Origin of the sequence: Helicobacter pylori (assembly GCF_014496965.1) — a bacterium.
In the GTDB taxonomy this organism is placed as follows: Bacteria; Campylobacterota; Campylobacteria; order Campylobacterales; family Helicobacteraceae; genus Helicobacter; species Helicobacter pylori_CZ.
The window spans coordinates 1-57671 of sequence record NZ_JACTCR010000009.1 but is presented as its reverse complement, the minus strand read 5'-3'; the positions used below and the strand labels follow the sequence as shown (position 1 = coordinate 57671).

Sequence of the window (57671 nt, the reverse complement as noted above, 5' to 3'; positions counted from 1 at the left end):
AGCGCTTTTCTCGTATCTTTTTACGATCTTTTTAGGGGATTTGGGCTATGTTTTGATTTTTGTTATTTGTGGGGTGTGTTTGGTTTTAAGCTTCATCGTTCTTTTCCCTATCAAAATGCAAACAGCTATCCATAAATAGAAAAATTATGGGGTTTCAAAACCCTTAATGCCGAGAAAATCCTTAAAACCCTTTAAGGAATTTAAGATTTTTTCACGCTCTAAATGACGCATGATAAAAACGAGATTAGAGCCATTTTGATCCTTTAAAATATGCTTAGGCGGGTAAATGACATGCATCACGCCGTTAATACTCACCAAAAGATCGCTTCCAATATCAATAATCCCCTTGATGCGTAAAATCTGTGTGCCGTATTGATGCAACAACAAACTCAGCCAAATCCCAAACGCGCTCCACTTCATCGCCCCTTCAAACCTGATGCTTAAAGTCTCAAAGCCTTGCGAGTGCGAATCTTTTGGCATTCTTGGCATAAAATTTCGCGCCCTATTGTTGCGTAAAAAAAAGCTTTCGTAATCTATATTTTTCTTGTCAAAAATTTCTGCGCTAGGGTTAAGGGCTTGTATCCGCTCTTTTAATTTGATTAAAGCCCTGCTGTCGTTTTGCAAATCCGTTTTGGTCAATAAAACGCTATCAGCAAAAACGATTTGCTCTTTAGCTTCGTTGTTTGTTAAATGCGTTTTAGCGTTCAAAACATCCACGCAAGCCACCACGCTTTGAATCTCAAAATGCGCCCCTAAAAAAACATCGCTCAAAATCGTCCATAAAATCGGCACCGGGTTGGCTAAACCGGTGGTTTCAATGATGATGCGCTTTAGAATTTCGCCGCGCCATTCATAGTTGTTGAGCGTGGCTTTTAGAGACTCCACTAAATCTAAGCGTTTGTTGCAACACACGCACCCTGCGTTAAGATAGAGCATTTTTTCACCGCAATATTGAACGCTTAAGATGCGCTGATCCAAAGCGGCTTGACCGATTTCATTGATGATAAGAGCGACGCCTTGGTGATCTATTTGGTTTAAATATTCGCTTAAAAAACTCGTTTTACCGCTGCCTAAAAAACCGGTGATGAGCGTGATAGGGATTTTGGGCATCAGTGAGTGGTATTTGTATTTTGATTTAAAAACGCTAACAGATGAGAATCTAGCGCGTCCATCTCTTTTTTGGCTAATTTTTGCGCCTTACCCCACAAATCGCCTAAATCATTCACGATCACGCTTTGCCCTTTTTTATCGCACAGCACAAATTTCGCGCCTTGCCAATCATTAATTTTTAGCCCATAAAACGCCAAAATTTGATTGAGCAATCCCACTCGTTTGAGCCGTGCTCTTTTGCGTTCTCTAGCGTTTTCATTCGTGCTAATAAGTGCATTTGGCTCTTTCAAATTTTCATCACTCCCATAATTTTCATCACTCCAATGAAAAGAACTGATAAGCTCCCCGCATAAAACGCACATCTTTCAACCTTTTAAATCTAAATCATGCTACAATTTTACTGAAAAAACAAGAATAAATCTCGTGCTGTTTAATTGTTTATTGATTAGGAAATTTAATGCAGGATTATAGAACTCTTACACTAGAAAATATTTATGCGCCAGATGAGATAACAGACGCGCTTTCATTGTTGCAATCTTGCGGTATTGAATCGATTGTTAATCCTTCAAATATCACGCTTAATTTTGACATTGTGGATTTAAAAATGCTTGAATCTACTACACAAAATACGCTAGTTCAAAAGACATTAGAGGAGTTGTATAAAATTCGCTCATTTTCTAGTCAAAATGGCAAAATCGTATTTAAGAGCTTCAACAAAGCCAAAAAAGTCGTCAACAAAAAGCAAAACGCAAAGGCAAGATTGGCTTACGAATCTTACAAAAAAGAGTTTAGCAAGGAGACAAATGAGATTCAAAGCTGTCTTAATCAAATTTACTGCGAAGATAGCTTGGAGTTTTTAAAAAAGCTCCCAAATAATTGCATAGATATAGTGCTAACTTCGCCACCCTACAACTTTGGTATCAACTACAGCACAACGCAGGATGCAAATCTTTGGCAAGAGTATTTCAACACGCTTTTTGCCATTTTTAAAGAGTGTATTCGCGTATTAAAAAGCGGAGGGCGAATCATTGTCAATATCCAGCCTATGTTTAGCGATTATATCCCTACACACCATTTTATCAGCAAATTTTTTGTTGATGAAGGGCTTATTTGGAAAGGCGAGATTTTATGGGAAAAGAATAACTACAACTGCAAATACTGCACTTGGGGAAGCTGGAAAAGCCCTGCTGCACCATATTTAAAATATTCGTGGGAATTTATTGAAATTTTTTGCAAAAATAACCTTAAAAAAGAAGGCGATAAAGACAGCATTGACATAACCGATGATGAATTTAAAAAATGGGTTTATGGAAAGTGGAACTTTGCCCCAGAACGCAACATGAAACAATATGGGCATGATGCAATGTTTCCAGAAGAATTAGTAAAGCGGTGTTTAAAATTATTTTCCTATCAAAATGATATTATATTAGATCCATTTAATGGTGCAGGGACAACGACAAAAGTCGCCAAACAATTAGGGCGCAGATTCATAGGCATAGACATTAGTGAAAAGTATTGTGAAGTAGCAAGAGCAAGACTAAAAGAAGTAACAAATTTATTTAATTGAAAGATGTGATTTGAGTTCTATAAAAGATATTATACAAGTCTATAATAGCGTGGTTAAAGATATTGATAAAGATGCTTCAGGGCAAGGTAGCAGGGCGTATGGTGGAGTTATAAGAAGCACTAAAGGCAAATTACTAGAAGATATCAGCGAAGAGATTGTAAAAATAGCGTGGCAAAATATTGGCGCTAAAGCTAATAGGCTTGAAATAAATTCTAAAAAAATAAAGATTCCTATCAAAGACAGCTACATAGAAAATATAGCTAACAAACAAGTAAGGGCATATATATTAGAGCGTAAGAAAGATTATTATTACGGATTGAGCGTTGATAAACATATATTTGTGGATAATCAATTGGTTATGGGGATAGAGTGTAAAAACTATACGGAAAATGCTATGCTAAAGCGAATATTAGTAGATTTTCATCTCCTTAAAACTTTATATCCAAATATATCTTGTTATTTATTTCAGCTAGAAAGTCAATTAGGAGGGGATTATTCAGCTTTACCAGAAACCCCATTGGGATCAAAATCCACGCATGCTATAATGAGCTACTTTGAAAGCGTGAATCTGAATATAGTAACCTTACTCAAAGGCGAAAGAGATATAAACAAACCCATACACAAATATTTCAAACCTTTAGATGAACAGATTCTCATTAAAGCAATCAAACTAATGGAGAATGAATTGAAAGTTTATTTGTAGCAATTGGTGTGAATCGCTAAATTCACACCAACTTAGAGACAATTCCAACCGCTATTTTTTTCTAGGGTTTCGTTTTAAGAAATCATCAGCGATTTCATTGAACGTTACCCAACGCACGCCCTCGTGCTTGTTGATATGCTCAATGATTTTTTCATGCATGAGCAACACTTGCGGGCGAGCGCTCACATCAGGGTGGATTGTCATGCTAAACACCGCATAATCCATCTCACGATAAACCCAATCAAATTGATCGATCCACATTTGCCCTATATCGCGCGGGCTTACAAAACCAAAGCTATTGGGGGATTTTTTGATAAACATCATCGGCGGTAAATCGTCCAAATACCAATTCGCAGGGATTTCCACCAAATCGGTTTCCACCCCACGGATTAAGGGCTTCATCCAATCCTTAGCCTCCAAACTATAATCAATCTTGCTCCAACTATCCCCCACGCGCACGAAATAAGGCGTGAAATCATTGTGCATGAGCGAGTGGTCGTATTTGAAGCCGTGTTTTAAAAGCAATTCATTAGTGATATTGGAAAACTCCCACCACGGTGCCACATAGCCTGTAGGGGCTTTGCCGGTGAGATCTTTAATCAATTCAACGCTTTTTAACAAAACATCTTCTTCTTGCTTGGCACTCATAGCGATAGGATTTTCATGCGAATACCCATGAGCGCCCACTTCATGCCCTGCATCCACGATCATTTTCATTTGCTCTGGAAAAGTTTCAATAGAATGCCCAGGTGCAAACCAAGTCGCAGGGAGATGGTATTTTTTAAACAATTTCAAAAGCCGTGGGATCCCCACTTCACCCGCAAAAAGCCCGCGCGAAATATCATCAGGCGAATCCTCCCCGCCATAGCTCCCTAACCAACCAGCCACCGCATCAATATCCACGCCATAAGCCACTAAAATTTCTTTTGCCATAATCGCTCCTTTTTAAGTGAGTTTTCCAAACCCCTTTTTGGTGAGTTTGGTGTCAAAATCTTGTAAATAAGGAATTTTTTGGCGTTGCAGCGCCGCTTCGTTTAAATCCATTTCAGCGATAATGGCTTCATTAAGCTTGGTGGCTTGTGCGATGATTTTCCCGTTGGGCGCGATGATTCTTGAATCGCCGGCAAATTCTAGCGTTTGTTTTAATTGAGCGTTAGTTTCTTCCCCACTATGATTGCACGCGCACACAAAACAGCCATTTTCTAACGCTCTAGCCCTGCTCAATAAATCCCAATTATAAGCCCTAGCCTTGCCAAACGCGCTAGGATAGATTAAAATCTCAGCCCCTTGTAACGCTAAAAGATTCGCACCCACGCCAAAGCCGATTTCATAGCAAATTTGCAAACCCACTTTCGTGCTAAAATCCCCAAAATCCAGCGTAAAAACCTCGTATTTTTTACCCCTTTTGAAGCGTGATTTTTCATCGCCCCACAAATAAATCTTGCGGTGTTTTCCAACGATTTTTCCTTTTGGTGGAATGATATAAGCGCTGTCGTAGAGTTTTTGATTGGTTTTTTCAATACTGCACGCCACGATATGCGTATCGCTAGACTTCGCAAAATCGCTTAACGCTCTTAAAGTCTCGTTTTTTAGCGTTTCCTCGCCATGCTTTATCGCTTTGAGATCTATCCCAAACTCTGCGTCTTTATCATTCACGCAATAACCACTATCAAACAATTCCGGTAAAACAATGAGATTCGCACCTTTGTTGTGGGCTTCTTTGGCTAGGTTGAGTGCTAATTGCAGGTTTTCATTTAAGGCGTAGGGTTTGGATTGCATTTGAATCACGGCGGTTTTTAGGATTCTTTTAGCGGGATTTTTTGTTTTCAAGATCCACTCCCATTTTTGTTTTTATTGTATAGGATTAAAAATTAAAAGAGGATTAAAGGGGTTAAAATCCATGTGAGTTTGTGTCAAAACTTACCATTATTGTTTAAGAATCGTAATAACGCGCTAGAGAGCGAGCTCACAAACACGCCGATAAGAAACGACAATCCGTTAAAAAGATGCAAGAATAAAAGCGTTCCTAAAATGCCTAGTAAAACCCCATACCCCCCTAAACGCCACACATTGAAAGACATTTCCAAACCCAGGGCGAATTTTTGGAATTTTTGCTTTTCTTCTTTTTCTCCATTTTGTTTCCTTAAATCCAAACGCTTTTTAACGCCGTAATACGAAGACAACGCCACGATAAAAAACCCTAAAAACCCCCCTTCAAAATTCAAAACCCCTTGAAATGCTTGGAAAAAATAAACGATAATCGCGCTAACTATATTGATAAAAAGTAAAATAAGCAAGCATTGGATTTGGCACATGGGATTTTATGGCATTTATTTTGTTTTATTTTGTGTGTATTTGGGGTCTTTGGCTAATTCTTCATAGTCTTTTTGCATGTTTTTATAAGCTTTATAGACATTAAGAAAGCTCGCTAACACGCCCCAGATAACCCCAAGCCAAAAAAGCCACGAAATGTGAGTGAGCTTTTTAAGCCCATAGCCTATAGCCACGCCCATAAGGATCGCTACCACCATAGAAAGCCCCAAGCTCAAATAATTCGCCCCCTCTATGAATTTATAATACTTTGGCTTTTTCAAAAATTCACACGCCCTTTATGATTTCATCAAAACTTTCATCAGCCTTTGCAACCGCTAAATCAATCATCTCTTCAGTCATAGGCTCACAAATAAAGCCGGTTTCAAAGCTTGAGCACGCCAAATACACGCCTTTAAAGAGCATTTTTTGGTGGAATTTCGCAAACATTTCTGTATCGCTTTTTAAAGCGTCATCAAAATCGCACACCGCATTTTCGTTAAAGAAAAAGCCAAACATGCTCCCTCTGTTGAGTGTCTCTAAAGCGATGTTATAACTTTGAGCGCTCTTTTTTAAACCTTGAGTCAAACGAATAGCTAAAGCGTTTAAGCGGGTATAAAGGGTTTTGTCTCTTTTGATTTTATAAAGCGTGCTCAACCCCGCACACACCGCTAGGGGGTTACCGCTCAAAGTGCCTGCTTGATACACGCCTCCAATGGGTGAAAGCAAGTCCATAATTTCCGCACGCCCCCCAAAACACGCCAAAGGAAGCCCCGCGCCTATCACCTTACCAAAGGTTACCAAATCCGGCACCACGCCATAAAATTCTTGTGAACCGCTCAAACTCGCTCTAAACCCGCTCATCACTTCATCTAAAATCAGCACCGCTTGGTATTTTTCACACAAAGCCTTTAAGCCCAATAAAAACTCTTTTTGAGCCGGCACTAACCCCATATTCCCAGCAATGGGTTCAATGATGACGCAACCCACATCGCCTTTTTTAAAGCATTCTTCTGCGGAGTTCAAGTCGTTATAACGAGCCACCAGAGTGTGTTTGCTAAAATCGTTCGGCACGCCTAAAGAAGAAGGAGAGCCAAAAGTAGCGCACCCGCTACCCGCTTTCACCAACAAAGAGTCGCTATGCCCATGGTAGCACCCTTCAAACTTGATCAAATCGTCTTTTTGGCTATAAGCTCTAGCGAGTCGTATCGTACTCATGGTCGCTTCTGTGCCGCTATTCACTAAACGCACCTTATCTAAGCCTTCATAACAAGAAATGATTTCCTTAGCTAAAGTGGTTTCTAACTCCGTGGGAGCGCCAAAAGAAGTGCCTTTTTTTAAGACGTTAATAATATTTTCTTCAATCTCTTCATCAGCATGCCCAAAAATCAAAGGCCCCCAACTTTGCACAAAATCTATATAATGATTGTTATCCACATCATAAAGATACGCCCCCTTACCTTTTAAAATAAAGGGTGGAGTGCCTTTAACGCTCTTAAACGCCCTCACAGGCGAATTGACCCCCCCAGCAATCACTTGCTTGGCTTCATTAAAATCATTAATGCTGTGCAACAACTCCATGATTTTACATTATCCCTTGATCATGCTTTCAAATTGGATTTCCACTTGCGACCAAGTCAAGCCCTCATGAAAGCTCTCGCATCGTTTAGCCAAGCTCGCTAATTCGTTTTTCAAGCCAAAATTCAATAAATCCAAAACCCCTTTAACCACGAGCTTATCATCAGCAATCGTGTATTGCATAGGCACTTTCACCAGCTTTTCATTCATCCTCACATAAGCCGTAAGAGAACCTGCATGATCGCCTTCTATCACATTTCTAAAAGTTACTTTAATGTTAGTGTTTTTAAAAAGAGCGAAAAAAGCTTCCTTAACGTTTTTGTTTTTAGTGTCATCGCCCAAATTGACTTTCAAGCTATCCATGCTCGCACTCGCCCCTTCTAAAAGGGTTTTCAAACTATCTTGAGATTTGCCTAGTTTATAAGTGATGCTTTCAAAACTCCCACTCACCGGCGTTTTAGCCTTAGTTTTAAAGGCTGTCCATGTCGTTTTAGCTGAAGATAGATCCAAATTCACCGCTTGCAAAAACCCTGCTAGTAAAACCGATACCAAAACCATTTTTTTCATTCATTATCCTTTAATGTGGTCTTATCAAAAACGCCTATTATTTTAGCGTAAAAATACGCATGCTTACAACTAAAATGATTCATTTTGATAATCATTTGCACTCTAAATACGACTTAAAGATACAATTGCGTTTATTTTAAACTCTTTTTGTAAATAATGCTGACTGAACCAAACATTCTCAATCAGTAAAAAAATATTTTTATTGGAGTGCATGACTTAAGAAAAGAGAACAACCTCTACGCTATGATCTTGAATGCAGAAAAATTCATGGCGATCGGAGTTTCAGCCTGAAGCCATCTTCATGCAAATCGCCTTGCTCTAAAAGCTCATCCGCGCTAGGGCTAGAATAATGCTTGGCTAAAATAATGAAATAGGCGTTGTTATGCACCCCAATGAGATTAGGCTGGAAATAGGGGAAAGTTTCAGGGTTTAGAATCCATGTTGCGGCTTTGTTATACGCCACAGAGAGCCTTTGTCCGGCTCCACTACCCCACAAATCATACCCGTTCTCAAAAAGCAATTCGCCTGATATAGTTATCGCAAGAAGCGCAAAATTAGTATAAGCTATCCCCTTAATGCCCTTTGTAGGGCCACCATGATAATCGCTCGTATCGCTCCTAGTGATCGCGCTAGCAATAACCCCATTCTCATCTATGGCTTTAAATATCCACTCCTGCCACCGATTAGCGCTGTTTTGCAAAAGGGCATGATCATCTAGCGCTAACGCAGAGCTCACATCAAAGAGAATCCCCCACGCCCCATGGTTAGTGTTAAGAGCTGATTGAGAATACTGACGCATCCGCCTAATGAAATCTTCATATTCTGGGCTAGGAAATTCTTTTTTGACAAACCAATAAGCCATGTTCATATAAGGCATGTAAAAATTGATATTGTCCTCGCTTTGATAAGTATCCACGCTTTGAAGCTCATTAGCCCAAGCGTTTAAAATCTCTATAGCTTTTAAGCCGTATGGTTTGTTTTGGCTCACTAAATAGCCTAGTGCTAAATCATAGGAAACCATAGCGGATTTTTTAAAACTCTTGGTGCAGGCATCAGGCTCTCTAACCCCAGTAGCAGTGTAGTGTTTTGATGCGTTAAGTTGCGCACATGGCTGTATTGTTTGGGAGAGCTTTTTATCAAGGTGGAGTTTTTTGGGCAAATCTATAGATTTAAAATCCCTAAAAAAGTAATCTTGCTCAGCGTAAGCTTGAACGCAAACGCAAACACATATGAACAACAAGAATAAAACAAATCTTTTCATCTCTCACCTTTGCTTGAATTGATTAAAAAATAGCGTTTTATGGCAACGCTTTCAACAACAGAAATTTCACGCCATTATACTATGCGTGTGTCTTTGTGCATCTTGTGAAACACCCTCTATAACCCCCACTCCACACGCTATAATTTAGTGGAGTGTATCTGGCTTGATTAAACTATTTTCAAATACAACAGGGCTTCATTGTAACGCTTTCAACAACACAAATTTAAGCACATGCGTATTAAGAGCGCTAACTGCTGAAAGGGGTAAGACAAAGAGCACTGATTTTTCATTAGGGTTATTTTCAAAATCGCTGGTTAAATGGGGGTGCAAAAACCCTAAATACGGCTCTAAACCAAACGCCTCTAATTTTTGTGCTTCTAAGTTTAAAAAGGTGCAAAAATCCTTAGCCATCTCATCAATGTTTTCTGCAACATCGCATTTATTGAGCAACACCCCAAAAGGCTTATTGGCCAAAGCGGGTGAAAATTTTTCCAACTCCAATCTCAAGCGTTGGTATTGCTCTTTAATACCCAAATCCAGCCTAGAAGCGTCTAAAACAAAGGCTAGAACTTTGGTGCGTTCAATGTGCTTTAAAAAGCTAATCCCTAAGCCTTTTCCCTCACTAGCCCCTTCAATAATGCCAGGAATATCAGCCATTAGAAATCCGCTTTTTTCATCCACGCTCACAACCCCTAAATTAGGCACTAGAGTCGTGAATTCATAATTAGCGATTTTGGGCTTAGCGTTAGAGATGGTGGAAATAAGCGTGGATTTACCCGCATTAGGGAAGCCCACTAACCCTATATCAGCGATGAGCTTTAATTCCAAGCGCACGCATTTTTCAACCCCTTCTAAGCCTTTTTGCGCGTAAGTGGGTTGTTGTTTAGTCGCGCTTTTAAAATGTGCATTCCCTAACCCCCCCTTGCCTCCTTTTAAGGCTAGCACCTTTTCTTTAGGCGTGATCAAATCAAGCCACAACTTGTCATCTGCAAAAACTTGCGTTCCTGGTGGCACGACAATAATTTTGTCTTCGCCCTTTTTGCCCGCGCAATTCCGTGTGCCTCCTGGAGCCCCGTTTTTAGCCTTATGGTGTTTGGTGCCTCTAAAACTCGCTAAAGTGTCGGTATTGTTATCCACTTCAAAATACACATCGCCTCCATCGCCCCCATCGCCCCCATCAGGGCCCCCTTTGATGACAAACTTTTCTCGCCTAAAACTCACCATTCCAGGCCCCCCCTTACCCGAAGCGATGATGATTTCCACGCTATCTACAAACACAGCTTAAATACCCTTTCTTTTATTCAGCAAACCTTTGCATGGATTTTTCCAAATGCGGCACCGCATTGAGTAATTTCTGCGTATAAGGGTGCTTTGGAGCGCTTATCACGCTATCCACATCCCCGGTTTCTACGATTTGCCCTTGATTCATTACGATGATTTTATCGCTAATATGCTCCACCACCCCTAAATCATGGCTGATAAAAATATAAGTCAGCCCCATTTCTTTTTGCAAATCCAAGAGCAAATTCAACACTTGCGCTTGAATGGACACGTCTAACGCAGACACAGGCTCATCGCAAATCACCACGCTAGGATGCAAAATGAGCGCCCTAGCAATGCCGATTCGTTGCCTTTGACCGCCTGAAAATTGGTGAGGGTAACGATCGATCCATTCTAATTTCAAGCCCACCTTTTGCATGATCTCTAGCACTTTTGTTTTGATTTCTTTTTTTGAAAAATGAGAATTTAACAGCAAGGGTTCAGCGATGATCTCGCCCACTTTCCACCTTGGGTTCAGGCTAGAATAAGGGTCTTGGAAAATCATTTGCACCTTTTTGCGGTAATCAAACCAATCCTGTTTGCTAAAATGCAAATGACGCTTGCCATTGAAATAAATCGCCCCACTATCTTGCCTTTCAATCCCGGCTAAAATTTTGGCTGTCGTGCTTTTCCCGCAACCGCTCTCCCCCACAATGCTTAAAACTTCATTTTGTTCCACTTCAAAACTGATCCCATTGAGCGCATGGATCACTCTTTTAGGCTTGAATAACCCCCTGTCTATCGCATAGGATTTTTTCAATTCTTTAATTTCTAAGAGCTTCATCGCAACTCCTTTGGAAAACTCAAATAATCTATATTTTCATCCACGGTTTCTAAGCGTTTTTTGCGGTATTCTTTGCCCGGTTTAGGGATCGCGCTTAAAAGAGCTTTCGTATAAGGGTGTCTTGGATCAGCAAAAAGCTCTTTCGCACTCGCTTGCTCCACCACATGCCCTTTATACATCACCACCACTTCATCAGCGATTTGCGCCACCACGCCTAAATCATGGGTGATAAACAAAATAGAAGTACCTTTTTTTTGCTGCAATTCCTTCATCAATTCTAAAATCTGCGCTTGAATGGTTACATCTAACGCTGTCGTCGGCTCATCAGCGATCAAGATTTCAGGCTCACACACCATAGCCATAGCGATCATCACCCTTTGGCGCTGCCCCCCGCTGAGATTGAAAGGGTATTCATGGTATTTATCCCCGGCATGGGGAATGCCTACGCGCTCTAACTCATAGACCACCCTTTCTAATCGTTCTTTTTTATTAAGGCTTGGGTGGTGGATTTTCAACACTTCATTGATTTGAAACCCCACCGTGTAGGAAGGGTTTAGGCTCGTCATAGGCTCTTGAAAGATCATGCCAATTTTCTTTCCCCTAATTTCTTTTTGCATCTGTTTTTCTTTGAGTTGCAACAAATCCTGCCCTAAAAATTGAATGCTCCCCCCAACAATTTTCCCGGGCTTTTCAATAAGCCCTAAAATAGAAAGCGAAGTGATACTCTTCCCGCTCCCGCTCTCCCCTACAATGCAGAGCGTTTGAGACTTTTTCAAGCCAAAACTCACGCCATCCACCGCTTTATTCACGCCCTTATCGGTGAAAAAATAAGTTTTTAAGTCTTTAACTTCTAAAATCATGCAAGCTCCTTTTAAGAGGCGCGTTTAGGATCTAAAGCGTCCATGATGCCATCGCCTACCAGATTAAAACTCATAACCGTTAAAAAAATCATCACCCCAGGGAAAACAAGCATCCAAGGAGCGGTAGCGATATATTGCATGGAGTTCATCAGCATCGCTCCCCATTCGGGTTTGGGAGGTTGCGCCCCAAGACCTAAGAAGCTCAGCGCGGCCGCTTCTAAAACCGTGGAAGCAAACCCCATTGTAACTTGCACGATCAAAGGGATAATGCAATTAGGGAAAATCACCTTACACATCAAACGAAGATGCGAAGAGCCATTGATCTTAGAAGCGATCACATATTCTTTTTCTTTTTCGCTTAACACGGAACTGCGCACCAATCGTGCAAATCCAGGAATCCCTACAAACCCAATAGCGAGCATGGCGTTAGTGAGTGAAGGCCCTAACACCGCAACCACAATGACGATCAATAAAATAGAGGGCAAGGCGAACATAATATCCATGATGCGCATGATAATTGCATCTGTTTTCCCCCCAAAATACCCCGCTATCAGCCCTAGTATCGTGCCAAAAAAGACCGCAATCCCCATAGACACAATCCCTATGGTTAAAGAAATCCTAGCCCCATAGATCAAGCGGCTCAAAATATCGCGCCCCAAATCATCGGTGCCTAAAAGGTATTTAGCATTCCCCCCATGCTCCCATATAGGCTTTAAAAGGCGATCTTGCGCGTTTTGCACATAAGGATCATGCGGGGCTAAAAGGGGCGCAAAAATAGCGCAAATTACCAATAAAAGCACAATCCATGCCCCAACGACCGCTGCCTTATTTTTTTTGAATTGTTGGATAAATTCTCTAAAAGACTCCATTATGACAACCTTATTCTAGGATCAATAAAAGCGTATAAAATATCCACTAAGAGATTAGCCCCAATATACATCATGGCAATAATCAAAGACATGGACTGGATAATCGGGAAATCGCGCTGGTTGAGTGCATTAACGATCCACTTACCAATCCCAGGCCATGAGAAAACCGTTTCAGTTATCATGCTCCCCCCTAAAAGCCCGGCCAACATCAAGCCTGCGATAGTCGTTACAGGGATTAAAGCGTTACGCAAAGTGTGCACAAAAATCACCCTAAAGGAGCTACACCCCTTAGCTTTAGCGGTGCGCACATAATCTTCTTTAGACACTTCTGCCATGCTCGCGCGAGTCATCCTCGCAATAACAGCGGTAGAAACCGTGGCTAACACAATGCTAGGCAAAATCAAGTGCCTAATCGTATCCACAAACGCCCCATAATCCCTTGCGATCAGGCTGTCTATCAAATAAAGACCTGTAGGGCCATCTAAATAATACACATCGCTCAAACGCCCAAAAACAGGCAACCACCCCAATTGCACGCTAAAGATATAAATCAGCATAAGCCCTAGCCAAAACACGGGCATAGAAATCCCGGCTAAAGCGAAAGTCATGCTGGAATAGTCAAACACGCTATAGCGTTTGATCGCGGCTAACACGCCAACACTAATACCCAAAATAAGAGCCATAAACAAAGCGATCAAAGCTAATTCCACCGTAGCCGGGAAGCGTTGCCAAAACTCATGCATCACAGGCTCACCGGTCATGATAGAAGTGCCAAAATTGCCATGCAACACGTTATTGATAAAGAAAAAATACTGCTCTATCAAGGGCTTATTCAAGCCAAATTGTTCCCTTAAAGCGTCAATAGCGGCTTGATTGGCCTTTTCGCCTAAAATCACTAACGCCGGATCTCCTGGCACTAAATGCACCATCATAAACACAATGATACTCACTCCAAACAGCGTGGGGATCGCCCACAAAATACGCTTAATGATAAAACTCAGCATACAACCCCTTTTACTTTTCTAAATACACCTTAAAGAAGCGATTCACGCTCACTCCGGTCGTCTTATAACCCTTAACTTTAGACAAATGCGGCACCACCGAATAAGGGTAGGCTAAAGGGACATAGGGTGCATCTTTATGGATAATTTCTTGAGCCTTTAAATAAAGGGCTTCCCTCTCCTTTTGATCCGAAACCCGTTTAGCCTTTATGAGCAGATCGGAAAAGGCGTCGCTCTTATAAAAGGAACCATTTTGAGTGGGTATAGCTGAGGCGGCTTGCTTGCTCCATAAGGTGTATAAGAAATTATCCGGATCCGCAATGTCTGCCATCCAGCCTGCAAACGCCATTTCATGCTCGCCCAGACCCGTTCTTTTCAAATAAGCCCCCCACTCATACACTTCAATTTTCACATCAATGCCGATTTTAGCCAGGCTCGCTTGTATGAATACCGCTCCTTTTGGGTTACGGGTGGAAGTGGTAAAAATAGTGGTTTTAAAGCCGTTAGGATAGCCCGCTTGTTTCAGTAACTCCTTAGCCTTTTTCAAATCGTATTCGTAGGGTTTGATGTTGTAGTTATAACCCCATATGGTGGGCGGGAAGGGATTGACCATTTTTTGGGCAAAGCCTTCATAAATCACCTTAATGTAATCATCAACATTGATCGCATGGTTGATGGCTAAACGCACTAAAGGGTTGTTAAAATACTTTTTTTGCGTGTTTAATGAAAGCCAACTCGCCAACAACCCAGGGCTTTTATCCACCACGACATTAGGAAGTTTTTCTAACTGCTCCACTTCATTGAGATTAGGCCCGGTCATGAGCATGATTTCACCGGTGCGCAACGCCAAAGCGCGAGTGGAAGAATTAGGAATGGTGCGCACCACCACCTTATCCAAATAAGCTTTAGGCCCCCAATAATCCTGATTTTTTAAAAGAATGATTTTTTCATCTTTATTCCACAAAAAGAATTTGAAAGGCCCTGTCCCAACAGGTTTTTTAGCCAACTCGTCTTTTTTATTATTTTGTTCTAAATAATCAGCGTAATCCTTACTCAAAATGCTCAAAAAATCCATGCCTAAATTAGCTAAAAACGGGGCTTCTGGCCCATTAAGCGTGAATCTAATGGTATAGTCATCTAAAGCTTCAATGCTCTTAATAATATGAGACATGCCCATGCCTTCCCAATACTTATAGCTTTTAGCCCCCGGGCTATAGTATCGTTTAGCCTTATCCATTTGGCGCTCAAACGAAAACAGCACGTCTTTAGCGCTAAACTCTACTTTTTTATTCCAATACTTCGTTTGGTGGAAATAAACCCCTTTGCGTAAATGAAAGGTATATACAAGACCATCTGGGGATATTTCCCAGCTTGTCGCTAATCCGGGTTCAATTTCTGTCGTGCCGTATTTGAATTGCACGAGCGTGTCATAAATATTGCCCGTCGCCACATAGCTTTCGCCATCAGTTACTAAGGCCGGATCCATGCTTGAGCCATCAGCGCCTCTAGCAAAAACTAAAACGCCTCCAAAACGCTTTTGTTCTTCAACAGAAACATTTTCTTTAGATGGATTAAGAGTGGCGTTTGGGTTTTCTGAAGCTTTCAAAAAAGACCCAAACAATAAAAGAAAAAAAAACAAACCCTTAACAAAAACATTATTCATAAGCTAATCTCCACAACAAATTCTATAAAGGATAGAGATCTAAATTATAAATATTTTATGGTGTTTATAGGCATTTAACAAACACCCAAAGGTTTAATTAACCTTTAAAGGTTACCCTACTCCCCAAAATTCCCACTAACTACAGAAACCTTTTTGCGGCTTCTGTCTTTATGCTCAAACTTCACAACGCCATCTATGAGCGCGTATAAGGTATGGTCTTTCCCCATGCCCACATTATTACCGGGATGGATTTTAGTGCCTCTTTGGCGTACGATAATATTCCCTGCTCTCACAAATTCTGAGCCAAATTTTTTCACGCCTAAGCGTCTTCCTGCAGAATCTCTGTTATTCTGCGTGCTCCCTTGACCTTTCTTGTGTGCCATTGTTTAATACTCCTTATGCTACAATTTTAGTGATTCTCACACGAGTGAAATCTCTTCTAAAACCACGCTTGGTTTTGCTGTCTTTTCGGCGGCGTTTTTTGAAAGTGATGACTTTTTTGCCGCGCCCTTCATTGATCACTTCCGCTTCAATTTTAGCCCCATTCACAAAGGGTTTCCCAAAAGAGAGCTTGCCCTCTTTAGATACGGCTAACACTTCCACTAATTCCACTAAAGCCTTAGGCTCTTTATTCATTTTATCCAGTAAAACAATATCGCCCTCAACGACTTTATATTGCTTACCGCCATGCTTGAATATTGCGTATGACATTTCTATTCCTTAAAAATTGAACGCTCTTTTTAAAATAAACGCTTATTATAGTGAGTATTTGCTAAAATTTAACTTTAAATTGAGTTTAAATTCACATTAAAAGAATTTTTTTACTCAAAAACACCCCATTTAACCCGCCATTATTACCCCGCATTGCCCCACTCAAACCATTCGCAATTGCTATTAACTTGTTTTGGAATACTTTTAGCTTGTTTGTTAAAAAACCAATAAGGATTTGATCATGCGCGTTACCTTCGGCTCAAAATACAACCAAATGAATAACTACCAAAACGCTTTACAAAATAAAATCAACGACGCTAACACACAGATCGCTTCAGGGTTAAAAATCCGTTATGGTTATCAAAACAGCGACATTAACAACCAGAATTTAAAATTCCAATACGAAGAAAACACCTTGGATCAAGGCATTGATGTGGCTCAAAACGCTTACACTTCAACGCTCAATACCGACAAAGCCTTGCAAGAATTTTCTAAAACGATGGAGGCGTTTAAAACCAAACTCATCCAATCCGCTAACGATGTGCATTCAGAGACTTCTCGCGCCGCTATCGCTAACGATTTAGAACGCTTGAGAGAGCATATGATGAATGTCGCTAACACCTCCATAGGGGGGGAATTTTTATTTGGGGGCAGTAAGGTGGATAGACCCCCCATTGATAGTAATGGGAAATACCATGGCAATGGCGAAGATTTAAACGCGCTAATCAGCTCTGATAACCTTGTGCCTTATAATATCAGCGGGCAAGATTTGTTTTTAGGCACGGATAAAGACAAACACAAGATCGTTACCACCAACATTAAATTATTCAATCAAAACAAGCTCCACCCTGATGTGATGGACGCTTTAGAGCATTCTTCATTGCCTGAAGAAGTTTTTATTAAACCCGGTGATACCTTGCGAGAACTCATCGGCGATAACGATAAAGACCCCACTAATGACCCTAAAGAGTTTTTTTATTTGCAAGGCGTTAGGCCTGATGGCTCTAGTTTTAAAGAAAAATTCGCGCTCTCTAAAGCCTATCAAAACCAAGAAAGCGCGACTAAAGTGAGCGATTTGTTGGATAAAATCGGGCATGCTTACGGGAACACTTCGCAAAATAAAGTCGTGGATGTGAGTTTGAACAATTGGGGGCAAATTGAGATTAAAAACCTAACGCCCGGCAGTGAAAATTTGGATTTTCATTTGATTTCTAGCGATGGGGATTTTGACGATTTAGACGCTTTGCGTTCGAGCGGAAAAAGGGTTACTGAATACGTCAAAAGCGCGTTTGTAACGGATAGGAGCTTGAGCCAAGTTAAAGCGGTGCCTAACATGTATAATCCCAAGGTGCTTGAAATCCCTAGCGTGTTTGTCACTAAAGACAATGTTTTAGCCAACAAAAACACTAAATTGAGCGAGATTTTTGGCGATAAGGTGGAAACTTTAAAAATCAATGCCAGCCGTTTGGACGATACAAGCGCTATTAAAATCCCAAACCTCCCTATTTATTTGGATATTCCCATTCTTTTAGATGTGAAAAATTCTACGATTAAAGATTTGAAAGACGCGATTAAAGAACGCTTTAATAATGAAGTGGATGTGGAAATTGAAACAAACGGGCGTTTGAGGATTATTGACAATTCTTCTAAAGAATCGCCTATTTCTTTTGCCTTAAGCACCCTGGATCAAAAAGGGCTAGAAGTGGCTGGTATCCCTACTAATAACGCGAGCGAATACCAAAAAACCTATTTCAATAAAGAAGGGGCAAAATTAGAAAGCAATGTGGCTCAAATCGCTCAAAATGGCGCGGCTAATGGCTCTACTAAACTGAGTGAAGTCTCTAAGGGGAGTTTAGAAAATAGCGTTTTTAACATGAAATTAAACGATGTGAATGGTTCGTTTTTAGAAGCGCAAATAAATTTGGATTCTAATGGGGCTTTTTTGAGTTTACCTAATGGCGTTAAAATCCCGCTTTATGACCCCACAACCGCTGATATTCAAGCGTCTAAACCCAATGAAGTCACTTACAGGCAACTCATGGATGCGATGAGTATCGCGCTCAATTACAGCAACACTGACCCTGCAATCTACCAACAAATCAGCGACAACCCCACTTCAAAAGAAAGCAAGGAGCGCTTTATTGGATTGTTAAAACAAGCTAAAGACAACCTTTCTGTTAATTTGAATGAAGAGGGTAAAGTCATTATCCAAGACAACATGCATTCAAACACCAAAATGCAGTTCATGCTTTTTGATAAAGACGCGAATGATTTTTCTCAAAACGCCTTGCACAGCGACAAACCAAGCCTTAAATTAAACGCTAATAACGCCCTAATTATTGACAAGCCAAGCGTGAATTTTTTTGATCAATTAGAAAATATTATCACTTCTGTAAGAAAGGGGATTTATCGCCCGGACGCTTTAGGGGATACTTATTCTAGCGACATGCGTAATTTAGGCATTCAAAACGGCATCACCCTTATAGATCACTTGAGCGATCACATAGAAAAAATGATCGCTAAAAACGGCGCTCATGGTAAGGCGTTTGAAAACATTATCAGGCGCAATGAAGTTTTAAAAACGCAAGTTCAAAGCATTCGTGGGGAAACGACCGGCACGGATATGGCAGAAACTTATAACAAGTTTTCCAATCTCACTAACAATTATAACGCCGTTTTGGCTTCCACGAACAAAATCAATAATCTGTCTTTAACGAAGTATTTGTAATCTTTTGGTGGTTTTTAAGCGTTCTATTGAAGAGAAAAATAAATTAAAGGCTTTGTTCTATTAAGCATAAACAAGCCTTATAATGGGATTTTGGTTATTTTGCTTTAAGCTCATTTTCTTAAGGGGATAGGGGGTATTTTGAATACTTCCTCTACAGCTCCCAACTAAATCCCCCAACCCCAAAAGAACGCATTACAAGAAAATACCACCCAACTAGCGTCAAGCTTTTTTATATCTATTATTGTAAAAAACGCTTTTTAGCATTTTTTAAATTTTTACCCTCTTATCGCTTTAAAGCATCTACAAAACCCCCTCCCCTTATCCTTTATTTCGTGGGCAAATCGCCTACAGGACAAGCGGCCACACCCACGCTTGGGCGAGTGAATTTTTCTACATTTTCTTGAGCTTTTTTGGGGTCATTCACCCAAGTTTTATAGAACTCAAAAGGGCATTCCGCCACACCCTTATCCCCATCGCCACTAGCAAAAACCCCACTATAACCTCTGTGTAAGAGTTTGAAGAGTTGGTTTTGGCTTTGGTCGTATTTCCTCGCATCACGGATTTGTTGCACAGAAAGTTGAGCGTATTGAAGACCATTTTCTTCTTCCCCGCATTCGCCCAAAGTATGCCCGTCAAAACCAATAATGCTAGAATGCCCGAAATAGGAATACACCCCATCAAAGCCGGTCGCATTCGCTACCGCTACATAACATTGATTAGCCCACGCCATGGCTTTCACTATCGCAATTTGTTGCTCCTTAGCCGGATACATGTAACCTTGACAGCGCACAATAAGCTCTGCCCCACGCATCGCGCAATCGCGCCAAATTTCAGGGTAGTTCCCATCATCGCAGATAATCAAAGAAACTTTCAAGCCCTTAGGCCCATCAACCACATAGGTTTTATCCCCAGGATACCAGCATTCAATAGGGCACCAAGGCAAGATTTTGCGGTATTTTTGCACGATCTCACCCTTATCATTGACAAGAATCAAAGTGTTATAGGGATTCTTTTTAGCCTGCTCATGTTTTTCCCCTGTCAAAGAGAACACTCCCCAAACCTTGTTTTTCTTACAAGCCTCAGCAAGGATTGCGGTTTCTTCTCCAGGAACGCTCGCTGCGGTGTCAAACATCTCTTGTCTGTCATACATGATCCCATGCGTGCTGTATTCAGGGAAAATAATCAAATCCAACCCAGGCAAACCCTGTTTGACCCCACCAATCACTTTAGCGATATTGCGACAATTCTCTAACACCTGTTCTTTAGTGTGGAGTCTAGGCATCTTATAATTAACTACCGCTACACCCACAGTATCGGGGCTACTACTAATATCTCCATGTCTCATGTTATGTTCCTTATTTTTTTGATGAGAGTTCCTAAAAACCCTCTATTGAATTTATAAAATACTTGTGTAAACGGATTTATAATGAATATAAAAACTTTAATCATTATAATTATTATGGGTGAGTTTTAACTTTTTTGCTCCATTGGGTAACATGTTATTCCCACCTCCACTAAGCCATATAAAGCATTAATGCAATAGATTTTAGCCGCTCTTTGCAAGTCTTGTAATTTTAAAGGGGCATGCTCAACAAGACCCTTTTTTAAAAGCCCCACAACACCCGTCCCGTTTAACGCGCCCGCGCTGAAATAAGGGGTTAAAAGCTTGTTGTGGATTTCTAAAATAAGGTTGCTCCTAGCGCCCTCAGTGAGTTCCAAGTCCTGGTTATAAAAGATTTCATCAAACATAACGCCTTTTTTAATGAGCGCTCGAGCCTTTTGATAAAAAGGGGCGTAAGTGGTTTTGTGGTATAAAAAATCATTGTGTTTGTCAATGGGGGCTTCGCTCAAACGGATTTCTAGGCTTTTTAAAGGCTCTAAGGTTCTGTATTCTTTAATGAGCTTGCCCTTTTTGTTGAGTAAAACCCTTAAAACCCCTTCTTTTTCCAATTCAAAGTCTAAAAGATTCTCATCGTATTTAAAGTTAAAATATTGAGCACTACTAATAAGGCGTTCTTTATGGGCGTTTTTATTGTTAATCTCTAATTTTTGATCCCTTTTGATAACTTTCATCGTCTCTATAATCTCAAATTCTATTTTGGGCATCACAAAAAAGGATTTTAAAAAGCTCTCTTCATATTCCTTTAGTGCTTTACTTTGATAAGTTACCCCACTCCCTACCCCTAAATGCAAAAAATCTTCGTGCGTTCTTTTTTCTAAAGTGCGGATAGGCACGCTAAAAAGGGCTTTTTTTTCTCCAACCATGCCTATCGCCCCGCAATACACCCCCCTAGGGCGTTTTTCTAAATATTCAATGATTTGCATGGTTTTTATTTTAGGGCATCCGGTCACAGAGCCGCAAGGGAACAACGCCTTAAAAATCTCAAACAAGCTTGTTTTTAGGGGCAATTGAGCTTCAATCTCGCTTATCATTTGATACACGCTCGGCAAGCTGATGATTTCAAACAATTGATTGACTTTCACGCTGTTTTTTAAGGCTAAACGGCTCAAATCGTTACGCAGTAAATCCACAATCATCACATTTTCACTTCTGTTTTTGTCATCATTTTGCAAAAACAATCGGTTTTTTTCATCTATTAAGGGGTTTTTTGAGCGAGCGATCGTGCCTTTCATGGGTTTTGTAATAATCTTAATCGCTGTGTCTAAAAACTCTAATTCAAAAAACAATTCCGGCGAAAAGCTTAAAATACTCCTAAACTCATTTTCTATCAAAGCCTTAAAAGGCGTGTTTTGGTTGTGTATCACTTCCTTAAAAACGCGCTTTGGTTTGGCTTTAGTGTTTAAAAATAAATCCATCGTGAGATTCACTTGATAGGTATCGCCGTTTTTGAGATGCTCTTTAACGGCTTTAAACTGCTTGAAATAAGTTTTTTGATCTAAAGGGCTGTGGATTTTAGGGTAAAACGCATGCTCTTTTAAAGGCTCTAAAGAATATTTTTTTCTTTCTAAAAATTGTTCAAAATACAAAAAAGGGGTTTGGCTTTGAAAATTTTCATCTAAAAACGCTAAACGCGCTTCATACAAAAGATACCCCACAAAATACCCCCTCCCCCTATTTTGAGAGATAAAATCCAGGGCATTTTTAAGCTCATTAAGATTAGTGGCTGTGAGTTTTTTAACGCTTTTTTGATATTTAAAATCCCCAAAAATCATTTAATTTTTAGCAACGGCTTCGTATTTGTCTATCAAAAACACCGGGTTATAGCTCATTTTAGACCTTCTTAAGCCCTCTAATCCCAGATCTTCTTCTCTGTTAGCGTAAGTTAGATGGCTAAATTCATTCAAAAGCAATTGCTGGTTGATGATTTGATACGCGCCTGCAATATCTGTGCGGGCTTTTTCAATGTGGATGAGTGCGGTCTCTTCGTTTAAAACTTCCCCAAAACTAAACGAGGCTATTTCCCCATTAACCCTAATAAGCCCCCCCTTTAAATCCAAGCTTTCATAATTTTCTAAAACGCTTTGAATGCCCTTATTTTCATTGATAAGCCCTAGATCATCGGTCTGGCTTTCTAAAAACCACTCTTTAGAGGCTTCTAAAACTTCCTTTCTGTTTTGAGGAGAAATTTTTTCATAAACAAAATTCGCATGATTGGTTAAAAACTGGTTTAAGTGGTTTTTTTTCTTATGGTATTTTTTCCCTTTGAGCGCGATCAATTCTTCAATAGAATAAACATAATCGCTCCTGTCTCGGTTGTAAGTGAAATCAAACACCCCTACAAAATTGTCTTTCAAATCGTCTTTTTGCTCTAAAGTCAGGGAGTGGAATCTTAAATTTTTTTCTAATTTCAAAAGCTCTTTCACGCATTCAAACGCATTCTTACCGATAGGATAGAAATAAAAGGGTTTTTGGTTTTCATAAGTGGTTTGAATCACCAAGCAATCCCTAATCACAGCCACTTGAATGAGCCTTGCATGCTGCCATAAGAAGCAATTGGTAAAACTCACATCCGATAAAACGATTTTTTGAGTTTGTAAAAACCTTGAAAACAAGTCCTTATGCTCTAGGGTAATTTCTTCAAACATGGCAACTCTCTTTTATTTTTTTAACTCTTTCAGGGCGTTTTCTTGAAAATTTCTAGAAATCTTAAAAATTTCTGCATAAAAACTTGCAAGGATTTCTCCATTCAAATGCTTGAAATCCCTTTGGCTGAGTCGTTTTAAAATCTCTTGTTCTCTTTTAGGGCAATAAATGGGGCTTTCTTGGGGGCTTTCTTGTTTGGCAAGAGCGATTTTTAGAGCGATTCCTAGGCGTTTGTCTAAAAGATCGCTCAATTCATTATCCAACACATCAATTTCAGCCCTTAAATTTTCTAAAAGACTATCCAAATTCTTTTGCATCTAATCAAACCCCTTTTAAGCCTTCTATTTCCAAACGCCACAAATCTTCTAAAGCCTCTCTTTTTCTAATCACTCTGATTTTGTGATCTTCTAGGGCTAATTCTAAGAGTTTGGGGCGCGAATTGTATTGACTGGCCATGCTAGAGCCATAAGCCCCAACCTTTTCTATGGCTAATTTATCGCCCGGCTCTAATTCTGGCAAATTGGCGTCTTTTAAAAAAGTGTCGCTGCTCTCACACACAGGCCCTACCACATCGCAAGGCGAAATCTCACGCCCCCCACAAGGCGTTATGACCCTTATAGCGTGCTTAGCATGATACAAACTGGGGCGTAAAAAATCATTCATGCCCGCATCCACAACCACAAAGCGCTTGTTTTGAGCCTTTTTTTCATACAAAACCTGCGTGATCAATTCCCCACTCTCAGCCACGATCGAGCGGCCCGGCTCACAAATAATGGTCAAATCCAAGCCTTGAAGCGAATTTAAAATCCCTTGCGCGTAATCATAAAGCTTGATAGTCTCTTCATTTTCATAGCTCACACCAATGCCTCCGCCCGCATCAAAAAAGCGCAAATCAATCCCTAAAGCGATCAAAGATTTAGCGATTTTAGCCACCTTTTGACTCGCTTCTATAATCGGCTCTAAATCTAAGAGCTGCGATCCGATATGAAAATGCACGCTAACAGGCTCTAAAAACGCGCTTTTTTTAGCCCAAAGAAACATTTCTAAAGCTTCTTTTTCTCCCACGCCGAACTTATTTTCTTTCAAACCGGTAGAAATATAGGGGTGCGTTTTAGCGTCAATGTTAGGGTTGATTCGAATGGAAATCCTAGCCTTTATCCCTAAAGATTGAGCGATTGTTTCAATCGTTTTTAATTCCATAAAACTTTCCACATTCAAAAATAAAATGTTGAGTTTTAGGGCTTGCTCTATTTCAAATCCGCTCTTACCCACCCCGCTAAACACGATTTTATAAGGCTTGATCCCGGCTTTTAAAGCCCTTTGTATCTCACCTATGGAAACGCAATCTGCCCCACTCCCTAAATGTGCCAATAAGGAGAGGATACTCAAATTAGAATTCGCCTTTAAAGCGTAGCAAATCAAAGATTTACGCCCCTTAAACGCTTCTTTATAATTCAAAAAAGCCTGTTTGATCTTGTCAAAATCATAGAGATAAAAAGGGGTTTTATAAGTTTGAAACAGCTCTTCATAATTAAACATAGAAAAACCTAACCATAAAATTTGAACGAAGCATTATAGCAAAAAAGCTAAAACGCTACTCGCATGCCCACATTCCCAATGATATTAAGATCTTGGTATTGCAAGCCCATTTTAAGCCCCACCCCCGCATTCACATACATCAAACGCCACAAATGCATTTCGCCTCCTGTGATCACGCTCGCAAAAGTGTTAAAAACTTCCCCCTTGCGGTACAATAAAGTGTTTTCACCCACAAAACGCACCATATTGTCGCCTTTAGCTTTGATCAAAAGATCCCTGCCCAACCTCGCCGTTACAAAATAATAGGAATTTTTACCAAAATATTTACGGCTCTCTAGTCCCATGTTAAGCGTTAAAACCGATTCGTTAGAAGGGTTTGAATGCATGACGAATTGTTGGTAAGCTGGATTTTGCATTTTGCCTTTCATCCCGCTCAAGCCTATGAAATGATAGCTCAAGCCCACTTGAGGTTTTAGCACCACGCTTTTTTGTTTGAACATGAAATCATAGCCGTAATTCCCGTTCACGCTTGTTGTCCAGGTGTTGTAGTTGTAGCGTTGGTTTAACACAGAGAGCAAAGAATTAGAAGAATTGATATGACTCGCATTGCCTCCATAAGTTTCATTCGCGCTCAAAGTGAATTCGTTTCTTTTTAAAAAAGCCCTCGCATACATCCCCACATCCACATTATTACCCAAAGAACGCATGATGTTCCCATTAAAGTCGCTATAGCCATAAGCCACATAACCCCCAAGGATCACGTTTTTAACCAACCGGTCATAGCCCACATTCAAGCCATAAAGCGTGCCATTGCCCCCAGAAATAAAGCTCGCTCCCCCCACCCCTTGAATCCAAAGGTTATTGGGGTGTTTATTGGGTTGAGAATATTTGACAAAAACCTCACTAGGGTTAGGATCGCTAAAACGCTTGTTTTTAAGCTCTAACAAAGAAAAATCAGACTCTCCCTCTCTAGCCCTAAAATCAGAGAGTTTGGTTAAACGGCTGGTTTGTTGGGTGTAACTCGCCAATTCTAAAAGATTGGTAGCGTTATCCCTAAAATTAGGGTTAGAAATCAAGCTTGCGGTGTTTTGAAGATCTTTTGTTACGCCTAAGATTTCATTTAAAGAGTGGTTTTTTAAATAAATCGGCGCAAAAAGCGGGTTTTCTTTGGTTTTTATCATCAATGTTGAAAGCCAATTGATAGCGCTATTCCCCCCTATCGCTTCAATTTGATTGAGCGCGCTTTGTCCTTGAATGCCCACAATGTAATCCTGTAAGGTGGGAGGGGTAAAATCCATCGCTTTATTGCCATAAGACATTTTAATCTGGTTGTGAAGGACAGAAAGGCTTAAAATGTTGTTTGGAGAAGCGTTATTTGAATGAGGTAACGCTACGCTCAATAATAACCCCTTATCTTGCAACAAAACCCGTTGGCCCAAATAAGTCAATACGCCGTTTTTTTCCTCTATGTGGTTTCCGTTGATATTGATTAAGGTATAGAGCTTCAAATACGATTGCAAGCTGTTAGGGTTGATGTTGTAATTGATGTAACGGCTGCTTTTCAATAAAGTGTAAGTTCCGCCATTAGCCACGCTGACATTCATAAAAGGCGTTTGGGTGGTGTTGAGGTTAATGATCCCCTCTGCTTGAATGAGTGGATTTACAGGCGTTTGAGAATTTTCTAAATTAAAATGTATCGCCCCAAAGTTATTCAACGCCCCCCCTACTTCTAACCCATAAATCCCAGTGCTTAAAGAAGCGTTTGAAGCGATTACTAAATTTTGAAGCACCTCTATTTTTTGCGTGGCGTTGTTGTTAAACGCTCCTTGAATGTTTAAGTTATTCGTTACAAAGCTAGCGTTTTTCTCTAACACCGCTTGGTTGGAAATCGTGAGGTTGTTGGCTTGGAATTGAGCGTTATTGTAAAGATACAGGTTTTTAATATTTGCAGAGTCTTTAATCTTTGAAAAATCAACCACCCCATTAGCGTAAATATTGCCTGAAAAATTGAAATCATTCGCCGTAACCATCAAGCTCTCATCGTTATCATTTAAGGCGATTGGCGCGTTATTTGACGCATTGCTAGAAGAAGCGCCATTCGCACTTTGGGCGCTAAGCGCGCAAGGGTTTGTGGCACTAGCTGTCGTTGGAGTGCTTTGTTGCGCGCAACTAGCGTTGATAAACAGATTGCCTTGAGACACAGAAATATTGTTACTACCGGCATTAATCTTAAGGCCGTTGCTGGCATCAAGCGTGGTGATGCTAATGTTAGAAACTTGATTGGACAACAAGTTGAGCGTTCCAGAATGGTTAGTGAAAGCGATGTGGTTGTTTCCGGCAAAAATGAGCGAATTTCCTGCGTTAAAAGAAAGCGCGCCTCCATTAGCGTTAGAGAAAGTGGAATTTTGCACAAAAACATTGCCTTGCGCGTTGAAACTAAAATCCCCTTTTTGCCACACTTGACTCAAGCCATAGGGAGCGAAAAGCCCCTTTTTACCAAGATTAGGGATCAAATCCCCCAAACCTTGTTCATAAATAGGCCCTAAGCCTTTAGCCGCTAGGACTTTGTCTAAAACGCTTTTAATCTGCTGGTTTTGCAACAAGCTTTCTAAAGAATTGAGCGTGTCTTGGCCTAAAAATTCGCCAATCATTTGCTTGCCTAAAGCCACTACATCGTTTTGTAAAGCCTTGCTCGGTTTGACAATATCTTGCAGCATCACGCTTATCACTTGCCCTATATCGTTAGCGGAAATAAAGCCAGTGATCTGATTGAACAACCCTTTTTTACTCAATAAATCATTGATGGACATGCTCCCTATAAGCTTTTCAGGGTTTTGCAAATCAATGCCCCCTAGTCCGGCTAATCCCCCCACTAACCCAGTCCAAAAGCCTAATTTTTTGTCTGATCAAATCCTTAATCGCCGTGTTCAAACCGCTATCGTTCATGAGGTTATCAAAGTTATTCTGCCCCAAAAGCTGGCTTAGGGTTTGATTTTTTTGCTCAGGCGTTAAATACCCCCCAATCACGCTACCACTCCCTAGCGTATTTACTATCAAATTCCCTAATCCCCCGGCTTTATTGATGGATTGCATCGCCACTTCGCCCAAAATATTAGCGAGCCCGGCTTGATTGAAAACCTTATTGATGCCCTCTTGGCCTAGCATGCTAAAAATCCCATCGGTTTGCGAGCTTACGATATTCGCTTGGTTGAGAATGAGCGAAGTTTGGCTGTTAAAAGTTACGCTAGCGCTCCCCCCAGTCCCCCATGCGTTCCCGCTCCCTAAAGTGCCGGTAAGATAAATTTCTTTAGCGTTAAAAGTCGTGTCAATATAGCCCAAATCAGCCGAGCTGGACTCCAAAAGCTGCCCTAAATAAGTGCCTCTAAATTTTTGGCACACAATATCAGTGTAATCGCAAGGTGTTTGATAGCCCAAGCCCCCAAAAACCACCGCGCTATTGGTGTTTGTTTGCCCTATTTTAGTCGCTCCTATAATCAAAGCGCCATTATTGAAATTTTGCACCACCGAATTGTTTGCGTTATCAATCAACTCGTTAATGTTTTTCCAGTCGCTAGGGGTGATGAGTTTGGTAAGCTGGTTTAGCGCATTAGAGTTCAAATCGTTCAAACTTGAAAGAGAAAAATCATTCCCTAAAATCTTTTTGATTTCAGGGTAGAGTTTGAGCGCCATTTGCCCTAACGCTTTGATATTACTGAAATTATAGCCCTTGTTATAGACGTGTAACGCGCTAATAGGGTTGCCTTGCGCGTTATAGGTTTGCGAGATGACAGAAGACTCAGAGGTTATATTGTTATTTTTCGTGGTGTTATTGCTGCCGCTGGCTTGATAGGATTGGTTTGGGTTGTAATAGCCTTTCACGCTACTCGTGAGGTAAAACACGCCTTGTGCGTCATCGCTATAAGAATACACGCCATTAGCGTTGTTATAAACCTTTTGGTAGTTAAAGATTTCAGAGCCAATGTTATAGAGCGTGTTTTTAATGCCCGGGATTTGAGAGAGCGTAACGCTCAGTTGGTTATTTTTAAAGCTCTCGGTGATTTTTAGGGCGTTATTAAGGGGGTTAGTGAAACTATAAGTTTGGTTAGTAGCATCATAGATCCCATCATTGATGCGCATGCCAAAGAAGCTGATACGCTCATACCAATTACTATTCATGTCCGCTTGAATGATGTTATACACACGATTTTTATTATCGTTCAGATCGCTTAATAAATCAATGTTAGCGATATTCAAGCTCCCTTGATCGCTAAAAACAAGCTGGCTGTTTTTCAAATTCAGCACACTGTTATTGTTAGGGTTTAAGAGGTTGCCTCCCAAACTCAAGGGTGCTTTAATGTTAAGGGCTTGATGGAAAGTGATCGGGCTTTGAGAAAAAGCGTTATCATAGAAATTAAACGCCGTGTTAGAGGTGATAGCGCTAGAGCCTTGAAAATCTAAAGAAGAGTTATTGCTTAAATTAAACTTTTTCATTTAAACGCTACCTTCTCATTTCCTAGATGGTAGCCAAAAACTCTCTCATTTGATTAAATCAAAGGGACTAAAGCGCATTTTTCCCAAACAAACGCAAGAAAAACAAAGCGCACACCAGCACAAGCAATTCCTTAAACAGCCATTCGCTTTGAGCGTGCGAGCGGGCAAATTCAGCGCTTTGAAGTGCAGCTTCGCCCACTTTTTGCGCGTTTAAAATATAAGGCGTGTAATAAAAAACAAAGAGCAAACACAACGCCCCTATCGCCACGCCAAGGATCAAATACACTAACGATCTTTTATCATAAACAAATGAAATGATTTCATAAAGTAACACCACAAAACCGATCGCGCCTAAAAAGAAATTGAAACGAACAATGATTTGCGACATGAGTTTCCCGCTCTCAAACAAAGTCAAATTAAATTCAGGCAAAATGCTTGGGGCTTTGAAAACAATGGGTGCGACCATCATCCCTAAAGTGATCAAAGAGCCGCCCAAAATGCCTAAAAGAAGCAAATACACCCCTAAACCAAATTTTTTCATCTTCCACCTTTTTTAAGATTTTTGCAACAAATGGTTATAGTCTTTAAACTGCCACACTTGAACTAAGGGCATAAAAAATTCCAAGAGGGCTTGAACGTCAGTGATTCTATCTTTTAAACCGATAAACACTTCAATCTTCACGCCCTTTTCCAATAAAAATCTAATTATAGAATCACTATACTTGTAATCCAATAAAAGTTCCAATTCTTCTAAAGAACCCATTTTTTTAAAACGCTCCAATTGGGCGTCCAATCCCACTTCCTTATAAAAGTTATCCATGTAGCTTTGCGGATCTCTTTGAAAAGAAGAAAGTTGCAATCGTTTGAACGCCAAACTCTTATGCGCTAGCATGCAAGGCGAAAACAATAACAAGGAATGGATGCGCCGTTGTTGCAAGACTTCATTATAGGCGTATTCTATCGCCTTAATCGCCCCCATAGAAAAACCTGACACATCATAAGCCCCTTTTAAAAGCCACTCTTCAAACAAAACGCTTTCATTGATGAACCCAAAACCACTAAAAAAACGCATTTTCACCCGTTCAACAAATCATAGAAGTTTGCATGCTCTAAACATTCTTGCTCTAATAATAAAACGCTCAACCGCTTACAAGCCGCAATTTGCGGCTTTAAAAACTCCAGTTGCTCTTCATAAAGAACGCTTAAAGACTCTTTTGTAGGGGTTAAAAGAAGCTCGCTAGCCATAAATTCATTCAAAAATTTCGCTTTTTGCAAGTCTTGTTTAGACAAACTATAACGCTCCTTATAAAGCAACTCTAAAATAATCGTCCCGCTCAAATACACTTTAATGTAATTTTTTATCTCGCTCTCGCTATGGATTTTATTTTCATTAAAAGCGATAAATTCCCCCAATAAAGGCGCTTTATCAAATTCAATTTCTAGCCAATACGCGCTCAAAGCTTTCGCGCTTTGATAGAGAGCGACTAATTCCTTTTGGTTTTCATCTAAGGTTTGGGGCTTTTTCTTGCCGTAAGCGATCTTGTCTTTCACTTCTAAAATATCGCCATGAGTGATTTCTTTTCGTTGGTGCTTGAGAGCGTTTAAAGCGCTTTCATTGATCAAAGTCGCCAACATCGCCCCGCTAAAACCCACGCAAATTTTAGCGATCTTAAGGTAATCTAGCGCGTGTTTTTTGTTTTCTAACAGCTTTTCTAAAATGCTCTGCCTTTCTAGTAAATCCGGTAAAGAAATGAAAATGCGCCGATCAAATCGTTTGCTCCTTAATAGCGCCTCATCCATCACTTCCATTTGGTTAGTCGCTCCTATCACCACCACCTCATCGTTTTGCAAAAACCCGTCCATTTCGGTTAAAAGCTGATTGAGCGTGGCCTCTCTTTCATCGCTCCTATGCCCTCCCCTAGCCTTACCCAAAGCGTCAATTTCATCAATAAAAATAATAGAGGGGGCATGCCTTTTAGCGTGCATGAAAAGTTCATGCACTTTTTTAGCCCCAGCCCCCACATAAATTTGAGAAAACGCGCTCCCGCTTTCATAAAAAAACGGCACTCTAGCTTCACTCGCTAAAGCTTTAGCGATCATGGTTTTGCCCACTCCAGGAGGCCCCACTAATAAAACGCCTTTAGGGAGGAAAATCCCTAAATCCTGGTATTTTTTAGGGTTTTTTAAATAATCTATCACTTCTAGTAATTCTTCTTTGACTTCATCCACCCCTGCAATGTCTTCAAAACGCACCCCTAGCGCGTCGTATCGCTGGAATGCATTTTCTAATTCGTTTTTAGTCGCGCTCTCTAAACTCATTTTAGTGTCCAATCGTTTGGGTAAGCGCCAAAAGATCCCAAAAAGCATGCTAGAAATGAAAAAAAGCAACGCTAAAAAGATTTTAGAAACCTTGTTTAAACTTTCTCGTTTTTCTATGGGCATGCTCTCTGGGATTTTATAAACCCTTAAAAAGGCTTCTTTGTTGGTTTTATAAAGACCCTTGTTAGCATAAAAATAATTTTCATCTTCAGTTAGAGTTTGTTTAGGGTGAGACTGGATCACATAAAGAAAATCCTTACTGGATATGAGCCTAGAAACATCGCTTAAGATTAAAAAAAGCAACAAGCAAAAAGTAAGCATCAAAAACCCTAACGCCAAAACAAGCGAGCGGTTTTTGATGCGTTTAAAGGGAGCGGTGAGATTTTCTAAAAATTTAGAAAACGGCATGGTTTTCCCTCTCCTTAATTTCATACTCTTTGATTTCTAAAAAACTAGCCCTTAAAGGCTTATCGCTTTTGATTTTAATGGGGTTGAAAAATTGATCTAAGGCTTTAAATTCGCCATCTTTTTGCGCTTCCACTAAGGCTTTTAGGGGCGTGTTGAGTTTGAGTTGCAATTGCCTGAACGCCTTATTTTTATGAAAAATCAAATCTTTAATCGCATTCAAACGCTTTTTAGAAACTTCCAAACTCACGCTATCATGCATCAAACTAGATGGGGTGTCTTTTCGCTTGCTGTAAATAAAAGGGTGGATGTGCGTTAAAGGCAAGCTTTCTAAATTTTTAAACGCTTTTTCAAAAACGCTTTCGCTCTCGCCCGGATGCCCCACAATAAAATCCGTGCCGATAGCAAAATTCTTAGAAGCGATTGTTTCTAATAATTCCCTATCGCTTTTAGTGCGGTTTCTTCTATTCATTCTCTCTAACATGAAATCATGGCTGTGCTGTAAAGCGATATGCAAATGTTTTTCTAAAAAATCCTCTTCTAAAAGCTCTAAAAATTCATCGTTGATTTGATTAGGCTCTAAACTCCCAATCCTAATGCGTTTCAATCCGGTAATCTGGCTTAATTTTTTAATCAATCGCGCGATATTGCTTTCTTTATCTTTCCCATAGCTCCCCACGTTAGTGCCGGTTAAGACCACTTCTTGAACCCCTTTAGAGCATAAAAGGCTCACTTGCTCTAAAATCTTCCTTTCTTCAAAACTCCTAGCCCTCCCCCTCACGCTTGGGATAATGCAATAATTGCAATCAAAATCACAGCCTTCTTGGACCTTGATAAACGCCCTGGTTTTTCCCACAAACTCGCTCACCATCGTGGTGTCTAAGTGCTTGTTTTCTAAATTGTCATCTATGAAAAAACGCTTTTTTTCTTGTAGAAGCGCGTTAATCTTTTCTTTATTGTCATGCCCAAAAACGCCCTTTAAAAGCCCTTTTTCAAAAAGCTCTTTGCCTTGGGTTTTCACCCCGCAACCGGTAAATAGCACCTCTTTATTCAATCGCGCCATTTTTTTAGCGTAACTCCTTACCGCGCTATCGGCCCCATTGGTTACGGTGCAAGAATTGATCACAATAATATCGGCTTCTTGTTCTTCTAAAGTCGCGCTAAAATCCTTTAAATTTTCGCCCATCACTTGCGTGTCAAAAAGATTCGTCCTGCACCCAAAAGTTTTGAAATAAACTTTTTTCATTTTTGTTCCCTTTTATTCCCAAAACCATCGCCTAGAGCATCAGCATCCACTTTAAGCAACTTGCTGGTCGTATAAGCGATATGGATATTTTCTTCTTTCAAAAAAGCTTCAACAATTTCAGCCACAATCTTGCTCCTTAAAGACATGGTGGCATACGAATTGGTTTGATACCACACCGAGATTTTTATCCCGTTACTTTCAGGCATCAAAAAGCACCGAGGCTTGACGCTCAAACTCCTTAAAGAATACCGGTCGCGCATTTTATTAAGCTGTTTATAGGTAATATCCGTGTATTCTTTAGACAATTCTGTAGCGATATTGAGCACAATTTTAGACGCTTTTTTAAAATCAGAATCAAATGTAACGCAAAAATCCACCCCATCCCAAACCGTTTTCATCCCAAAATGGCTGTAATTAGCAAACATGGTGGTGAAAATATAATTATTAGGCACAAAAATAATCCGGCCCGCTCTCCTGTTGTTCGTATAAGTGGTAAAGGTTACATCTTCTAAAATCGTAATGTGCAACATAGAAATATCCAACACATCGCCAATAAAAATATCCGTCCCCTTAGCGATACGCACCCTATCGCCCACATGCACGCTCCCCCCAATCAAAATAATAAACCACCCAAGCAAGCTCATGAACAAATCTTTCATCGCAATCGCTAAACCCGCACTCGCAAAGCCTAAAACCGTGACCAAGTAAGTAACATTTTCTAAATACGAAAAAAGAAAGATTAAAATGATCACGCTCACATTCACGAAGTTAATGGCTTTATTCACGGTATAGACGCGCTCATTATTTTCAATGTATTTACTGGAAATGATTTTTAAAATCCAAGCAAACACCACGCTCAAAAGGGCCGCTAAAAACACATAAACCAGTTTAAAAAGCTGGTTTTTAACTTGAGATTTGACAATGCTTATGGCTTCATCGCTGTCTTTTTGGAAAATCCCGATCGTGGTTTTTAAAATGTTTTGAGCCCCTTGCAATTCTAAGCGTTTGGCTTGAGTTTGATAAATCTCATCGCTTAGTTTCGCGCTTTTATCCAAAGCGTGCCACTGATTTAAAAGCTGGTGTTTTTGATCTAAAAGCTTTAAAACTTCTCCTAAAGAAGTCTGGTTATTTTTAAGATTTTCATGCTTTAAACGCATGCTCTTGATGAAAGAAATGCCATCAATGATCGCAATAGGGTTAGCGATATTAGGGATATTGGGGATATTGGGGCGCTCTATCAAGTCCTTAAAAGGATTGACCCCATAGCTTTCAAACATTTTTTGCTGGGACTCTAAAGCCTTTAAGGTATGCTCCAAGGTGCTAATCTTTAATAAATCCTTGCTTTTTTTGTTTTTTAAGCGCCTTAATTCCTGCCTCACGCTCTCTTTTTCGGTATAAATTTGGTTGTAAATCTTGTAGTTTTCAAATTTTTTCAACCACACGTTATCGTCTTTGGCGAGTTTTTTATCCACCAAAGCCATTTGTTTTTGTATAGAGGATAATTCTTGGCTCTTATCTTCTGCTTGCAAAAACAAAAAACAAAAGAATAACAATACCCTTAATGCCATTTTTCTAACACCTTTAAAATCGTTTCTTTAGGGATATGAGAGGCAATCTCAAACGCTCCAACGCCTTTAGGCAGAATGAATTTGATTGTCTTATTCTCGCTTTTTTTATCCAAAAACAAGCGTTCGTAAAATTTTTGAATATCTGTGATTTGGTAATTGAATATCAAATCAAATTTTTTCAATAAATTTTCTATGCGTTCGTATTCTTTTAAAGTGAGCATGCCTAAAGAAAGGGATAAATCATTAGCCATGCGCATGCCAATAGCGATCGCTTCGCCATGCAAAAATCGCTCATAATTAGTCTCGTTTTCTATCGCATGCCCAAAGGTATGCCCATAGTTCAACCCAGCTCTGATATTTTGCTCTTTTTCATCTTGAACAACGACTTGAGCTTTGATACTGACGCTTTGGAAAACCACTTCTTCTAAACAATCTTTTAAATCCTTCATTTCCAATATTTCTACCAAGTTTTTATCAAAACACACCGCCATTTTAATGATTTCAGCCACCCCTGCTTGAAATTCCCTTTTTTCAAGGGTTTTTAAAAAAGACAGATCAATATAAACCGCTCTAGGCTGGTGGAACGATCCGATTAAATTCTTACCATAAGGCGTATTGATCCCTGTTTTCCCCCCCACGCTCGCATCCACTTGAGCGAGTAAAGTCGTAGGGATATTAATAAAATCAATCCCCCTAAAATAAATACTGCTCGCAAACCCCACCATATCGCTTATCACTCCCCCACCAAGGGCTATCATTAAAGAATGGCGGTTTAATTGCATTTCAAAGGCGTTGTTTAAAATGCGCTCTAATGAATGGAAATTTTTGTATTTTTCTCCGGACTCTATCACGCACACTCTGACTTCTAAGGCTTTCAAGCGTTCTAATAAATAGGGCAAATGCAACCCGGCCACGATGCTATCGCTAATGATGAGGGCTTTTTGTTTCAATTTTATTTCAGGCAGTTCCCCCAAAAACACTTTATAGCTTTTTTCTTTTAAAGGGATTACAATTTCTTGCATTCTTTCACTCCGCTACAGGGATAAAAATTTGAGGGTGATCATCGTTTAAAAACGCTAATTTTTCCACTTTAGTGGATAAAAACCACAAATAGCGCGTTTGCGTGATGCATTCTTCAAAAGGCATGAAATGCAAAATGGGATTTCTTAAAGAATTGAGATACATGATAGGGTTTTTAATATCGGTTTGAAAAATCTCAATCTTGCGGTTAAAGGTGTTGGCTAAATTTTCATAATGATTGACAATCTCGTTTTTATAGCGCTTGTTAGGGTCAAAATCATAGAGCAACAAGCCCAAATCCATTTGCATAGACACATCAAAAATCACTGAAGACATGTCTTCATTAATGCTTAAACTTTCATTCAAAACCACCACGCTTTGAGTGGTTTTAGACAAGCCAGAAGTGTTGGTTTTATAAACCGGGGTGGCTGTTTTGTGCAAGGCTCTTCGGTGTTTTTTGAAGAAAAAAAGCTCTCTGCCTACCACAATCAAACCCATTTTTTTTTGGTGGTCTTCATGGAGTTTTTGGATAAAACTTTTCCCATAAAAATCAAAATTCACTTCAATGCTTTCGGTTTCTAGCGATAAGAATTTATGGTAAAACTTAGGGCTAGTGGGGTGTAAAACCTGGATATAGAGCTTGTAGCTCTTTAAATGTTTGTGCAAAAACAAGGCTTGATACACATCGCGCATCATCGCTTTTCGGCTCTGTAAGCGCATATCAATGTATAAATAAATGCTCTTACCAAAGGGGGCTGGAAACTGCCCCACATTGCTTTTGACTTGATGGTACACCGCGTTTAAAATTTCCGGATTGCCTGCCACTAAGAGAATGTCTCGTGGCTGGATGACTAAAGATTTAGTGGAGAGCAACAAAGCATCGTTGCGATAAAGCCCTACAATCCTGTATTCTTTTTGCCTGATAGAGCCAATATGCCTGTAAGCAAAAATGCTCCCAAAAGGCACATCAATCTCCATGATCTCGCCCTTGCCTAACCCAAACTCTCTAGGGGTGCTAGGGATATTAGGCAAACGAGAAATGAATTTATTGGCTAAAACTTCAAATTCATCAATCAGAATAAGCTTTTCATCTTTATTTTCTTCATTGTTTTCTAAAGTTTTTTCGCTATCTTTTTTCACGCTCAAAACCACGCGCATGCGTTTGAAATGGGTTTGAATGATTTTATGGATGATGCGTTGCTCTTTAAAATCTTGTATGATTAAAAACGCATCGCTCACCTCATCGTTTAACACCTGCAAAAGCCTAAAACTGGAAGTCGCATCAAAACAATGAAAAGCGAAAGTGCTCGGGTAATTTTTAGGGATAAGGCTCTCATCTTTGACAACCACTATATAAAAATTATGATTAGAATAATGCCTTAGCACCAAGTCTAAAAAATTTTTTGCTACAATGCCATCTAAAATAAGGGCGATTTTCTTCAATTCCAAACTTCCTAAAAAATGATTACGCCATTATATCCAAGATTAAGGCTTAAACGATGGATTTTCAACTCCAAGCTATTGACAAACACGCGCGAGCTGGCGTTTTGAATTTAGCTCATTCTCAAGTAGAGACACCTGTTTTTATGCCCGTAGGCACGCAAGGCTGCATCAAATCTTTAGACGCTACGGATGTGCAAGAAATTTTAGGCGCTAAGCTCATTTTAGCCAACACCTATCACATGTATTTAAGACCGGGTGAGAAAGTGGTTGAACAATTAGGGGGCTTGCATCATTTCGCTCAATTTTATGGGAGTTTTTTAACCGATAGCGGGGGGTTTCAGGCCTTTAGTTTGAGCGATAATGTCAAATTGCAAGAAGACGGGATTATTTTTAAATCCCATATTGATGGGAGCAAGCATTTATTCACGCCCGCTAAAGTTTTGGACATTCAATATTCTTTAAATAGCGATATTATGATGGTTTTAGACGATTTAGTAGGCTTGCCCGCTCCACTAAAGCGCCTTGAAGAATCCATTAAAAGAAGCGCTAAATGGGCGAATCTTAGCCTAGAATACCATAAAGAAAATAACCGCCCCAACAACAACCTTTTTGCCATTATTCAGGGCGGCACGCATTTGAAAATGCGAAGCCTTAGCGTGGAATTAACGCATGGGGGTTTTGATGGTTATGCTATAGGCGGTTTAGCGGTGGGGGAAAGTGTAGATGAAATGCTAGAAACGATCGCACACACCGCCCCCTTGCTCCCTAAAGACAAGCCTCGCTACCTAATGGGCGTAGGCACGCCTGAAAATATCCTAGACGCTATCAGTTTAGGGGTGGACATGTTTGATTGCGTGATGCCCACCAGAAACGCCAGAAATGCCACCCTTTTCACGCATTCTGGCAAGATTTCTATCAAAAACGCGCCCTATAAATTGGATGATACCCCTATTGAAGAAAATTGCGCTTGTTATGCTTGCAAACGCTATTCTAAAGCCTATTTGCACCATCTCTTTAGGGCTAAAGAACTCACTTACGCTCGTTTGGCTAGCTTGCACAATTTGCATTTTTATTTAGAGCTGGTTAAAAACGCTAGAAACGCTATTTTAGAAAAGCGGTTTTTGAATTTCAAAAAAGAATTTTTAGAAAAATACCACTCTTGTTCGCATTGAGTGGTAATAACTAAAACTTTTTAACTTTTTTAAAAAATGGGATTTTTAACTTTATTTTTATAATAAAACTCATTTTCTTAAGGGGATAGGGGGGTATTTTGAAATAACTCTCCCCCTTAACCCCCAACTAAATCCCCCTAACCCAAGAATACCGCCTTAAGAAATTATCGCTTGATTAAAATCAAGCTCTTTATTATTTATTTTTAAAAAATGCCTTTTAGCATTTTTTAATTTTTATCATTCCACTCAAAACCCTATCTTTGATAAATCTCAGGGTGGGTGCTTTTAAAACGCCTGTGGAACCAAAAATAACTTTCCGGGTGGTTTCTAATCACCTCTTCGCACAAACTCGCTTGGGCTTGCGTGCATTCTAAAATATCATTCTCAGCGTTATCAGTGATTTGAGAGCGAATACTTTCATAATAAGTCGCTGTGTAATGCGAATAATCATCGTTAAAATCAATGAATACCGGCTGAATGTCTATATTGTAACGGCGCGACAAAATAGAAGCGATCGTGGTGTGCGTAGCGTCTTTATTAAAGAATTTCACCACCACCCCGTCTTTAGGCACGACATTTTGATCCACTAAAATCCCCACAAGGCCATTGCCTTGATTATACATTTTAATGAGTTCTTTCATCGCCCCTATTTTATTGACAAAGCGTACCCCAAACGCTTCTCGCCTGCTCATGATCATGTGATTGATAGGGGCAAATTTAGTCAAACGCCCCAAACACCCCCTACCATAATTCTCATAATATTGCGCTAAAGTCGTGCCTACCGCTTCCCAATAGCCAAAATGCATGCATAAAGTGATCGCTTGGCCTTCCTTGTTTAAAGACTTCCACACGTTTTCTTCATTGATGAGCGTGAAACGAGCGTCGTATTCATCTTTAGGGATAAAGATCACTCTAATGGTTTCTAAAATGATGAAAGCAAAATTTTCATAACCCTTTTTAATGATCCTTTTTTTCTCTTCTTCACTTTTAGAATCCCCAAACACAAAATCCAAATTGGCCTTAGCGTCAAAATAACGGCGCCTATCAAAGGTTTTCATGAGCCACGCTAAAGCTTTAATGCACCTTAAAAACCAAAAATGAGGCATTTTAGCCAACATAAACCCTAGAATATTCACTAAAGATTCCACGATAAAAACGCTCAAAATGCGCAGTTCTGTTTTAAAACCCTTGTCGTCTTTATTTAATATTTTTTCGTGTATGAGTCGTTCTTTGTAAGTCATTCTTTTTCCTTTAAAATATTTAAAACGCATTCTTTGATTTTTTTAGGCTCTATGTTTTGGATAGAAAAATCCTTTTTATGATAGTTGGCGTTTGAATTACCGGTGAGCGAAACATTGATCGGGCTTTCTAATTTAAAACGCTCCATGGGCGTGTTGCCATAAAGGGTGATGCTAGGTTTTTGCAACGCCCATGCTAAATGCGTGATACCCGTATCGCCCCCAATAATCACATCCATTTTAAAGAGCAACGCCTTAACCTCGTTTAAGGTGAGTTTAGGGAGCAATAACACATCGCGCTGGTGTTTTAAAGCGTGATAAAGCGTGGTGGCTTTCTCTTCATTAGCATGCCATAACAAGCAAATTTGAAAATTTTCTAACATTAACGCCAATTCTTTAAAGCGCTCTATGGGGTAAGTTTTATTGATTTTAGAAGTTTCTAAAACAAAAAGGATTTTTGGCTTATTCTCATTCAAATTTAACGCATTGATTTTTGGAGAAGGCTGGTAAGAAAACGCTTTAGCCCTAGAGCTTAAACCCTGTGAAATTTCTTCTTTTGGCAAGTTTAGGGCTTGAGAAAGGAGCGTGGAATTGCGCTTTAAAATAGGCTCATCATAAGCGATAGAAACTTTTTGCGAGTAAAAAAACGCGCTCAAACCCTCCCTAGCCGAAGCGTAATCAAAGCCGACTTTTTTAGGGGCTTTTAACATTTGAGTGATGAGAGCGGATTTGATCAAGCCTTGCATGTCAATGATTATATCGTATTCATAAGCCCTTAAAGATTTAAAGAGTTTGAAAATCTTCAAAGGGTTAAAGGTTGTAAGCGTGCTTTTTAAAGCGATAGGGTGTAATTTATCAATATAGGGGGAATGCTCTAAAATCGCGCCAAATCTTTCATCCACGAACCATTCTATTTGAGCGTCAGTGAAACGCTCTTTAATGGCCGCTAAAAACACCGTGCTCACGATAATATCCCCGAGCGCTGAAAGCCTGACAATCGCTATTTTCAAGCAAACTCTATCGTCAAAGGAATGGGCTTAATGAGTTTGGGGAGCATTTCTTTAGCCAAGTAAAGCGCATCATTAGAATGGATCACAAGCTTGTTTTTTTCTAGCGTGTATTTTAAATGGTGGCTGTCTGTCAGGCACAAATTTTCGGCTAAAGAAAGGATAAAACTCAGCCATTGTAAGGTTAAAAGGCTTGGCATCATCGCGCTCATGTGGGCGATAGCGTTGTCTTTAGGGATTTTTTTATGGCTGAATTGCGCCAATAAGCAAATGATCGCTCTATCCTGGTGGCTAAAGCCATAACTCAAAGCGTTTAAAATAAAATACGCGCTGTGCTTGTGGGCTAAATAGACGCTTAAAATCTTACCCATGCTCGCTAATTCCCCCGCAATCTTTAAATGGAAAAGGTATTTTTCATCTATTTTATGCAAAGGCGATAAGGCTTCAAACAATTTCACGCATTCTTTTTTGACCTTTTGGCTGTGCTTTTCATGGGGCAAAAAGCGATCTTTTAAAGAGATTAGAGAGGGGTTGATATTGGGGGGGAATTTATGGTAATGGTGGCGCAATAAATCGCTTAAAAACACGCCTTCTCTCACCCCTACCCCACTAGTGATCATCAAAGAAGTTTTTAAATGCTCCAAAACGACTGATAGAATCAACGCTCCGCTCCTAATGCTATCCAAACGCTCTTCATTCACCCCCAAAAGCCGTAATTGATCTTCTTTGAGCGTGACGATCTTTTCAATGAACGCTAAATTTTTATGTGCATCTATTTCATAACCATGCAAAGAATCTATAGGGTAATCAAAGCGTTTCATCAATACCTTACTCAACGCTCTGATCGTCCCCCCCACCCCAAAGGCGTTTTTATGCTTAAAGGGTAATTTAGAGACCTCTTTTTGGATAAAGGCTTTAGCCAATTTGACGTCTAAGTCTTTGTCCAAAAACATTTCTTTAATGCGAATCGTCCCAACATCAAGCGAGATGAGATTCTTAATCTTGCCTTTTTCAATCAACGCGCACTCGGTGCTACCCCCTCCAATGTCTATCGTGATCCCTGAATTTTTATGCAACAAATTCGCGCACGCGATCCCGCCATAGAGCGCTTCTTTTTGCCCGTCAATCACTTTGATTTGCAAACCGCAAGCCTTTTTCACCCTCGCTACAAACTCTAACCGATTAGGGGCATCGCGCACCGCTGAGGTCGCTACGCACAGGATTTTTTTGCTTTTGTATTTGAGAGCGATTTCTTTAAATTCGCTCAAGGCTTTAACGGCTCGTTGCATGGGGATTTCTTGTAAGATTCCATTAAACGCATAACAACCCTCTGAAATCCTAACCCTAGACTTGGTCTCAAAAAGCAAGTAAAACCCAAACTGGCTCGTCTTTTTAAAGACAGCCAAACGCACTGAATTAGAGCCTATATCAATCACGGTTGTGATTTTAGCCATTGCTAGCCTTTAATCTTGCTCTTTTAAGCTTTCGTATTTGTATTTCAACTCCTCTTTGCTCTCTGCGTTGTTAGGATCCGGTAAAATCGCATCTACAGGGCATACGCTCACGCAACGAGGCTCATCATCATCATACCCGTAACACTCCGTGCATCGATCTGGATCAATACTATAAATGGGATCGCCCTCTTCAATCGCCTCACTAGGGCATTCTTCTCTGCAAGCATCGCATGCAATGCATTCATCATTCACTAATAATGACATGACCAACTCCTTTTAAAAAGTTTGAATACGATTTTTACTCTAAATTAGCTTAAAATTCAATCTAAAAAGACTATTTTTTTTTGATTATAAGAATAGGGGCTATTTTCTAACACGCCTAAAACCCCTAAATCTTTTAAATGAGTATAATCGGGCTTGTGGGTTTCTACGAACACGCTCAAACCCAAACGCCAAGCGAACTCTACCATGCCTTTTAAATCCTCTTTTAAAAGCTCTTCATCTAAAACGACCCCATCAGAGCCTTGAACAAGCGATTCTAAAAGCTGGTAGTGGCTGATGAAAAGATCCTGATGGACAATCAAAGAACTCGCATGCCGGCGCAACAACCCTAAGATTTCTAAATCAAACACGCTTGGCGCGCCTATTTCGTATAATCCTTTGAAATTGACAACGACGCAATCGGTGCGGGTGTTTTCTTTCAAAAGCGTTTCTAAAACCTCATCAGGGGTTACAAAAACATAATCCTTAGTTTGAGGAATGATTCTAGGCAAGTAAGGGTTATACGACAAGCTTTTACCCAACATTTCATAAGAAAGCATGCCCTCTTTTAAGGCTAAGCTTTTTTGTAAATTTTCTAAAATCCCTATTTCTTGCATTCTTGAATGATTTTATTGTGTTCTTTTAATTCGGGTTCGTTTTGGATAAGCTCTTTAGCGATGCTAGAAAAGATCTTTTTAGCTTCCAAGCAATTCCCCAATTTGTAATAACCCCATGCTAAAGAATCCAAATAAAGCGCTGAGTTAGAATCTAACGCTAAGGCTTTCCTCACAAGATCCATGCCCCTTTTAACATCCATGTCATAGTCTATTAAGGAATACCCTAAAAAATTATAAAAGAAAGCGTCTTGCGCGTCTTCTTTATCTTTAGTTTTAGCAAGCCATGCTTGGCGCTCTTTGGTGGCTTGCTCTAATTTTTGAATGATGGGCAACATCTCTTCTTTGGTGAGCTTTTTCTTATTCGCGCTCAAGCTTTCATAATGATAAATCGCCTCTAGGCCTAAGAATTTAGGGTCTTTTCTTTCTTGATAGATCAAAGAAGCTTGTTTGGAAGCTTGAGCGAATTTTTTTTGCGCGGTGTATAAGTCTAGCAATAAACGCCTGTCAAAGGGGAATAATTCTGCGATTTGCTGGGCCTTATCAAACTCTTTTAACAAGATTAATACCCCTATGTAAAATTGGGCGTTTTGAACAATAGGGTTTTTTTCATACAAACGAGCGAAAGTTGTTTTAGCCAAATCAAGCTCGTTAAATTGCGTGAAGGTGTTGAGCGCTTTTTGGCACAATTGCTCTGAGCAACCATACCTGTCTATATGGGATTGCAACAAGTCTAAGCCCTCTTTTTTGCGGTTTTGTAAAAAATAGATCGTAATGAGTTTTTCTAGGCTGTCTTCATCATGCACTTGGTTATAAAACTTATTCAACAATGGGAAAGCCTTATCCAAACGCTTTTGAGTCAAATACAAAGTCCCTAACACATTGTCTGTGGCTATGGTTTTTTCTTCTTTACGGATTTTGTGTAATAGTTCAATCGCCTTATCAATCTGCCCCATTTGCGCATAGCCATCCACTAAAATCTTATTGATAGAAACATCGTTACGATTATTGGTGATTTTTTGATAGAGCATGGCTAAATGCATAGCGGTTTTAATGTCCCCTAAACTCGCCGCTGAAATGGCCGCCTCTTTAGCATACACCACTTTATTGGTTTGCTTATAGAGATTCATATAGCCTTTTTGAGCGCTAGCAAAATCCCCTCTATGGAAAGCGTCTGAGCTCAACAGGATTTGATGATCTTCTGAAAGGGTTTCAGCCTTAAGGCAAGAAAACAGGCTAAAAAGCAATATATTTGCTAAAAATCTTTTCTTTGTTTGAATATTCATTATTTGATTTCCTTTTTTGTATCACTATAGTGAATTTTAGCGCACTTTAGTCTCTTTGGTTTTTCGTATAATGCCCGGACAGCTTTGACAAAAAGCTTCTTTTTGCTCTTTAGAGAAAGTTTTCACGCTCTCCCAAAAAGGAAAAGTTTGGCATTGTTTAGGGCGCACGCTATAAATCTGGCATTTTTTGGTTTCTAAATCCAAAAACACGCACGCCAAACCCAACTCTTTAGCGTCTTTTTCTAGTAAAGAGAACTTATACCCCACCTTTTTAACATATTTTTGACTGAATTCTTCTAATTCTAATTTTAAAAAAGCGCTAATTTTTTGCATTTCTTGGATATTTAAAAAAATATACCCGCTTTCCCCCACGCAACACTTTGCCCCACAACCCTCGCATGCCTTAGGATTAAAACTAAAATCAAAATCTTGCATTAAACTATCCCTAATCCTATTGGAGATCAATACTCACGCTAAATTGCACCAACAACCCTTCATCATCTTTAGAGATTTTTAAAGGCAATTGGCTTTGAGCGCTCGGTAAATACTTGTTGATTAAAGTGAAAAAAAGATAGGTTTTTTCCAATTCGCTCGCTCTGGCCATGATGAAAAATTGGGTTTTTTGAAGAGGGTTTTGAGAGAGCAAGGGTTTGATTTTATAAGCATCAAAACATTTTTTTAAAATCTTTTCTAAAATCCGTCTGGACTCTTCATCATTAAAAATCTTTAACAAAGATTCGCTGGTTTCTTTTTGATTGCGATAGTTTGCTAGGGCTGTTTCAAAATGCCTTTGCGCGTATTCTAAAACGCTTTTTTTACGATTTTCTTCTAAAAGGATTTTTTTTAATTCTAACATGCTAGGCCATAGAAAATACTCGGTGTTCAACCAACCCAATAAGGAAAAAACCCCTAAAAAAATAAGGTTTTTAATGATAAAACCCACATCGCCTGATTGTTCTCTGTCTAAGTGTGAAAAATGCAATGGCTTCATTTAATAGACTCCGGGTTTTTTATCAGTAAGGAATTAGAAAAGTTGGTGGAAACAAAATTAAACCACCCATCGCTTAAAGGGAAAAATTCCGCCCTAGAATAATCAAACATGGGGTTTAGTTTGTTTTGAAACAAAAAATAAAAGGCTTCTTTAGAAGGGGTTTTACCACTAACCACCACGCTTTGCTGGTCTATTTCAATGCTATTAATAGTGATGGAATCCGGCACAATATTCAAAAGCCCTTGCAAAACATCTCGTATATCATCGTTGTAATTCAAACGCTTTTTGGCTTCTTTAATGAGTTTTAAGGTTTCATCAGTCTTAACCTGCAAGCGGCTGATTTCATGGCGGTAGAGCCTTTCTTGGATCGTCAAACTGGACACATTGTCTTGAGTGTTTTTAATGGCGTTGTGCATAAACCACACTAACCCCCCTATCACCACAAAAGATAAAAAAATGTAAAAAACCCAAATTTTAGAAAGCTTGCTGATAAGGTATTTCGCTCTTGGCTCAATATAGCTAAAACGCATGCTTTTCATTCTCCATGCGCGCTAAAATATTCAAGCGCTCCACTAAAGAAAAATCAAGCCTATCCACTTCTATCATCAAAGTTTCTTGCAAATGCATTAACGCTTTGTGGTGGATTTGACAACTGTCTAAAACAACCACCTTTTCTACAAAGTCTATCTCTCTAGAATGATAGACGCTGCGCAATCCCTCTTGCAAAACATCTGCAATTAAGGGGATATTCGTCATGCCTTCAATCAAACTATAAGCGTCCTCATTTTTTTCGCTATTATCCTTACTGCTATCTAGACCTATCGCTTCTTCAAGGCTGTCAATATCTTCTTGGATTTCGCTCAAAAACAAATTCACAGCCTCATTATCCATCTCCATAGAATCCTCCTCCTTGCTCTCTATAAACTCTTCAGGTTGCTCTTCTAAAAACACGGATTTGGCTAAAAAAATCTCTTTTTTATCCGCAATCAAAAAATAAAATCTTGAACGCTCCAAAAGCAAATACAACAACGGCTTTTCTTCTAAATTATCACGCACAAAATCATAAATAAGGCTAAAAGGCGAAAACAAAAAATCCACATCCTGGATTTTAAAACGCTTGAAATCCTTTAAAAAATCCTTAGATTCCACATAAACGCAATACTTTTGATTGACTTCGCAAGCCTGATAATCTTGATTTTCTCGTTTGATTTGTTCAAACGCCTGCTTTTCGCATAAAACCTCTTTAGCTTTACTCATCGCGCTAAAATAAGTGTAGGGGTATTTTTGGCTATAAGTTCTGGCGATTTTTAAGGCTTGAATGGGGACTTCACCATTTTTAGTTTCCACTTTAGTTTCAAAAGTTTTAAAAAATTTCTCTTTAATGCGATCGTTTTTGATCCTTATGACTTGAGCGGATAAAAGATTGTGATCCACATTAAAAGAGATATACACTTGAGAGCAAAACCTCTCTTTAAGCGCTTTTTTTAACCCCTTAAGCACCCAAACCCCTTTGAGATTCTTCAAACCCAACAGAATCCATGCGCGTTTTTAAATATTCTTTAGCCTTTGAAAGCTCCCATTCTTTAGGGATGATTACCGATTCTAGCATGTAATAATGCACTTCGCTAAAAGGCTTAGGGATTTCAAATTGATCCCAAGTGTTCAACCGCCATGCGTTTTTACAAACCACCCGACAAGCACTAATCCCCACGCCTGATTTTTGAGCTAAAGCGATCACCCCATCCGCTATGCTGTGCCGTGGGCCTTTGGGGCCATCAGGAGTGATAGCGACATCGCAACCTTCTTTCAAACGCTTAAGCCCTTCTATCAAAACCTTAACCCCCCCTTTTTTGCTAGAGCCTCTAATGTTTTTAAAGCCAAAACTTTCAAACAAACCCGCCGCAATAGAGCCGTCAAAATGCTGGCTTGCGATCACATAAACAGAAGGTTTTTGAAGCCTTAAATACGCAAACCCGATCATGCCAAGCTCCCCATGCCAACAGCTTACAATAAAGGGTTTTTCTTTTAAATTTTGAGCTAAAAAATAGCGGTTTTTACAAGTTTTATGCAACAACCAAAGGACTCCAAACGCCAAGCGTGGGACAACCTTTAAAACGATATTTTTCCTGAAAAATTTTAAGCTCAATTCTCGCCTTTAAACCCGCTTTTTCATTGGTTATTTTTATTAGCCGCCTTTAGCGGTCGCCATCAAGCGCCCTTTGGAATGAGAAACTATCTCCACTTTTACAAGCTCGCCCGGATTTCTTTTTTCTTTACACGCTACTTCAATGAATTTCCCCGTATCGCTGCGCCCTTCAAAACCCACGATTTGATTGTCAATTTCACGCCTATTTTCCACCAACACCACATGCGTTTTACCCACTTCTAGCTTGGCTTTTTCTTCTAAAATTTCTTTATGCCTGTTTTGCAACCTCTCTAGCCTTGAAGATGAAACCTCTAATGGCACTCTTTCTTTCCAAGCTCCCGCTTCAGTGAAAGGGCGTGGGGAATAAATGAAACTATAGAGAGTGTCAAAGCGCACTTTTTCTAGCACTTCCATCGTGTCTTCAAAATCCTTATCGCTCTCATTAGGGAAGCCTACGATAATATCCGTGCTAATGCCCACTTCAGGCACTAACGCTTTTAACCTCTCCACCCTATTTAAAAACCACTCCTTACTATAACCCCTTCGCATCATCTTTAACACCGCGCTAGATCCGCTCTGTAAGGGCATGTGGATACTCTTGCACACTTTAGGGTTTTTGGCAAAGCGCTCTAAAAATGCATCATTCATGTGCAAGGGGTGAGGCGAAGTGAATCGTATCCTCTCAATGCCTTGGATTTCGCTCAATTTATCCAACAAATCGCTAAAATCCACTTTCGCATGCTCGTTACTGAAACGCGCGCCGTAATTATTCACATTCTGCCCTAAAAGCATCAGCTCTTTAGTGCCGTTACTCGCCAATTTCTCAGCTTCTTTTAAAATCAAATCCATAGGGATAGAAATTTCTTTCCCCCTAGTGTGCGGGACAATGCAATAAGCGCATTTCTTATCGCAACCTATAGAGATATTTAGTAACGATCGGATTTGAGCCTTTTTTTCAAAAAATTCAAACGCATACGCACTTTCATCATAGTCAATCGCCACTTCAACCGCTTTTTCTTTATGGATCACTTGAGAGATTTTAGACACATTCCTAGCCCCTAACACAAAGCTCACGCTCGGGGCTTTTTTCAAAATATCCGCTCCCATGTGGCTTGCGGTGCACCCGCAAACCCCGATTTTGGCATTGGGTTTTTTGATTTTAGCGAATTGACCGATTTCTGAAAACAATTTCCGTTCAGGCTTTTCGCGCACGCTACAAGTGTTGATTAAAATCAAATCCGCTGTTTTAGGGTCGCTAGTTTCTTTATAGTCTAGTTTGGAAAGCTCGCTCAATAAATGCTCGCTATCCCTAGAGTTCATGGCACAACCCATTGTTTCAATATAAACTTTCAATACAAGCCTTTAAATAATGTGCAATTCATAAAGAAAATCTTTTTCATCGCTGCTGACCCTCACTTCATCTAAATAAGCCGTATGGCCTTTTTCTTTGAAAAAATCCACCGCTTTGAGCATGTCTTTGTGGGCGTTTGTGGGGGCAAAATAGAAAATAGAACGCTTGTCTTCACTAAATTTGTGATACAAATCCTCTAATTCCACGCTCTTAGCGTCTGATTTTCTTGTATTCTTGGCTAAAACTAATTTCATTGACTCTTTCCTTGAATTGATTTAGATTTCTCATTTTAACGCATTCTGTCTTTAAAACAAATTAGATCACCCTTTTCCCCCCTAAAAACAAGCGCTCCACTTCTTTAGCATGCAATAAAAATTGCAAAACCGCTTGCTCTTTAATGAATTTTTCATTAAAACTAAACACGCTCAAATCCGCCCTTTTATTGGCTTCTATCTCGCCATTATTCAAAGCTAAAGCTTTAGCCCCATGCCTAGTCGCCCCTAAAAGGGCTATTTTGGCTAATTCCAATAACGGCATGTTATGGGAAAGCAAGAACGCCCTTAATTCGTCTAAAAGGCTCAAAGAAACGTTAGAACTCAAGCCATCAGTGGCGACGCTCACGCTCAAACCGGCTTCTTTAGCTCTCTCTAAATCCAACGCTTTCCCGCTCAATAAGCGGTTAGAAAAGGGGCATGTGATTAAAAAAGCGTTTTTGACTTGAGACTTGATCCTTTTTAATACTTCTAAAGAAGCGAACTGGTTATGCACAAATAAAGTGTGCGTGTCTTTAAACATGTCAATGTAATCGTTCGCCCCCTCATAGAGCGATGTGAAATTAGACTCTTTTAAAAAACGCTGGTAAAAATTTTCAAACCACCCTTTAGAATTTTCCACCCATTCTAGTTCTTCAAGCGATTCTAAAAAATGCGTAGAAAGTAGGCTTTGTGAATCTTTGGACAATTGGATGACGCTTAAAGCCATGTCTTTTTGCACCGAATAAGGGGCATGCACAGCCAGAGCCGCTTTAAGCTTTTGGTCTTCCAAATCTTTTAACTCTTTAAATTTCGCCTCAAACGCTTTTAATTTTTCTAAAGAATAGCTACTCCCTAAAAACTCTAAAAACACGACAGCATTCAAGGGGCTTTCTTTTAACAGATTAACTTCTATCAGGTGGTTAGAAATCGCCCCCACGCTCCCCACCCCGCTTTTTAATTGCGTAATGATAGCGTTTTGAATAGCCCCTTGGCAATTTTCTAAAATCGCTCCCCCATTGTTTAACACGCTCCCTAACCAGCCAGAAAAACTCCCGTAATCAAAACTCGCCTTGTTGTTGGAAAATTCAAAATGGGTGTGCGCGTTGATAAAAGCGGGCAACAGAACGGAATTTTCAAAAAACTGCGCCTTTAAGTGGGGGTATTTAAGCGTTAAATTCTTATAATCGCCCACTTCAACAATCTTTTCATCAAAGACCACGCCGTAATCTTCTAACACTTCGCATTTTTCATTACACAAAAAAACTAAAGACGCTCCTACGATTTCTTGCATGCATTCTCCTTAATCAATGTGGTTTGCCCTTTTAAGATCATTCTTTGAACTTCGCCATATAATTCCAAACTATAAAAGGGCGAATTTTGATTACTCACTCTTGTTTGAGCGTTTAAATCCACGATCATCAAATTGGCTAATTGGTTTTCTTTAATCTCGCCTGCATTGAGTTTTAAAAACTTCGCTTGATTAATCGCCATGACTTTAATGAGCTGTTGGAAGCTAATGACCTTTTTTTGAACTAAAAAGGTGTAAGCCACGCTAAAAGCGTCCTCTATGCTCTCACACCCAAAAGCGCTTTCTTCAAAAAGCTCTGCGTTAGAATTTTTAGAAGCATGAAGGCTTGTGAGCATGGCGATTTCGTTATTTTTTAGGGCTTCTTTTAGGGCGTTTTGACCTTCCTTATCCCTTAAAGGAGGGGCGATTTTAAATCGGGGTTCATAATCTTCATACACGCTCTCATCTAAGATCAAATGGCTTAAGGGCGTTTGGGCTTGCAAACACGCCCCTAAATTGTTAAAGGCTTTGATGAGTTTGAGCGTGGCGGTGCTACTCACTTTATCTAAAAGCATAGGGATTTGTAACGCTCTAGAAACTTCCATAAAACGCACCAAGCGCGTGTTTTCAAACGCATTTTCTACAAAATTTTGCCCCAATTCATAGGCTAATGCCCCGCTATTTAGGGCTTCAAAAGAATTTTCTAAAGAGATTAAAAGAGGTAAGTTGTAGGATTTGGCGTAATGGCTGATGAGTTCTAAAAAAGCGTCAGATTGCGCGATTAAAATTTCCCCCCCTTTGTTTTTAAGCGTAGCGATGTCGGCTAGTTGGTTGTTTTTAACCGCCATAATATTTTTAATGCCGCTTTGATCGCAATTAAAAACATTGAGTAGCCCTACCCCCCCTTTAAAAGCCTTTTGTTTTAATTTTTCATAACCCTCCAAACCAGTAACGCTCAAATCAATGAAGCTTGGCAGCACGAATAAATTCGCACACTCAATCACTTCTTCATTTTTAATAGGGCTTAAGTTTTCTTTAATCTCTGCGATGAGGGAGTCTTTTAAGCGAATATCCGCTCTTTTTAAAACCTCATCATCATAAAACGAAGCGTTTTTTAACAGCATCAAACCCTCCTAATTTTGTAAAAAGTTAGTCAGGCTTTCTAAAGAATTTGTCATGATCAATATTCCCATTAAAATAAGCACCAACCCTGAAATAATTTCAATCGCGCGGTTGTATTTTTTTAAGGATTTTAAAAACAATAGCGCTCTTTCTAGCATTAAAGCCACCAATAAAAAAGGGATCGCCAAGCCCATTACAAACACCACCATAAGGATTAGACCATAAGCGTCCTTACTCGCACTCATGATCACAATAGAAGTGAATATCGGCCCGATGCATGGCGTCCAACCTAAAGCGAAACTCATGCCCAAAAGAAAGGGGTAAAAGCGCTGCATGTTATTAGATTTGCTCGCTAAACGAACGCTTTGAGTTTTATACAAAAATGCAAAACGAAACACGCCCAAAAAATGCAAACCAAAAAGGATCACAATCCCCCCGGCAATATAATTCACCCAGGAAAACGAAAAGCTATGGATAAGCTTAGCCATAGACATGCCCACGCCCAAAAACACGAGCGAAAACCCTACCACAAACATCAAAGATTTTAAAAAAACCGAAATCCTTTTAGCCTTACCATCTTTAATATCCTCTAAAGAAATTTGAGAAATATAAGACATATACGCCGGGATCAAAGGCAACACGCAAGGGCTTAAGAAAGTTAAAATCCCAGCTAAAAGCGAAGTTAAAAGAGGCGCTGTGTCAAAGAGATTAACAAGCGTATTATCAAACATCATTCAATCCTTTTTTAAAAATAACCATTTCTTGTCTTTTTTAGGATAACAAAATCTCACTTAATCTTAGGCACAATCTCGTTATTTTCTACCACAAACGCCACGCTGTCATTCTCTTTAACTTTATCCTCTAAAATGAGTTCAGCGAGTTTGTCTTCTACCATTTCATAGAGCGCGCGTTTTAAGGGTCTAGCGCCATAAAATCTGTCAAACCCTGCTTCGGCGATCAATTCTTTTGCCTTTTCGTCTAGGGTTATATTAATGCCCCTTTCAAGCGCTTTTTTTTGAATGTTTTCAAAGAGTATCCCCACGATATTAATGATAGCATGACTATCTAGGGCGTTAAAGGAGATGATTTCATCTAAGCGGTTTAAAAATTCCGGCTTGAAGAATTGCCTCAAGCTCTCTTTAATCGCTTTTTGTTTATCGGCTTCACTCAAATTTTCTTCTAAAAGCGCGCCACTAGCCACATTGCTGGTTAAAATCAAAATCGTGTTTTTGAAATCCACCCTCACGCCCTTACTATCGGTTAAATGCCCCTCATCTAAAACCTGTAACAAGAGGTTAAACACATCCGGATGGGCTTTTTCCACTTCATCTAACAGCACCACGCTATAAGGCTTTCTGCGCACCGCTTCGGTCAATTGCCCGCCTTCTTCATAGCCCACATACCCAGGAGCGGCCCCAATAAGACGGCTGATAGCGTGCTTTTCCATGTATTCACTCATGTCAATTCGTATAAGATTTTTATCGCTATCAAACAAGAATTGCGCCAAAGCTTTAGCGCTCTCGGTTTTACCCACGCCTGTTGGCCCTAAAAAGAGGAAACTCCCTATGGGCTTGTTGCTATCGCTAAGCCCGGCCTTATTCCTTTTAATCGCTTTAGCGATCGCTTTGAGCGCTTTTTCTTGCCCCACCACTCTTTTTTGCAATTCGCTTTCAATGTTTAAAACCCTATTTTTTTCGCTTTGGAGCATTTTTTGGACCGGGATGTGCGTCCATTGGCTCACGATCTCAGCGATGTTGTTTTCGGTTAAAGCGTTTTGCAACAACGCCCCGTTTTGTTGCATCGTTTCCCATTTATACTGCAATTCTTTTTCTTTCTTTTCCTTTTCAGGGATTTTAGAGTATTCAATTTCAGCCGCTTGCTGGTAATCCCCATTGCGTTTAAACCTTTCGGCTTCTTTTTTCAAGCTCTCCATTTCCATTTTCAAGCGTGAAATTTCTTTAAACACTTCTTTTTCGTTTTCAAATTGTGCTTCTAATTGGATTTTTTCTTCTTTCAAATCGCTCAACTCTTTAAGGATTTCTTGCATGCGTTTGTGGTTGCTCTCTTTGTTTTCCATTTCAAGGGCTTGTTTTTCCATTTCTAGTCTTTGAATGGAGCGCTTCACGCTAGAGAGTTTGGCCGGCTCTGATTCCATTTGCATTTTTAATTGAGCCGCCCCCTCATCAATCAAATCAATCGCTTTATCGGGCAAAAACCTATCGGTGATATAACGGCTAGAGAGTTTAGCGCTCGCTATGAGCGCGGAGTCATTGATGGTGATATTATGGTGCGTTTCTAAAGTTTCTTTCAACCCCCTCAAAATCTGTAAAGCTTCATTGATGCTAGGCTCATTGAGTAAAATGGGTTGGAAACGCCTTTGTAGCGCCATGTCTTTTTCAAAATACTTGCGGTATTCTTTTAGAGTGGTCGCTCCAATCGTGTGCAATTCCCCCCTAGCGAGCGCGGGTTTTAAAATATTGGCCGCATCCATGCCCCCCTCACTAGCCCCAGCCCCTACAATCGTGTGGATTTCATCAATGAATAAAATCACATTCGCGCTTTTTTTAACTTCTTCAATCACCTTTTTCAGGCGCTCTTCAAACTCGCCTCTGTATTTCGCCCCAGCCACCAATAAACTTAAATCTAAAGCGACAACCCGTTTGTTTAAAAGCGTTTTAGGCACTTCCTTATTCACAATGCGTTGGGCTAACCCTTCCACAACAGCCGTTTTCCCCACCCCAGGCTCGCCCAGTAAAATAGGGTTATTTTTTGTTTTTCTGATCAAAATTTGCATCATGCGAATGATTTCTTCATCCCTCCCGATCACGGGATCCAGCTTATTTTCTAGGGCTTTTTGCGTCAAATCAATGCCAAATTTTTCTAAACTTTCCAAATTGGAATCATCGTTTTTATCCTGGATAGTCCTGCCTTTTCGTAAAGATTCTAAAGTTTTTTGCAATTCTTTAGTGTCTAAATAAGGCTTTAGAACGCTTTCAAAAAGATTCATATTCGCCAAAAGATACGCATCGGTAGCGATGAAAGAATCGCCCGTTTTAGCCATCAAGCCTTGAGCGTTTTCTAAACTTTGGATTAAAGCTTGGTTTAATTGGATGTTTTGCTTGCTGATTTGTGAGACTTTAGCGAACTTATTCAATTCGCTTTGAACGCTAAGTTTTAAAGCTTCAATATCCACAGGCATTTTTTGTAAGGCTTGAATGAGAATGCCTTGGGAGTTATTGAGCATGGCAAAAAGCATGTGCATGGGCGTTACTTCAGCGTTCTTATGGTGTAAGGCTAAAGCGAGCGCGCTGTCTAAAGTCTCATGCAATTGGTCAGTCATTTTTTCAAATAAATTCATTATCAATCCTTTTTGAGTTGTAAAATCTTTACTATTTTACACTATTTTAACCCTCAAAGGTTCTTAAAACGCTCACACTAACGACAAACTCTCTAAAATACGCTTTTTAGACAATTCGCAATATTCTTTTTCAATCTCTAAACCCACGCTAAAACGCCCTAAAGCGTTGGCTTCTAAAATAGTCGTTCCAGATCCGCTAAAAGGATCAAAAATCGTGTCTTCTAAAAAAGAAAACAATTGGATGTAACGCCTGGGTAATTCCCTTGGGAATGGGGCTGGGTGCTTTAGGCGTTTTTTGGATTCACCGCTAAAATTCCAAAGCCCGTTCGTGTAGAGTAAAAATTCCTCTCTACTCATCGTAGAAGTTTGTTTTTGGCGTTTGTATTCGTTTTTATAAAAAACGACGATCAATTCCACAGGAGCGATAGCATAGGGCGCACTAGCTTGCAGCCAACTCCCCCAAGCGGTGTGTCTTGAGATATTGCTTTCATTCCAAATGATCGTATTTTGATATTTCCAACCGCATTCTTTAGCTATTGCAATAATATCAGCCCCCAAACTTTGCTTGCCATGCTTATTCGTATCTAAAGGGACATTCAAGCACAATCTCGCCTGTTCCTTACCCCAAAAATAACAATTTTTAAGCCAATTTTTACACCAATTCAAATAATCATCATAAGCCCTAAAATCATCACTCCCTTGGTATTCAATACTCAAATTATAGGGCGGTGAAGTAACGCACAAATCATAAAAACCTTTTTCAAAAGTCTCTAAAACGCTCGCATCGCCATGGTATAAATCCAATTTTTCCAAACTGAAATAAGGTTTCATAAAAGCCTTTTTAAATCTTCTAATAAATTCTCTATGCCCTTAATTTTAGAACTTTGATCAAAATGGCTTTTGGCTAAATAAAGGCCATCTAATTCATGCTCCATGACGATCCTGGCTTTTTTAGGCTTGTCTTTAAAGCTGATTCCATCATCGTTATCCGGCGTTATCATGAAAACTTTAATGTGAGAAGTTACAGGCGATTGTAAGAGTTTTAATTTCCAATAAGGCGTTTCTGTGAAACGCTCTCTAAACGAATTTTTTACCGATAAAATCGCTAGGATTTTGACATTATCCTTGTTGGTTTGATAAAGAATAATATCTGGTAACACGCTATATTCTCCAAAATGCACCAATAAAGCCCGTTTGACCTTATCCAACTCGCCATTAATGCGTTTAGCCCTTAAGATTTTATCGTTCGTCATTTTGACATTGTTTTTAATACAAAAATCTTTTAATAAAAGTTCTATGATTTTTTCTAACGCTCTTCCAACCGCGCTGACAAAGCCTTGTCTGGCCAAAATACTAGCCTCTTCCTTGCTTTTATTTTGCTTAATATAATCGTTCATTTTATCATTTAAAAAGCGTTCTTTTTCTTGCGCGTAAAAAACCTGCAAAAACTTGTAAGGCTCAGGTTGTTCTCTCATAAAATCTTTAAAACGCTCTAAAATAATATCGGCTAAACCCAATCCAAACACCTTAATCCATAGAAATCCATCAAATTATAATACAAAACTTTTTGATAATGGCTGGTGTTTAAACAAGCTATAATATTGACAGAATTTAATTGAGGGCTAGATATGCAATTTTTAAATCAGTCTTTAGGATTTTTGGCCTTGATGCCAAAAGAAGTTCGAACGATGAATTTTTAGAAATCAAACAAGTATCCTTTCAAAGTCAATTAATCAAAGAATTTGATTTTAAAATGAAACCCATTGATTCAAAAAAACAAGAGCTTATCAATCTTTTTAATCTTAAATTTGGTCATTTTTCTTGGGAAAATTATCTTGCATAAAGTTTTTATCATGGAAGCTTTGGAGTGTTTGAAAAGAATAGAAAAAGAAAGCATCCAAACCATCTATATAGACCCCCCTTATAACACCAAGAGTTTTAATTTTGAATACGAAGACGATCATGCTGACTATGAAAAATGGATCAAAGAACATTTGATTTTAGCGAAGGCTGTGTTAAAACAAAGTGGTTGTATTTTTATTTCTATAGATGATAGTAAAATGGCTGAAGTTAAAATCATTGCCAATGAAATTTTTGGAATGCGCAATTTTTTAGGCACTTTTATCACCAAACAAGCCACAAGATCTAACGCTAAACACATCAATATTACCCATGAGTATGTTTTAAGCTATGCTAAAAATAAAGCGTTCGCTCCTGGTTTTAAAATCTTACGAACGCTTTTGCCCATCTATGCTAAACCCTTGAAAGATTTAATGCGAACGATTAAGAACGTTTTTAAACAAAAAGGACAAGCTCAAGCCCAACTTGTCCTAAAAGAACAAATCAAAGAATTATCTCAAAAAGAACATTTTAATTTTTTAAAAAATTATAATTTAGTGGATGAAAAAGGTGAAATTTATTTCGCTAAAGATTTATCCACGCCTTCAAACCCACGCAGTGTAGCGATACAAGAAATCAATCTTTTTTTAGAACCCCTAAAAAGCAGAGGGTGGAGCAGCGATGAAAAGCTTAAGGAGTTATATTATCAAAACAGGCTTATTTTTAAGAACAATCGCCCTTATGAAAAATACTACCTAAAAGAATCGCAAGATAATTGTTTGAGCGTGTTGGATTTTTATAGCCGACAAGGCACAAAAGATTTAGAAAAATTAGGCTTAAAGGGGCTTTTTAAGACACCAAAACCTGTAGGATTGATTAAATATTTATTGTTATGCTCCACCCCTAAAGATTCTATTATTTTAGATTTTTTTGCAGGCAGCGGGACAACAGCGCAAGCGGTTATAGAAGCTAATAGGGATCATTATTTGAACTGGTCTTTTTATTTGTGTCAAAAAGAAGAAAAAATTAAAAATAACCCGCAAGCTACTAGCATTGTGAATTACCCAACCGCTAAAGCGATTGGGCTTTTTCTTGCTTCATAGCTCCATAACTAGCTAGATCTAATATGTTGCCATATTGAGAACTAACCCCGTTAGAGGAAGCTCCACAAGCTTTGATACG

General features: G+C 39.5%; 54 protein-coding genes and 2 pseudogenes (1 of these 56 running past the window's edge). 7 read left to right on the top strand and 49 right to left on the bottom strand.

The features are described 5' to 3' along the window. Positions 1 to 139, top strand: the final stretch of a protein-coding gene (locus tag H7O61_RS04715; RefSeq protein ID WP_001263616.1) for a YbfB/YjiJ family MFS transporter. Its footprint begins 1007 nt before the window's first position; the window shows 139 of its 1146 coding nt (coding positions 1008-1146); its start codon lies off the left edge, out of view; it ends in the stop codon at positions 137 to 139. Between the two features lie 5 nt (positions 140 to 144). Here the strand turns inward: H7O61_RS04715 and H7O61_RS04710 are convergent, their stop codons facing one another. Together H7O61_RS04710 and H7O61_RS04705 are read right to left on the bottom strand one after the other, a co-directional pair. Continuing rightward, positions 145 to 1110, bottom strand: a complete 966-nt coding sequence (locus H7O61_RS04710) for a CobW family GTP-binding protein (protein WP_079332580.1) — start codon at positions 1108 to 1110, stop codon at positions 145 to 147. Further along, the gene (locus H7O61_RS04705; RefSeq protein ID WP_120959351.1) at positions 1110 to 1472 is read right to left on the bottom strand and encodes a hypothetical protein; all 363 of its coding nucleotides are present in this window, start codon (positions 1470 to 1472) and stop codon (positions 1110 to 1112) included. Before H7O61_RS04705 ends, H7O61_RS04710 begins: the two co-directional genes overlap by 1 nt. A 95-nt stretch (positions 1473 to 1567) precedes the next feature. On the opposite strand from H7O61_RS04705, the gene H7O61_RS04700 reads away from it, so the two are divergent. Together H7O61_RS04700 and H7O61_RS04695 are read left to right on the top strand one after the other, a co-directional pair. Next, positions 1568 to 2677 (top strand): DNA-methyltransferase, encoded by a 1110-nt coding sequence (locus H7O61_RS04700; protein ID WP_187842287.1) that lies wholly within the window; start codon positions 1568 to 1570, stop codon positions 2675 to 2677. Between the two features lie 10 nt (positions 2678 to 2687). Then, complete coding sequence (locus tag H7O61_RS04695) at positions 2688 to 3380, top strand: restriction endonuclease (RefSeq protein WP_165549560.1); 693 nt, start codon at positions 2688 to 2690, stop codon at positions 3378 to 3380. Positions 3381 to 3431: 51 nt separating this feature from the next. On the opposite strand, the gene H7O61_RS04690 is transcribed toward H7O61_RS04695, so the two are convergent. From H7O61_RS04690 to rplU, 15 genes are all read right to left on the bottom strand, one after another. Next, a complete protein-coding gene (locus tag H7O61_RS04690; protein ID WP_078280418.1) occupies positions 3432 to 4313 on the bottom strand; it encodes a polysaccharide deacetylase family protein in 882 nt (293 codons plus the stop codon). A 12-nt stretch (positions 4314 to 4325) separates the two neighbouring features. Continuing rightward, complete coding sequence (locus tag H7O61_RS04685; RefSeq protein ID WP_187875289.1) at positions 4326 to 5210, bottom strand: carbon-nitrogen hydrolase family protein; 885 nt, start codon at positions 5208 to 5210, stop codon at positions 4326 to 4328. 83 nt (positions 5211 to 5293) lie between these two features. Then, a complete protein-coding gene (locus H7O61_RS04680; RefSeq protein ID WP_053576858.1) occupies positions 5294 to 5695 on the bottom strand; it encodes a hypothetical protein in 402 nt (133 codons plus the stop codon). Between the two features lie 15 nt (positions 5696 to 5710). Continuing rightward, on the bottom strand, positions 5711 to 5974 hold the full coding sequence (locus tag H7O61_RS04675) for an AtpZ/AtpI family protein (RefSeq protein WP_000743087.1): 264 nt from the start codon (positions 5972 to 5974) through the stop codon (positions 5711 to 5713). 4 nt (positions 5975 to 5978) lie between these two features. Beyond that, positions 5979 to 7271 (bottom strand): glutamate-1-semialdehyde 2,1-aminomutase, encoded by a 1293-nt coding sequence (gene hemL, locus H7O61_RS04670; protein WP_187875288.1) that lies wholly within the window; start codon positions 7269 to 7271, stop codon positions 5979 to 5981. A 9-nt stretch (positions 7272 to 7280) separates the two neighbouring features. Then, positions 7281 to 7835 carry a YceI family protein gene (locus H7O61_RS04665; RefSeq protein WP_000738980.1) on the bottom strand — a complete coding sequence of 185 codons (555 nt, stop codon included), beginning with the start codon at positions 7833 to 7835 and terminating at the stop codon, positions 7281 to 7283. A gap of 265 nt (positions 7836 to 8100) precedes the next feature. Next, the gene (locus H7O61_RS04660) at positions 8101 to 9096 is read right to left on the bottom strand and encodes an alginate lyase family protein (RefSeq protein ID WP_187875287.1); all 996 of its coding nucleotides are present in this window, start codon (positions 9094 to 9096) and stop codon (positions 8101 to 8103) included. 195 nt (positions 9097 to 9291) lie between these two features. After that, positions 9292 to 10374: a GTPase ObgE gene (gene obgE, locus H7O61_RS04655; protein ID WP_187875286.1), complete on the bottom strand. Its 1083-nt coding sequence runs from the start codon at positions 10372 to 10374 to the stop codon at positions 9292 to 9294. 19 nt (positions 10375 to 10393) lie between these two features. Further along, on the bottom strand, positions 10394 to 11200 hold the full coding sequence (locus H7O61_RS04650; protein WP_000770471.1) for an ABC transporter ATP-binding protein: 807 nt from the start codon (positions 11198 to 11200) through the stop codon (positions 10394 to 10396). Beyond that, positions 11197 to 12060 (bottom strand): ABC transporter ATP-binding protein, encoded by an 864-nt coding sequence (locus H7O61_RS04645; RefSeq protein WP_000599866.1) that lies wholly within the window; start codon positions 12058 to 12060, stop codon positions 11197 to 11199. Before H7O61_RS04645 ends, H7O61_RS04650 begins: the two co-directional genes overlap by 4 nt. A gap of 11 nt (positions 12061 to 12071) precedes the next feature. After that, entirely contained in the window at positions 12072 to 12929 is an 858-nt protein-coding gene (locus H7O61_RS04640) for an ABC transporter permease (protein WP_187875285.1), read from the bottom strand. Next, positions 12929 to 13933, bottom strand: a complete 1005-nt coding sequence (locus H7O61_RS04635; RefSeq protein ID WP_187875284.1) for an ABC transporter permease — start codon at positions 13931 to 13933, stop codon at positions 12929 to 12931. Before H7O61_RS04635 ends, H7O61_RS04640 begins: the two co-directional genes overlap by 1 nt. Positions 13934 to 13943: 10 nt before the next feature. Continuing rightward, on the bottom strand, positions 13944 to 15593 hold the full coding sequence (locus H7O61_RS04630) for an ABC transporter substrate-binding protein (protein ID WP_187875283.1): 1650 nt from the start codon (positions 15591 to 15593) through the stop codon (positions 13944 to 13946). A gap of 116 nt (positions 15594 to 15709) precedes the next feature. Next, a complete protein-coding gene (gene rpmA, locus H7O61_RS04625) occupies positions 15710 to 15976 on the bottom strand; it encodes a 50S ribosomal protein L27 (protein ID WP_000940606.1) in 267 nt (88 codons plus the stop codon). A gap of 13 nt (positions 15977 to 15989) precedes the next feature. Continuing rightward, complete coding sequence (gene rplU, locus H7O61_RS04620; protein ID WP_000119333.1) at positions 15990 to 16304, bottom strand: 50S ribosomal protein L21; 315 nt, start codon at positions 16302 to 16304, stop codon at positions 15990 to 15992. A gap of 241 nt (positions 16305 to 16545) precedes the next feature. On the opposite strand from rplU, the gene flgL reads away from it, so the two are divergent. Beyond that, positions 16546 to 19032 carry a flagellar hook-associated protein FlgL gene (flgL, locus tag H7O61_RS04615; protein ID WP_187875282.1) on the top strand — a complete coding sequence of 829 codons (2487 nt, stop codon included), beginning with the start codon at positions 16546 to 16548 and terminating at the stop codon, positions 19030 to 19032. A gap of 325 nt (positions 19033 to 19357) precedes the next feature. Here the strand turns inward: flgL and H7O61_RS04610 are convergent, their stop codons facing one another. From H7O61_RS04610 to H7O61_RS04550, 13 genes and pseudogenes are all read right to left on the bottom strand, one after another. Next, complete coding sequence (locus H7O61_RS04610) at positions 19358 to 20377, bottom strand: aliphatic amidase (protein WP_001215714.1); 1020 nt, start codon at positions 20375 to 20377, stop codon at positions 19358 to 19360. A gap of 125 nt (positions 20378 to 20502) precedes the next feature. Next, positions 20503 to 22206, bottom strand: coding sequence for a bifunctional chorismate-binding protein/class IV aminotransferase (locus H7O61_RS04605; RefSeq protein WP_187875281.1), 1704 nt, complete (start codon positions 22204 to 22206; stop codon positions 20503 to 20505). After that, complete coding sequence (locus tag H7O61_RS04600) at positions 22207 to 23079, bottom strand: DUF2156 domain-containing protein (RefSeq protein ID WP_165519323.1); 873 nt, start codon at positions 23077 to 23079, stop codon at positions 22207 to 22209. A 12-nt stretch (positions 23080 to 23091) separates the two neighbouring features. Then, complete coding sequence (locus tag H7O61_RS04595) at positions 23092 to 23394, bottom strand: chorismate mutase (RefSeq protein WP_079338972.1); 303 nt, start codon at positions 23392 to 23394, stop codon at positions 23092 to 23094. A gap of 4 nt (positions 23395 to 23398) precedes the next feature. Then, the gene (gene lysA, locus H7O61_RS04590; protein WP_187875280.1) at positions 23399 to 24616 is read right to left on the bottom strand and encodes a diaminopimelate decarboxylase; all 1218 of its coding nucleotides are present in this window, start codon (positions 24614 to 24616) and stop codon (positions 23399 to 23401) included. A 47-nt stretch (positions 24617 to 24663) separates the two neighbouring features. Then, positions 24664 to 29101, bottom strand: a pseudogene (imaA, locus tag H7O61_RS04585) (immunomodulatory autotransporter protein ImaA); the annotation flags it as partial. A gap of 73 nt (positions 29102 to 29174) precedes the next feature. Further along, complete coding sequence (locus H7O61_RS04580; protein WP_001928996.1) at positions 29175 to 29648, bottom strand: DUF4149 domain-containing protein; 474 nt, start codon at positions 29646 to 29648, stop codon at positions 29175 to 29177. A gap of 12 nt (positions 29649 to 29660) precedes the next feature. Next, positions 29661 to 30179, bottom strand: coding sequence for a pimelyl-ACP methyl ester esterase BioV (gene bioV, locus H7O61_RS04575; protein WP_025448986.1), 519 nt, complete (start codon positions 30177 to 30179; stop codon positions 29661 to 29663). A gap of 2 nt (positions 30180 to 30181) precedes the next feature. Next, positions 30182 to 31834, bottom strand: a complete 1653-nt coding sequence (locus H7O61_RS04570; RefSeq protein ID WP_187875279.1) for an AAA family ATPase — start codon at positions 31832 to 31834, stop codon at positions 30182 to 30184. After that, positions 31821 to 33077, bottom strand: coding sequence for a tRNA (N(6)-L-threonylcarbamoyladenosine(37)-C(2))-methylthiotransferase MtaB (gene mtaB, locus H7O61_RS04565; RefSeq protein ID WP_187875278.1), 1257 nt, complete (start codon positions 33075 to 33077; stop codon positions 31821 to 31823). Before mtaB ends, H7O61_RS04570 begins: the two co-directional genes overlap by 14 nt. Continuing rightward, positions 33074 to 34645, bottom strand: a complete 1572-nt coding sequence (locus H7O61_RS04560) for a mechanosensitive ion channel family protein (protein WP_187875277.1) — start codon at positions 34643 to 34645, stop codon at positions 33074 to 33076. The genes mtaB and H7O61_RS04560 overlap by 4 nt, the downstream gene beginning before the upstream one ends. Continuing rightward, complete coding sequence (gene aroB, locus H7O61_RS04555; RefSeq protein WP_001156341.1) at positions 34636 to 35667, bottom strand: 3-dehydroquinate synthase; 1032 nt, start codon at positions 35665 to 35667, stop codon at positions 34636 to 34638. The genes H7O61_RS04560 and aroB overlap by 10 nt, the downstream gene beginning before the upstream one ends. Before the next feature lie 4 nt (positions 35668 to 35671). Then, positions 35672 to 37108, bottom strand: coding sequence for a COG3400 family protein (locus H7O61_RS04550; RefSeq protein WP_025448985.1), 1437 nt, complete (start codon positions 37106 to 37108; stop codon positions 35672 to 35674). Positions 37109 to 37164: 56 nt separating this feature from the next. On the opposite strand from H7O61_RS04550, the gene tgt reads away from it, so the two are divergent. Beyond that, positions 37165 to 38280, top strand: coding sequence for a tRNA guanosine(34) transglycosylase Tgt (gene tgt, locus H7O61_RS04545; RefSeq protein WP_187875276.1), 1116 nt, complete (start codon positions 37165 to 37167; stop codon positions 38278 to 38280). Between the two features lie 254 nt (positions 38281 to 38534). Here tgt and H7O61_RS04540 read toward each other — a convergent pair whose 3' ends face one another. From H7O61_RS04540 to H7O61_RS04450, 19 genes are all read right to left on the bottom strand, one after another. Beyond that, positions 38535 to 39521, bottom strand: a complete 987-nt coding sequence (locus H7O61_RS04540) for a lipid A biosynthesis lauroyl acyltransferase (RefSeq protein WP_187875275.1) — start codon at positions 39519 to 39521, stop codon at positions 38535 to 38537. Continuing rightward, positions 39518 to 40528 carry a lipopolysaccharide heptosyltransferase I gene (gene waaC, locus H7O61_RS04535; protein WP_001939311.1) on the bottom strand — a complete coding sequence of 337 codons (1011 nt, stop codon included), beginning with the start codon at positions 40526 to 40528 and terminating at the stop codon, positions 39518 to 39520. Before waaC ends, H7O61_RS04540 begins: the two co-directional genes overlap by 4 nt. After that, positions 40525 to 41979 carry a Ppx/GppA family phosphatase gene (locus H7O61_RS04530; protein ID WP_187875274.1) on the bottom strand — a complete coding sequence of 485 codons (1455 nt, stop codon included), beginning with the start codon at positions 41977 to 41979 and terminating at the stop codon, positions 40525 to 40527. The genes waaC and H7O61_RS04530 overlap by 4 nt, the downstream gene beginning before the upstream one ends. Positions 41980 to 41988: 9 nt before the next feature. After that, entirely contained in the window at positions 41989 to 42243 is a 255-nt protein-coding gene (locus tag H7O61_RS04525) for a YfhL family 4Fe-4S dicluster ferredoxin (protein WP_000055474.1), read from the bottom strand. Between the two features lie 56 nt (positions 42244 to 42299). After that, complete coding sequence (locus H7O61_RS04520; RefSeq protein WP_079338948.1) at positions 42300 to 42857, bottom strand: beta/alpha barrel domain-containing protein; 558 nt, start codon at positions 42855 to 42857, stop codon at positions 42300 to 42302. After that, positions 42845 to 44140 carry a tetratricopeptide repeat protein gene (locus H7O61_RS04515; RefSeq protein ID WP_187875273.1) on the bottom strand — a complete coding sequence of 432 codons (1296 nt, stop codon included), beginning with the start codon at positions 44138 to 44140 and terminating at the stop codon, positions 42845 to 42847. Before H7O61_RS04515 ends, H7O61_RS04520 begins: the two co-directional genes overlap by 13 nt. 36 nt (positions 44141 to 44176) lie before the next feature. Further along, on the bottom strand, positions 44177 to 44575 hold the full coding sequence (locus H7O61_RS04510) for a YkgJ family cysteine cluster protein (protein WP_187875272.1): 399 nt from the start codon (positions 44573 to 44575) through the stop codon (positions 44177 to 44179). A 16-nt stretch (positions 44576 to 44591) separates the two neighbouring features. Then, positions 44592 to 45131: a hypothetical protein gene (locus H7O61_RS04505; protein ID WP_000803090.1), complete on the bottom strand. Its 540-nt coding sequence runs from the start codon at positions 45129 to 45131 to the stop codon at positions 44592 to 44594. After that, positions 45128 to 45661: a hypothetical protein gene (locus tag H7O61_RS04500; protein ID WP_001875580.1), complete on the bottom strand. Its 534-nt coding sequence runs from the start codon at positions 45659 to 45661 to the stop codon at positions 45128 to 45130. The genes H7O61_RS04505 and H7O61_RS04500 overlap by 4 nt, the downstream gene beginning before the upstream one ends. Next, positions 45651 to 46631: a hypothetical protein gene (locus tag H7O61_RS04495; RefSeq protein ID WP_187875271.1), complete on the bottom strand. Its 981-nt coding sequence runs from the start codon at positions 46629 to 46631 to the stop codon at positions 45651 to 45653. Before H7O61_RS04495 ends, H7O61_RS04500 begins: the two co-directional genes overlap by 11 nt. Beyond that, on the bottom strand, positions 46624 to 47277 hold the full coding sequence (locus tag H7O61_RS04490; RefSeq protein WP_000053532.1) for a lysophospholipid acyltransferase family protein: 654 nt from the start codon (positions 47275 to 47277) through the stop codon (positions 46624 to 46626). The genes H7O61_RS04495 and H7O61_RS04490 overlap by 8 nt, the downstream gene beginning before the upstream one ends. Positions 47278 to 47316: 39 nt before the next feature. After that, positions 47317 to 48630: a tRNA (N6-isopentenyl adenosine(37)-C2)-methylthiotransferase MiaB gene (miaB, locus tag H7O61_RS04485; protein ID WP_187875270.1), complete on the bottom strand. Its 1314-nt coding sequence runs from the start codon at positions 48628 to 48630 to the stop codon at positions 47317 to 47319. Positions 48631 to 48639: 9 nt separating this feature from the next. Next, positions 48640 to 48882 (bottom strand): nuclease, encoded by a 243-nt coding sequence (locus tag H7O61_RS04480; protein ID WP_000780041.1) that lies wholly within the window; start codon positions 48880 to 48882, stop codon positions 48640 to 48642. A gap of 61 nt (positions 48883 to 48943) precedes the next feature. Continuing rightward, positions 48944 to 50173, bottom strand: coding sequence for an aminofutalosine deaminase family hydrolase (gene mqnF / locus H7O61_RS04475; protein ID WP_187875269.1), 1230 nt, complete (start codon positions 50171 to 50173; stop codon positions 48944 to 48946). Continuing rightward, positions 50158 to 51294, bottom strand: coding sequence for an amidohydrolase family protein (locus H7O61_RS04470; protein WP_187875268.1), 1137 nt, complete (start codon positions 51292 to 51294; stop codon positions 50158 to 50160). Before H7O61_RS04470 ends, mqnF begins: the two co-directional genes overlap by 16 nt. 9 nt (positions 51295 to 51303) lie before the next feature. Beyond that, the gene (locus H7O61_RS04465) at positions 51304 to 52023 is read right to left on the bottom strand and encodes a cytochrome c biogenesis protein CcdA (protein WP_187875291.1); all 720 of its coding nucleotides are present in this window, start codon (positions 52021 to 52023) and stop codon (positions 51304 to 51306) included. A 56-nt stretch (positions 52024 to 52079) separates the two neighbouring features. Further along, positions 52080 to 54650 carry an ATP-dependent Clp protease ATP-binding subunit gene (locus H7O61_RS04460; RefSeq protein WP_187875267.1) on the bottom strand — a complete coding sequence of 857 codons (2571 nt, stop codon included), beginning with the start codon at positions 54648 to 54650 and terminating at the stop codon, positions 52080 to 52082. A gap of 72 nt (positions 54651 to 54722) precedes the next feature. Then, on the bottom strand, positions 54723 to 55481 hold the full coding sequence (locus H7O61_RS04455; RefSeq protein WP_187875266.1) for a DNA-methyltransferase: 759 nt from the start codon (positions 55479 to 55481) through the stop codon (positions 54723 to 54725). Next, positions 55478 to 56167, bottom strand: a complete 690-nt coding sequence (locus H7O61_RS04450; protein ID WP_187875290.1) for a BsaWI family type II restriction enzyme — start codon at positions 56165 to 56167, stop codon at positions 55478 to 55480. The genes H7O61_RS04455 and H7O61_RS04450 overlap by 4 nt, the downstream gene beginning before the upstream one ends. Before the next feature lie 84 nt (positions 56168 to 56251). On the opposite strand from H7O61_RS04450, the pseudogene H7O61_RS08055 reads away from it, so the two are divergent. Next, positions 56252 to 56493 (top strand): annotated as a pseudogene (locus H7O61_RS08055) (hypothetical protein). Next, positions 56486 to 57592, top strand: coding sequence for a DNA methyltransferase (locus H7O61_RS04445; protein WP_187875265.1), 1107 nt, complete (start codon positions 56486 to 56488; stop codon positions 57590 to 57592). Before H7O61_RS08055 ends, H7O61_RS04445 begins: the two are co-directional and overlap by 8 nt. Positions 57593 to 57671: the final 79 nt, after the last annotated feature.

Coding starts and splice junctions, on each gene's coding strand:
- H7O61_RS04540 (WP_187875275.1), bottom strand. CDS start 39,521: ATGACTTACAAAGAACGACTCATACACGAAAAAATATTAAATAAAGAC.
- H7O61_RS04640 (WP_187875285.1), bottom strand. CDS start 12,929: ATGGAGTCTTTTAGAGAATTTATCCAACAATTCAAAAAAAATAAGGCA.
- H7O61_RS04515 (WP_187875273.1), bottom strand. CDS start 44,140: ATGAATATTCAAACAAAGAAAAGATTTTTAGCAAATATATTGCTTTTT.
- H7O61_RS04510 (WP_187875272.1), bottom strand. CDS start 44,575: ATGCAAGATTTTGATTTTAGTTTTAATCCTAAGGCATGCGAGGGTTGT.
- H7O61_RS04605 (WP_187875281.1), bottom strand. CDS start 22,206: ATGATTTTTGGGGATTTTAAATATCAAAAAAGCGTTAAAAAACTCACA.
- H7O61_RS04505 (WP_000803090.1), bottom strand. CDS start 45,131: ATGAAGCCATTGCATTTTTCACACTTAGACAGAGAACAATCAGGCGAT.
- H7O61_RS04600 (WP_165519323.1), bottom strand. CDS start 23,079: ATGTTTGAAGAAATTACCCTAGAGCATAAGGACTTGTTTTCAAGGTTT.
- H7O61_RS04520 (WP_079338948.1), bottom strand. CDS start 42,857: ATGCAAGAAATAGGGATTTTAGAAAATTTACAAAAAAGCTTAGCCTTA.
- H7O61_RS04665 (WP_000738980.1), bottom strand. CDS start 7,835: ATGAAAAAAATGGTTTTGGTATCGGTTTTACTAGCAGGGTTTTTGCAA.
- mqnF (WP_187875269.1), bottom strand. CDS start 50,173: ATGCAAGAAATCGTAGGAGCGTCTTTAGTTTTTTTGTGTAATGAAAAA.
- H7O61_RS04645 (WP_000599866.1), bottom strand. CDS start 12,060: ATGATTTTAGAAGTTAAAGACTTAAAAACTTATTTTTTCACCGATAAG.
- H7O61_RS04690 (WP_078280418.1), bottom strand. CDS start 4,313: ATGGCAAAAGAAATTTTAGTGGCTTATGGCGTGGATATTGATGCGGTG.
- H7O61_RS04650 (WP_000770471.1), bottom strand. CDS start 11,200: ATGAAGCTCTTAGAAATTAAAGAATTGAAAAAATCCTATGCGATAGAC.
- H7O61_RS04635 (WP_187875284.1), bottom strand. CDS start 13,933: ATGCTGAGTTTTATCATTAAGCGTATTTTGTGGGCGATCCCCACGCTG.
- H7O61_RS04595 (WP_079338972.1), bottom strand. CDS start 23,394: ATGCAAAAGAATTTGGATAGTCTTTTAGAAAATTTAAGGGCTGAAATT.
- H7O61_RS04530 (WP_187875274.1), bottom strand. CDS start 41,979: ATGGCTAAAATCACAACCGTGATTGATATAGGCTCTAATTCAGTGCGT.
- aroB (WP_001156341.1), bottom strand. CDS start 35,667: ATGCAAGAAATTGTAATCCCTTTAAAAGAAAAAAGCTATAAAGTGTTT.
- H7O61_RS04500 (WP_001875580.1), bottom strand. CDS start 45,661: ATGCGTTTTAGCTATATTGAGCCAAGAGCGAAATACCTTATCAGCAAG.
- H7O61_RS04580 (WP_001928996.1), bottom strand. CDS start 29,648: ATGAAAAAATTTGGTTTAGGGGTGTATTTGCTTCTTTTAGGCATTTTG.
- H7O61_RS04680 (WP_053576858.1), bottom strand. CDS start 5,695: ATGTGCCAAATCCAATGCTTGCTTATTTTACTTTTTATCAATATAGTT.
- H7O61_RS04700 (WP_187842287.1), top strand. CDS start 1,568: ATGCAGGATTATAGAACTCTTACACTAGAAAATATTTATGCGCCAGAT.
- H7O61_RS04570 (WP_187875279.1), bottom strand. CDS start 31,834: ATGCCGTTTTCTAAATTTTTAGAAAATCTCACCGCTCCCTTTAAACGC.
- H7O61_RS04525 (WP_000055474.1), bottom strand. CDS start 42,243: ATGTCATTATTAGTGAATGATGAATGCATTGCATGCGATGCTTGCAGA.
- tgt (WP_187875276.1), top strand. CDS start 37,165: ATGGATTTTCAACTCCAAGCTATTGACAAACACGCGCGAGCTGGCGTT.
- H7O61_RS04455 (WP_187875266.1), bottom strand. CDS start 55,481: ATGAAACCTTATTTCAGTTTGGAAAAATTGGATTTATACCATGGCGAT.
- rplU (WP_000119333.1), bottom strand. CDS start 16,304: ATGTCATACGCAATATTCAAGCATGGCGGTAAGCAATATAAAGTCGTT.
- lysA (WP_187875280.1), bottom strand. CDS start 24,616: ATGTTTAATTATGAAGAGCTGTTTCAAACTTATAAAACCCCTTTTTAT.
- H7O61_RS04630 (WP_187875283.1), bottom strand. CDS start 15,593: ATGAATAATGTTTTTGTTAAGGGTTTGTTTTTTTTTCTTTTATTGTTT.
- hemL (WP_187875288.1), bottom strand. CDS start 7,271: ATGGAGTTGTTGCACAGCATTAATGATTTTAATGAAGCCAAGCAAGTG.
- H7O61_RS04710 (WP_079332580.1), bottom strand. CDS start 1,110: ATGCCCAAAATCCCTATCACGCTCATCACCGGTTTTTTAGGCAGCGGT.
- flgL (WP_187875282.1), top strand. CDS start 16,546: ATGCGCGTTACCTTCGGCTCAAAATACAACCAAATGAATAACTACCAA.
- H7O61_RS04470 (WP_187875268.1), bottom strand. CDS start 51,294: ATGCTGTTAAAAAACGCTTCGTTTTATGATGATGAGGTTTTAAAAAGA.
- bioV (WP_025448986.1), bottom strand. CDS start 30,179: ATGCGTTTTTTTAGTGGTTTTGGGTTCATCAATGAAAGCGTTTTGTTT.
- H7O61_RS04560 (WP_187875277.1), bottom strand. CDS start 34,645: ATGGCATTAAGGGTATTGTTATTCTTTTGTTTTTTGTTTTTGCAAGCA.
- H7O61_RS04610 (WP_001215714.1), bottom strand. CDS start 20,377: ATGAGACATGGAGATATTAGTAGTAGCCCCGATACTGTGGGTGTAGCG.
- H7O61_RS04705 (WP_120959351.1), bottom strand. CDS start 1,472: ATGTGCGTTTTATGCGGGGAGCTTATCAGTTCTTTTCATTGGAGTGAT.
- rpmA (WP_000940606.1), bottom strand. CDS start 15,976: ATGGCACACAAGAAAGGTCAAGGGAGCACGCAGAATAACAGAGATTCT.
- H7O61_RS04480 (WP_000780041.1), bottom strand. CDS start 48,882: ATGAAATTAGTTTTAGCCAAGAATACAAGAAAATCAGACGCTAAGAGC.
- H7O61_RS04660 (WP_187875287.1), bottom strand. CDS start 9,096: ATGAAAAGATTTGTTTTATTCTTGTTGTTCATATGTGTTTGCGTTTGC.
- H7O61_RS04465 (WP_187875291.1), bottom strand. CDS start 52,023: ATGTTTGATAATACGCTTGTTAATCTCTTTGACACAGCGCCTCTTTTA.
- H7O61_RS04460 (WP_187875267.1), bottom strand. CDS start 54,650: ATGAATTTATTTGAAAAAATGACTGACCAATTGCATGAGACTTTAGAC.
- mtaB (WP_187875278.1), bottom strand. CDS start 33,077: ATGAAAAAAGTTTATTTCAAAACTTTTGGGTGCAGGACGAATCTTTTT.